Here is a 51,641-nt window from a genome sequence, read left to right on the forward strand (position 1 = left end):
TTCAGTTCAGCGCCCAGCATCGTGCGCAGACCGTAGTGGCCCACGACTTCGTGCAGCACGACTTCTTCCAGTGCGGCGCGGGAGGGTATGCGGGAGGCCAGGATATACACCTTGCCCTCGAAGTACACGCCGCGCATATCGCCCTCGGCCTGCGCCTTGCGGATCGCGTCACGCAACCGCTTCGGGAACTCGCTGATTCGGTCGGCAATGACCACCTTGGGCTTGCCTTTCCAGTCGGCCATTAGGGTGTCGGTGATGCTCTCGGCCTGGGCGGCAGTCAGGTTCGGGCTGGCTTGAGTGGGGGGGCGGCGAAAGCCGGCGCTTTCCATGCGGTACGGCACTTCAATCGTCAGGCCGCCGCGCCCCTTCATCACCACGATGGCCTGCTCGTCTGCGGTGTCGGCAGTGCTGGACGGCGGGGTTTGCTGGCGCTCGGCATCGGTCATTGACTGACGGGCCTGCGTGTTGCGCGCCTCAATCTCTCCGGCCAGCGCACGGTACACGGCATACGGGCCACTGAATCGGTGCTGCTCGGCCACCGCTTCCGCCGCCTTCGCCTTGCTTTGCAGTTCGCGCATCGGCTCCAACTGCCGGCGCGCCTTTGACGCACTCCGTTCCAGCGCTTTTATCATGCTGGGCAGCTTGCGGGTATCGGCATCAAACTCGCGGATCACTTCGCGGGGGATGGCCTCTCGAATCAAGATGGCGGCATCGCCGGCCTGATCCCGCAAAAACAGGTTGCGCTCCCGCATCTTGTGGCGTTTTGGCAAGCTGTACCAGTTGCGCTCCAATTCATCGAAGCGCCGCGCTAGGTCGGGGTCTTGGCGCACTTTGTCGCTATACACCCAGCCCATTTCGTTTTTAATGTGGCGCAGCATTCCGCTCGGCCGGTCACTGTTGGCGTAGTCCATTAGGCGCTTGGACGATTGGTACATGAGCGCGTAGGTGGCCAGGTCGGCCTGCTCATCCACGTATTGAATCAAGTCTTGATTGTCGTCAAACCAGCGTTCCAGTCGCCGGCTCCACATATCTGACTGGCCGGACAGCGCATCTTTAATGGCTTCTACAAAGTCTCGATCCGAATTGCCGCCCGTCGCAAAGCCTTCAGAATCCTGAATGGCGTGCTGGATTTCGTGCAGCAGCGTGGACAATATCTGTTCGTCGGTGCGCGTGGTGTTGAGGGTAATGCCTCGACCGTAAACGAAGGTTCCGTATGAGCCATCTTCAGCGATGGCGTCCAGATACACCGGAATGTTCGCCAATCTCGGGTATGCGGCAAACAGCTTGGGGTGGTCCAGCAAGGCGTCCAGCGTTGTTGTCTTATGCTCGCCGCTCACCGGCTGCAGAAGTTTGGCTTGGTCGTCGCTGATTTCGTAGCGCCACATACCATCAACGCCTCGGGACCAGCCGGTTTCCCGGCGGATTGCCGGCATTGGCCGCCCGTCCTTGGCCATCGCTCTCGCCCGTTCCAACTTCGTCAGGTCGGACGTTTCGGCCTGCGGCCCGGCGAACATGAAACGGGGATCGGTGCGCGAGAACATGGCCACGCTGCCATCGGCACCCTCTTTCGTTTCGATCACCTGAAACAGATGGTCGTAAGCGGCCCGAACCTCTGGCAGTTCGGCGGCTTCCGGGTACGGGTAACTGTCGCTGTCCTCCATGCCCAGGGCTTCCGACGCTTTCCAGTATTCTTCGGACACGATGTTGGACAGGTACTCGTTGGCTGCGCCCTGGTCCTTCAGCTTCTCGATCACGTAGCTTTCAAAAGCGCGGGCGGTCATTTCCACGTCGGTGGACCAATACGCTTTCGTTCGCATTCTATCCAGCCGTTTGGCGCGCTCACGCATACCGATGCGGTTTACGGTTTTTCGAATGGCGGCCAGGGCTTCCGCTACTTCCGGGCGCACACCCGCGTCCGGCCGGCCAGCGGTGGCGTATTTATCGACGGGCTTGCCGCCGCGCTCACGGCCAAAATAGTTGTCCAGCGAGTGCCACCACTCGTGCGCCAAGCTGCCTGCGCCCTGCTTCTTGGTCAGGTTAATGACGATGTTGCCGGGCTCGTAATGCGCCATTGCGGCATTCTTGCCGCCCTTACCTCTCGCGCCAAAGGCCAGCCCCAATTCACCGTTCAGCGACAACGCCTTGGGCGGTAAATTGAGAATGCCCGCCAGGTCCATCAGGCCATCGTAGGCTTCGTTCAGGTCTTGTTGGCGGCGGCCTTGCTCCACGTAGTTGCCAAACTGCACACCGCGAAAACCAAAGGCTTCCGCAAACGCCTCGGGCGTTACGTCGCCGCCGTTACGGTGATCCTTACCCACTCGGGGCGAGTTGCCCGCCTTCCGGTGGTTCGGAATGTGCTTCATTTTGTCCAGCGTGCGCTCAAGCTCGGCCTGATTCTCGGCCAAATACGCCCGGGCTTCGGTCGGCGTGGTAAACCCCTCTTTAATCCGCACCACGTCTCGGCCAATTTTCTTGCCAATGAACACGTCGTTGCGGTCGTAGCGGCTGGAATAAATATCAAACCGCGTATGCTTCGCTGTCTTGTCTTTCCCGTCCAGTTCAGCGTGAACCTTGCGGAAGGCTTCAATGGCCTGCTCTTTGGTGTCTTCGGCCACCAGTTTGCGCGGCATGTTGCCGAAGGAGCCGGTCTTGGCAACGCGCTCAACCAGCCACTTGTTGAAATTGCCGTGCTCACCTTCGTAAATGGTGAAGTGGGCGGGGTAGAATCGCAGCCCTTTCAGGCTCTTGTCGTGTCCCACGGCGGCGTACAAGTCGGCGCGGTTAAACACCTGAACCTCCACCGCGTGATACCGGTCTTTTTTGGCGAAGTCGCGCAGATCGGCCACGGACACGTCGCCGTCCAGCACCGACTCGGTAAAGTTGCGCAAGGCTTCTACTTGCCGCACCCAGCCTTTGAGCTTCCACTTGGCGCGAGGCTTGGGTGGCACCTCGTCGCGGGCGGCGTGCGCAAAACTTACCGCGTCGGGGTCGATGCCAGCATCCAAGAGCTTCTGATAATCCGGCTCCGGCCACGACTCGGACAACGGCACGCTGGCCACGTCTTTGTCCTTTGCGGCGGCCAGCTTGCTGGCGTAGTCCTTGCGCGCGCCTTCGATCTTCTCGCCAAAGTCGTCAATGGGGGCTTGGGGCTGGCCTGACTCGGCGGCCTTTCCAGCTTCCGGCTTGGTCGTCGGCTCAACCGGAGTAGACTGCAAGCCATCGTGAAGCGGCTTTGTGGTGTCGCCGTCTTTCAGCCACGCCTTGAACTCGTCCATGGTGAGCGCCGTGGTCGGCCCCACCTTCCAGCCGTCCGTGTAGTTGTCTCGATACCCCTTGCGAGCGGCGGCCTGAGTCTTGAACCCAAGCATGACCTTGTGTTCGTCAAAGGTGCCGTCGGCGTTCACTTGGTCGATGATGAACACCTTGTCGCTGTCCACGTCCGGTCCCACGAACACGTCCACATGGTCGCCGTCCGCGCCTTCGGTGCGCTTGATATAGCCGTAATGGTGCGCCATTTCCACGGACCACGGCTTGCCGTCAGGGTCGGTGCCCGAGCGGGTGGCGCCGCGCGGATTCTCCAGGGTAATGTTGAGCCCCTGAACGGTGACGTGCCCCTTCTTGTAATTGCCGGCTTCTTTCTGCGCCTCGGTGGGGCGAGTGTCCACCTCGGCGGCGGCCTGTTCGACTTGAGCGGCGGGCGCAGCTGCAGCTTCCGGTTGGCCCATCACATCAAACATATTGCCCTGGCCGCGCGCTTCCGCCTGGTCAATCGGGCTGTTGCTGCCGGCCAGCACAAAGTCGTCCACCTGAGCGTCGGCCTGCTCTTTCTGCTCGGCCTGCTTGCGCTGCTCGGCCTCGGCCTGTTCGGCGGCGCGGCGGTCGGCGGCTTGCTGGGCCAGCTCGGCCTCGGTCTGAGTTTCGAGGTCGAGGGTCGGCGCTACGTCGCCTTCTGGTTGTCCGCTTTGATCTGCGTCAACGGGGTCTGGCGCAGATACTGGTTGATCTCGTCCAGACTCTTGCCCTGTCGCAACAGGCGTTCCGCGGCTTGGTGTTTCTGCCGGTCGTCCGCGGCCCGGTTCAGTTGATCCTCGTTCATAATTCAGTAGCTCCTGTTTCAGTGCCTTGGCAACGGCACTGCGGTTTTCCCCATCGTACACCCGTTTGGCCGCTCGGTTCACCATGGCGTTCAGGTCGGGGGTGGTGGTGACGCGACCGATCAGGTCCAGACTGCGGGCGCTGCGCTCGGTGATCTCGGCGTTGGCCTGCTTGGCGATCTTGTTGCCGGCTTCTGACGCGCGATCGACGTTAGAATTCAAGGACTTAAACAGTCGCTTATCGGCGTTCAGTTGCTGACGCAAACTGTCCAGCACCTTCATGCGCTCTTGCATGAGGCTGATTTCCTGCGGGTCGTCACCAAACAGGCCGCCCTGCTCGCCCTGGTTCTCGACAAACTCGGCGGCGCGCACCTCGTTCAGCACCAGCTCGCGCTCGTACTCTTTGGTTGGCTTCAGGTTCTGGAACGCTTTAACGGCGGCCTCTTGCTGTCGGGCGCCGTCAAACGCGTTGCCAATGGCGGCCCCGTCTTTCTCGCTCAACTGACCGGCGGCGACCATGCCGAATACATTGTCCGACAATCTGGCAATCGCTTCGCCGTCGCGGGACACTTGGTTGTTCGGCAGGTCGTACCGCGAACGCACCTGATCCAGCGGCACCTCGGAATCGCGGAACACCTTGGCCACGTCCAGCGGCTCGGCCTTGCCGTCGGCAATGTTGGCCATGGCGGCTTTCACGCGCACGTCGGCCACGGATTCGCCATCGGCCTCGTCAATGACGCGGGCGTTGATTTCGCCTTGGCCCAGCTTCTTGGCCAGATCGACACGGTGGTGGCCGTCCGCCACGTACAGCGAACCGTCGGTGCGCTTGTGCAGCATGACAAAGCCGGCGCGGTCGTCGTCCCATTTGGTGACGCCTTCCAGGCGTTTGTCCACGCCCTGCTCGTTGACACGGCTGCGGAATTGGTACTGCTCGGGATCGACTTTGATCTTGTCCACGGGCACGCGGAACACGCCAGTGCCGGATTCACTCAGGAAGTCCTCGGCGGTTTGCGGTTGGGCCGGCGTTGTTTCGGCGGGCGGCTGCGCGGCGATTTGTTCGGGCACGCTCAGTCCGAGCGCGTCGGCCGGTTGCCCGTTTACCGTGACCTCGGGCTTCACGCCGTCGCGGAATATGTTGGTCTGGTCGGTCGCCCACTCGGGGCGGCCTTCGTAATCGTTGACCGGAGCGTAGTCGTCGGTCGGTTGTGGGGCGGCTTGATTGGCTTCGGCCAGTACCTCGTCGGTCCAGTTGCGGGACGCATCCTGCACGGGATTCGGTACGTCTTGCACTTCGTCCTGCAGGATCGGTGGAGCGGCTTCGGGCGGGGCTGTTTCCGGAGCGTCCTGCCCGACCAGTCCACCCGCAGCACCTACCACAAGACCTGTTGCGCCACCGGCACCCGTGCCGGCCACCACCTCGTTCGCCACGCCAGCCCAATCTCTCGGCTGGGCGGCGTATTCGTTCAGCGCCTCCTGCTTTGACGTAGCTTCCAGCCCGCCTTGGGCCGCTTCAGTGCCCGCTTCCAGCACCATGCCGCGCTTGCCTTCGTGCAAGACTCGGCTAGACAAATTGCCGGTAACGGCATCCCCCACGAATTTGTTGAAGGCGACACCGAGGATGGCGCCGCCTACACCGGCCGGGAGTGCCGCCGATTGTGCCGCCTTTTCCGCCACCAGTTGCCGCGCTTCGTCGGCCGGCTTGCCCGCCTTGAGCAAGTCCTGATAGTACGGCGATTGCGCCAGTTGTTCTTCGGGCGCTTCAATGACGGCGCGATGGGTTTCATCCCCGACCATGCCGGCAATCACGGCGCCTTCTGTGCCGGACGCAGCCCCAGCGCCGACTGCCGACGCAGCACCACGACTCAATCCTGCGGCGGCCGCGCCCTTGGTGGCGACGCCCGCCACGCCCATGCCCGGCACCATGGCGGGGAGCGACTGCATGATCAGCCCTGCCCAGCTGTTCGGGTCGGTCAGTGCCGCACCTGGCGTGAAGTCGTCGTTGATAAACCGTTTCTGGCTCGCCTGCCGCTGCACGTCAGACAGGGTGCGCTCCCAATACTCTGCGGTATCGCGCCCCACCTCGGACAGAGTATCGCTGCCAAACAGCCAGCCCGCGCCAGACACCAGGTTGCCGGCACCCACGCCGAAATTGCCCCATAAATCCTTGAGCACGGAGCGGTCCTGCTCCGGTTTCGCCCCGACCGTCTGCAAACCGACGGCGGGTGTGTCGTCCGCGTCCAGAAACGACTCGGCATCCAGAAACGCCGCCGCCGATGGCTTGGCGGGTGTCGGTTCACTCTGTGGGGTGTCGTCCAAAAAGGCATCTGCGCGCATCATTCAAATCCCATGGCTTTGAGTTTGGCTATGGCCTGCTCTTTGGTGATCTGGCCGGCCTTGTAAGCGGCCTTGATCTGCTCCGGCGTTACCTCGTTCGGGGCAGTGCTCGCGGGCGCTGCGCTAGGTTCCGAGCTTGCCTGAGCCGGGATCGAAAGGCCAGCGCTTCGGTTCACCTGGCCGCTGTAGCTGCCGTCCGGCTGGGGTACGGCGCTGCCGTCTTGCGGCAACACCTGAACGTGGCTATCGAGCAATTCGAGCCCGGCCGGAGCGGGGGTGCCGTCCGAGCGCCCTTCCCGAGCTCTGGCCATGATGGTCTGGTACGCGCCCATGGCTTCGTTCACCAACTCATCTTGAGACTTCTGCTCGTCCGGCATCAGCATTTCTTGCGCCTTCATGGCCTGCGTCACGTAGCTGCTGACAAAACGGGATGGGTCGCTGCGCGCCATGGACAGCATGTTCCACGCGGCGGTGTTGTCCGGCGCAATGCCAGCCTCCACCAGCCACTCCGCGGTCTGTACGTCGGCGGGCGCTTTACCGCTCGCTCGGCCGGTTTTTTGATCCGGCGTGCGGAAGTCGCCAATCGTTGCGCCGGTTCGCGGGTCCACCAGAAAGCCGTTGATGTTGACGCCCTTCACGCCACCGTTCGGCTTAATGCCGTATGCGGTGTTGCGCGCGGCGTCCGGGTCCAGCCCCAGCGCTTGCAACTCGTGCGCCTTGCGGTACGCCTCGCTGGTCTGCGCCTTCGGCAGTTGCGCGCCGGTGCGGGCGGCGTACTGCTGGATCACCGCTTTCAGTTGCGGGCTGGCCTGCACCGACTGGTACATGATCTGGTGGCCTTTGAGCTTATCCAGCGCCGCCTCCAGCGGGATGGCGTGCACCTCGTCGTCCTTCGCGCTGCGGTTCTTGGTGACCGGCGCTCTGCGCCACTGTGGGCCGTTCGGGCCTTGATCCAGTACTTCCAGGTCTACCATCAGGGTTTTGCCGTCCGGACCGGGGTACACGCCCGCCAGCCGCTTTTGCTCCAAGCGGTGCGCGCCGTCCGGGCCGTCGTATTCTTCGCCGGTGCCCTTGTTGATTTCGGTGCGGAACACCCGCTCAAAGGCTTGGTTAAACTCCGGCGACTTCATGCTGGTCTGTCCCTGCACGGTGCTTTCCAGTACGCCCAGCGCGCTGCCAAATTCGGGGTCCACGTAATTGCTCCAGTCCACGTCGAACCGGTTGCCAAACTCCATCGCGATCTTCGGATCAATCTGCCCCGACTCAACCCCTTGGTGCATCGCTTGCACCAGCCGCTGATCGTCCAGCCGGTCGCGATCATCCAAGTCCCATTGGTGGCGCTGGTCGGCGCGCTCGCTGGCCTGCTCCGCCAGCGCCATGCGCTGCTTGCCCTGCTGGTACTGGTTCATGACCTGGAAGCCTTGCAGGAAACCGTGAGACAGGCCCATTGCGTTTCGTCCGTTCATCAAGCGATCCTCTTAAAATATGCTGGAGGCCAACAGGCCAATGCCGGCACCCACGCCCATGCCTATCGGACCGCCGACCATCATGCCAATGGCTGCGCCGGTGCCCATGGCGCTCATCTTCTGCTGTTTCTCCGCGGCCTTCAGGTTCTCCCCCGTCTGCTCGCGGGCGTTGGCCATCGACTCGGCCCGTTGCAGCCCTTGGGTGGCTTGTTGCTGGTACTGGCGCCCTACGTTGATCAATCCGGCCATATCAGTTACTCCGACTTTGTGCGACGGCGGACAGGCCGCCGTTCATCAGGCCCATCTTCTGGTCGCTCTTGGCGGTGCGCATGGCGTTCTTCGCGCCCGCCACACTGGCCGCCTGTTTTAGCCCGTGGGTGCGCTCGCGCTGCACGGCCTGCGCGCCGGTCGGGGCAATGCCGTACCGGCTCAGGCCGCGGTTGGTCTGCGCAAGACTGTTGTCGAACGCCTGATTCATGGTGTTGGCCGCCGACGCCACCGCCTTGTCGGTGTTGGTGCTGTCGTTGAAGCGGCTGAACAGCAGGTTCTCAACCGGCGCGAAACGCGCCTTGTAGTCGTCCCACTGCGCGCGGTGCACCTTGGCCATGTTGTCGCTGCCCGAGAAACGCCCGCCGGTGGCGGTGCCCAGCATCAGGCCGCTGGATTGCGGGTCGTACACCTGATCCGCCCCGAAGGCCGGGCCGGGCGCTGGGGAGGGGCCGGGAACGGGGCCGCTGGTGGGCGCAACGTCGCCCAGGTTAATCAGGCTGTCTAAGCACATATCAGAATCCCCCTTTGCCGACGGTGTGGTTGTAATTGGTGCGCGCGAACGTGCCCGGTTGGGTGTTGGTGCCACCGGTGCTCAAGCCGCCGTTCATGTACGCCGCGGTGCCGGCACCGGCCACACTGCCGACCAAGTGCAGGCCCGCTTGGCGGTTCTGGAAGGATCGGTTGGCGCGGTCAATGGCGTCTCGGGTGGCGTCGGCCGCCACGTTGCCCAAGCCGGTCAAAGCCTCGCCCGCCTGCCCCTGGCCCATCTGCACCACCGATTGCAGGCCGCGCAAGTGCTGGTTATCCACCGCCACGTCGGTTTCGTTCAGGCCGGTGCCCATGGACAGCGCTCGGTCGGTGCCCAGCCCGTCGATGGCCTTCAGGAAATTGCCGTCGTCCGGCCCCAGGCCGTTGGCGAACAGGTTGTCGCGCAGGTCGTTCTCGGCACCGGAAAAGGCCATCTGTACGCCCGCCGCGGTCTGCCCGCGTGCCTGATCAAAGTCGGCCCCGGTCTTTTGCACCGAGCGTATGTACTCGTCTTCCACCGGCCGGAACCGGCTTTGGTAATCGTTCCACCGCTCAATGGCGATGCGCCCCAGCTCTTTTTCTTCCGGGGTTTGTTTGGGTTTGTCGCCGCCGCCGCACATAGGTGCCTCCTACAATTGCTTGAAGATGTAGCCGATGGGCGTAAAGCCTTGGCTTTCGCACAAAGCGCGCACGCCGTCCGGCTGAAGGCCGAGCCCGTTGCCAATGGTTTTCTCCGCCACCCCCTGCGCGTCCGCCCACTCGCGGTAACAGGTAATCAGGGCGCTGGCGAACCCGTGCCGGCGGTAGACGGGGTGGACGTAGAACACCCGCTCGCTGGCAATGCGCGTGGGCGAGTACCACGGCGAACCGACCTCCGCGATCAGCAGGCCGCACAACGGCTCGCCCGGCCCCGCCTGAGCGCCGACGGCCAGCACGTTGTCGCGGTGAATGAAGGTGGCGAGGTGGTTGGCGATGTGCTCGGCGTTGAATTCCAGCCGCGGAATCCAGCCGGCTTCGTGGCCGACCTGCTCAAACAGCGCCAGCAGTGTGGGAATGTCGTCTTGCGTCAGGGCTCGAATCACAGCAAGTCTCCGTGGTTGTGAGCGGTCAGGACGTGGACGGCGTAATTCACGTCCGACTGAAAACTGGCTTTGCAGTGGTCGTCCTGCCAAAAAAAAGCCGCGTTAATGACGCGGCGGGCTCGGTTCCAATTCGGTCGGTGTCGGTTTAAGTGGCACCGCGCGGAGACGGTCATATCGGGACTGCCGTTCAGCAGAATTTTGTTCAATCCCTGGGACAGCCACGCGGCAATCCCCAAGAGCCAATCACGCATGGGTCAATCCTCCAGCCAGAAAGCAAGGTCACTCAACTGCGCCGGGGTTGGCGCGGGGTCCATCTGCCGAAACTGTTCGGCTTTCACGTGCAGCACCGCCCCCCGGGCCGCCCGGTTGGCTTTCACGTCCGCGTAGACCTGCGCCAACTCGGCCTTGGTCAGTGCGATGTAGGTGTTGTCCGCCCGCCTCCAGGTCAGCTTGCCGTCTTGCAGGGTCGGCAGGTTATCGAACTGTTCGAGGGAGCCGGCCATGCGGGCGTCGCTGCGCTCGTCGCAATCGAACACGCCGAAGCCGGTGTGGATCGGGGCGATTTCGAGCGTGTCGCGCCAGTGTTTGATCTGCGCCCAATTCGCCGGGCGGTTATCCGGGTTAAGCTGCAGAGACCGCTTCAATGGTCACCTCCTGCGTCAAATAAGGCACGGCCTCAAACGTCAAGGTGTAGGTGCCCGGCAAATCGACCGAAAAGCGTACCTCACCGTCAGTCACGGTGTCGATCTGACCATCAGGCCACGCCACGGTGGTGCCGGCGGGAACGCCGGTAATCACGCACTCGTCCACGCCGTTGGCGGCGATTTGGGTGGCACTGATAGCGAAGGGGAACGGTTGGCGCTCCGTGATCGCGCTGTTCTTGACGTACTGCGTGTCTTGGTTAAATGTTGAGTGACCGCTGAAAATGCGCTCCCCTGCCACTACCCGCTCCACTAGAAAACGGTCGTCTTGAGCCCCCACTTCCACAATGGCCCCACTACTGTCGTAAACTGCATACCCAATAATCATCGCTTCATCTCGATCACCATAATGCGGCGCAAACCAGTGGTGGAACTTGAAGGGCCGGAGTGGCTAATCTGGACGCTGTAGGCGGTGTTGCCGGATGAGTTGCTGGTATCCAAAAAGAAGTTGGCGGTAGAGTCGCCCCCTCCGTAGAGGTTTCCAGCCTCGGTCGTCGCTAGAAATCTCGCGTCAGCTGCAGTAAATGACCCGATTACTGTTGATCCTCTGAGAACGCGAACCTGAACAGCCCCACCCGATGAGTAGGAGTTGTTTATATGGCCGTAAACCTGCACAAAAACAGCCACAGGCGCCCCGGTCCGCGGGACGTTGACGGTTAGGCGTGTGGTCCAGGAACCGCCATTGCTAACAGACGATCCTGTTTGCGCCCATGAGGGAAACGTCACCGCCTGCCCTTTGATCTGCAACGTATCCACATAGGCATCACCGGTGTAGATTTTGTTGCCATTGATCAGCGTACTGCCGGGACGCACCCAATCTTTAACGTGCGTGCCGACACTCGCGGTGTACGGGTCTTCCCCGCCACCGCCGGCGCCGTACAGCTCCCACTCGTAGCCGTGGTTGCCGGCGTTGACGGTGTTGCCGCCCATCCATACCCGCACGTAGCGGGTAAAGGTGCCAATCGGCATAATGGTCGGGAACTCGTACCCGGCGAAGTAACCGCCGGTCGGGGGGCGCGACCAGACGAAGCCGGTGGCGTTGCTGCCGTCGCTCGGACCGGAGCCTGTGAGGTAGTCCCACGTCAACCCGTCGTCGGAGACGGCCACGGCGTACTTGTAGCGCCGACCGTCCAGCGCGTAGAAGAACATACGGCTCTCGTTGACAAAGCGCACCTCGCCCAAGTCGGCCTGCAGGTACTGCACGCCGCCGGGGATTTCCCAATAGTTACCAGAGATCGACCGCACGCCGTCGTTCATATACTGCGCGTTGGTCATGGCCGCAGAGTACGACAGCGTGGCCTGCCCGTTGCGGATAAAATTGCCGGGGCTGAAGTCGTTGTACTGCAGCACCCCGCCGATCTGCACCGAGTCCGAGATATAGCCCGACTGCATCTCCACGTGCCCGCGGAAGGTGCCGCTGCCGAACTCGGCAAAGCCGCCTTGGGTTACGCGCCAGCCGGACTGCCCCGCCACGTAGTTGGCCGAGCGCATTTCATTGCCAATGCTCAAGTCCCAAATGTCGGCCAGATTGATCTTCGCCCCGTTGATGGTGGCGTCCTTGATCTTGGCCCCAGTGATGACCGCATCCTTAATCATCGCCGTGGTGATGGTGGCTTCCGGGATGTAGGCCGGCACGTTGATGGCAAAGCGGGTCTGGCCTTCGACGGTGGCGTAGCCGAACACAAATTGCGTGTTGCGCAGCGCGTCGAGGCTTGAGTAGTCGGTCTGCGGGTTAAAGGCAGTGATCGACTGGCCGGGGTCGATGAAGTAGACCGCGTTGGAGGCCACCACCATCTCACTGGTCGCCCCGTCGTTCATCAGCCCGATGCCGGAGACGTAGCCGTTCACGTCCAGCTTGATCGTGTACTTCGACTGAATGGACTGAACCTCACCCTGCAGGCCGGTGACCACCTGCGCCGATGCCTTGGTTTCCACTGCAGCCGTGTTGTCGTCCACAATCGCCGCCACCGTGTCGATGCGCCCAGAGATCGCCCCTTGCTCATCGTTCAGGGTGACAAGGGATTGCTGGATGCCCGGTATGGCTTGGATGGGCGTTAGCAGCTCTTGCGCCAGCTCGCTCTCGCTGATCAGTCCGGCCAGCTGCTCAATGACGTAATCGGGGTCAATGGCGCTTTGGGCGTAAGTGCCAGCGGTGGCGTTGTACGGGCCGGGGTGGCCGGTGGTGGAGACGGCGCGCACCCAATAGTAAAAGCCGGTGTTGCCGTCCACCACGTCCGGGTACAGGCCGGCTTGGCTGGTCGCCACCAGTACGGCGTTGCCCAGGTTGTCGTCGGACGAGCGCCAGATTTCGGTGTAGCTGTAATTCGGCTGATCGACGCCATCCCAATCCAGAAAGATGACGTGAAAGCCGCCTGAAGCGGTCAGGTTGGTCAGTGCGCCGACCGACGTGGGTGGCGGCGAGGTTGCGTCCCCTGCCTGGAGAACGCGGCCCGGCGACACGCGCCCGAGCTTCAGGTTGACCAGATCGCGGTAGCTCACCACGCGGTCGAGCGGATCGCCTCGATCCCCTTTCCAGATTTCCACCAGCTCTTTGAGCTTTTCGACCGTCAGATTCTTTTCCCGCGACGGCGGGATGGCAGGTAAACGGCTCATGTTAAGAGGTCCATGGATTCGGAAACGGTCACCCGGCGCACCGTGCGCGTGCCGGACAGCTCAACCGAAAAGCGCCGCGCGAGGTAGCCTGCAGGCAACCGGAACGGGGCGCTGGAGGTCACAAGCTGGGTATGGATCAGGGCGTCGTCGGCGTACACCTTGAACACCAGCGAGGCGTCGCCGGGGCTGGGGTAATCGTCGGCATCGACACGGGCCGCCGCCGGGTTGGCCGGTTGCGACGTGAGGGTAACGCCGGACTGCCAGAGATAGCTCAACGGGTTGGCCGCGTCGTCGTCCCACTTCACCAAGTTGCCATCAATCACCAGATACAGGCCGCCGTCGTTGGGATCGGTGTAGCCGGCGTCGGCGTAGAAATCGAGAGCCACGTATGCGTCACCTTGCGCACTGATGGCAAAGCCGCCGTTGCCGTCCTGGCCTTGGTAAAAGCCGATGTACCATCCGTCGAGTCGGTATGCGTGCATCGTGCTCGGGTTGAAGCGCTGCCATTGGTAGCGGTCCAGTACCGCGGCGCTGATCACCGGGGCGTTGCCCGCCCCGTCCACCGCCACCAGCCCGTCCGCGGTCGCGTACAGGGCGTAATCGCCCATATCGACCATGCTGCGTTTGGACACGCAGGCGCGGGGGTTTTCAATCGGGCTCTGACTGGCTGAACCGGGGTGCGTGAACGATACGATCACCGGCTGGCCTTGGGTCGCCACCACCACGCCGCCGCGGATACCGACCAGCCCCACAATCGGGCGATCCATGGTCAGCGAATAGGGCCAGGCGTGCGGCATGTACGGCTCGCACAAGTACAGCTCTTTGCCATCAAAGCCGGCCATCACGCCGTTTTCCAGCGCGATCAGTCCGGCCATGGTGTCCGGTGGCGGGTTCCAGTCGTAGGATGGCAGCACCTCTCCGAGCTGGTCGGCGGCGGTGGTGTCGGTGTAGCTGGCCTGACCGACCGGCAATTCGGCCACGTACAAATACTCGGTGTCGCCGGCGGCGCTGGAGGTGCGGTAAATCCGCTTCAGGGTGATGTTGTAGTTGCCGGTCGGGGCGCTGGGCAGGTTGCTCAACACCACGCTTTGCCCGTCGTACACGTCCACCAAATTGGAGGCCGGGCTGGGTGGGCCTTCTTCCCCCCGGGCCGACACGTAGGTGACGGCGTACACGCGGCTGTCGGCCTCGGTGTCGTTGGGGTCGGCGGTGCCGTTAACCGTGGCGATCACGCTGGCCGCCGGCGCGGGCACGCCCAAGCGGTAGCGGTTGCTGGGGTAAGGGCCGCCGCCACCGGTGGCCAGGCCCACGTAGGTCATGGCCGGAGCGCCGTCGCCGGTAAAATAGGTGGTGGTTTCGGTGTCGGACCGTCTCGGCCCTTCCGCCACGTCCACGTCGCCGGCAAACTCAAACCAGAACGCGGTGTCGCCAAAGCGGTGAATGCTGGTCACACCGGGCACGGTGGTGGCCTGCACGGTGGTCGGACCGCGAAACGGCATCAGGCCGCCGGTCTGCAGGCGCGCGTTGACGGCGCGCTGGGCCTCGCCAGACTGCAACAAGTGCGGCTCGGTTTTCGGGTTAGCGCCTCGAAACAGGGCAATGTCAAACATGGCGGCGATCCGTTAGAGGAACGAAGGGAGACGGACGGTCAAGGGGCGCTCGGTGTCGCCTTGGGACAACCGGGTGCGCGCTTCCGCGACCGACTCCAGGTATTTCGCCCGGTGGTAGGCCACCAGCTGCGGGTTGGTCCAGTCGCGCCCCGGCATTTCCTGCAGGGTCGCCAGCGTGCCGTGAATCAGCGCTTCGTCGTAGCCAAGGCCGAGACGGTCGGGCAACCCGGTCGAGTCGCGGGACGGGTGCAGGACGGCGCGTATCTCAATCGGGCCGTTGTCGGGGTTCGGGGCGGCATCGAAGTGCAGCAAGCCAAAGACGTTGACGCGGGGCCACAGCGCGTTGTTCGCCTGCACCGCATGCGCCAGTGACAACAGCTCACTCCCCTCGGGCAAGGTCAGTTGATAGCGGGTGATCCCTTCAGCCGGGTACACGCTGGCCAGTTCCTCGGCCCACGCGTGCGTGTCACGGCAGAACCGAATCGCGGTGCGGCGCAGGGTGTCCTCCAGAATCGGCTCAGGGCAGCCCGCCACATGCGGCAGGACCAACGGGTACAGGTCGCTCCAGATCATCGTTTAGTCCGCTCCTGCAGTTGGGTCGGGTGCAGCTCCTGCTTGGTCACCTTGCGCCCGGTGATCAGGCGGTGCGCGATTTGCTGGTAGCCGGCCGCCTTAGTGAAGTCTTGGGTGCCGCTGGACTTGCTGAACGCCCGCGCCAGCACGAGGTAATACAGCGCGGTGTCGTACATCGACGCCAAGGCCACGGGGTCGCCGGGGTCGGTAATGGCCGGCGGTTCCGCGGCGTACACCAGACGCACGTAATGCGCCGGGTCCGGCTGCGGCGGGTAGACCTCAAACCGCAAGGGATCGCGGTCGTCGTACAGAAAGTGTTGCGCGGTGCCGGTGGCTGGCATGGCGCGCCAGTTGGGTCGAGAGGCGTCCAGATCGGTACGCCCCACTTGGGTCACGCTGCGACCAGGGGTGTTGCCGTCGGCGCCCAGATTGCCGCCCAGAGACACCAGCGCCAGCCCTTCCTCGGGCAAGCTCTGCACCGTACCCGGCACCAGTTGCACCGCGGCGTTCTTGGTGTACGCCGAGGGGTTCAGTAACACCGCTTCGCGCTGGGCGTCGCTCAGGCATTGCAGCAACTCCGTCTCGCTCCAGCGCAGCTTGGTGTCGTCAAACAGGGTGGTCGCGGCGCGGTTAATAATGTCTCCGGCGGTGGTCATGGCTTACGCCTCGTCGTCAATCAGGGTTTTGACTTGCTCGCGCAGCTCGGCCGCGGTCTGCGAGTCTTCCAGGCGCACGCCGAAGTTCTCCAAAGCAAACGCGATCATTTCCGCTTTGGTGGCCTTGCTCAGCACAATGCCGTTGGCGGAGGCGGCCGGCTCGGCGGGGGCGGCCGGCGCCACCGGCGCGTCCACGGTTTCAAAGGCCGATTCGCCGTCGGCGTTGCACGGCTCCATGTTTTTGTTCTCGCGCAGTTTCGGGTGGTCCGGAAACACAACACCGGTCTTGCGGTTGCGAAGAAATTTCATAGCGATGAATCCTCAAGGAAAAGCAATGGGCACCCGAAGGTGCCCGCTCAGGGGGCTGGATCAGCCTTTCTTGCCGTAGAAATGCACCAGCGCTTCCGGCTTGATCACTTCGTAGCCGTAGACCTGGAGGCCACGCATCAAATCGCCAAAGCGATTCGGGTTGCGCAGGGTTTCCATTTTGGTCATCTGGCTGGCGAAGGTCAGGCCGGTCTTGTGGCCAGCCAGCATGTGGAACGCATCGGTGCCGGTTTCGTCGGTCTTGGCGAGCAGGTTGCTCTTGTAGACCGTGAAGCGGTCGATCATGCCGAGGCGACCGTTCCGGGCGATGGACGTGCCGTCACCGGTGATGGACGCATCTTTCAGCTCGGACTTCTTGATCAGGCCGCACGCCCATGCCGGCAGTACGAGGAAGCGGCCTTCCTCGGGCACGTTCTGCTCATCAAGGACGGTGCCGCAGTCGATGATGTAATCCAGAATGTTGTCCTTGGTGACCGACAACGGCGCGCCGGCGGCACCCAGGTTGATGTTGCCGCTGATCTTGCCCGCGGTGGCACCGGTGTTCTCCGCCGCTACGTCGCCGTAGATGCTGCCGAGCACGTCGGTGTCGATGGCAATTTTCATCTGCTCGGACGCATCGTTCGACCACATATCCATCAGGTTCAGGTCGGACTGGTGCTTGTCCACGTCGTCGCAGGTGAAGTTGAAGTGTTTACCCTGATCAATGACCAGTTCCACGCTGGTGCTTTCTGGCGTGTCATACGTCAGGTCCTTACCCTTGCTGTAGTTGTAGACCTGAATGGTCGGTACAGTTCGGATGTGCACCTTGTCGCCGTAGGCGGAAATCTCGCCTTCGTAGTCGGTGTTGGAAATGGCCGCCAGCACGGTGCTGTCGTAGAACTTCACGTTCAGCTTGCTGGACCACAGTTCAGGGATGAACCGGGAGTCAGCCGCTTTGGCGCTGACGGTGCGGTTCGCGTAGTTGGGGCCGTTCGCAATGGGTAATCCCATGATTCAATACCTCGTCGGGAGTAGCCGCGGCATTGGAACGGCCCCGGATGGGCCGTTATCCGCCAATGAGCGCAGCATGGATTTCTTGTTCCAGAGCCCGGAATTCCTGCTCCCGGCCGGCCCACATGCCCCGTCGCTTCTGCTCTTGCAGGTCTGCATAGTCCTGCGGCGTGTAGCTGGGCTGTTGGTTGGGCACGGTGCGCGGGGCAGCTTTCGGCGCGGCGACCTGCTGGGCAGGCGCGGTCGAAGACTCCGGTTTCGGTTTGGGTTGGGTGTCGTGCTTAAACTGCTTAACCAGATCCAAAACACTCAGTACATCGAGGTCTTGTCCGGCGGCGTTGAGGCTGTCCTGATACGGAAAACCGGTGCTGGGATCAGGGGTTTGCAGCCACTGCAGGAAGGCAGGGCTTTCGTTGATCTGATCGAACGTCGGCTCACGGCGTCGCAGGGTTGACCAGAAGCGCTCCACGTCGGTCGGGCCTTCGGCCTTCTCGGCGGGCTTGGCTTTGAGGTCGCCCATTTCCGAGCGCACCAACTGTTTGGTGTACTCGCTCACGGCGTCGAACGCGTCGTCACCAATTTCCTCTTTCAAGCGTGCCTGTACGGTGTCCAGCTCGGCTTGGGTGGCCTGCTCCGATTGCTCGGCTTGGGCCTTGGCCTGCTGGGCCTCAATCAGTTGCGCTTGCAGCGTCCGGACTTGCTCTTGCAGCCTCGGCACTTCTGCTCGGTACTTGCCTTGCAGCGTGGCGTAGGCGGCTTCCAGTCTCCGGTGCTTCTCGTTCAGGTCGTTCTCGTCGGCTGCGTGTCCGGTGTCCTCGGCGGCCGTGTCGGCGGCGTCGGCCTCGGGCGCAGTGCCTTCGGGTTCGATGGCTGGGGTGTCGCTGGCCTGCTCGGCGTCTGCGGCGTCGTCCTGGGCTTCGCTGGAAGTGTCCGGGGTGCCATACAGTTGCTGATGCAGTTCTTCCGCTTTCGCGGCTTGCTCTTGCACGATGCGTGGTGCTGCCATGGGTGCGGCCCTCCTGGGGTATCGCGGGTTTGATCGACTCCGGCCCGTGGCGCGGGTGTCGGAATCGGGCACAAAAAAACCGCCTCGCGGGCGGTTTCGGGGTTCGTGAAAAGGCGGGCCTTACGGTGTCCGCTTTCTCAATTTCTCGGCGGTGCCTCGCGCGGTGCGGGCGTGCTCAAGAAAATCGGTCAGGTCCATCGCCGCGCCTTGTGCTTGGCGCAGCGTCACCTCGTCTCGTTCTTGCGCGCAGCGTTCGTGCGTGGCGCGCAAGCTGTCCTCCAGCCATTGCCGGAGGGCGATAAAATTGGGGTTGTGCTCCAGAACGGCGAGCGCTTCCAGTTCGTGCTGGGTCGGCTGACGAATCACTGAGGGGCCCCGCCTTGCGCCTGCAACTGCTCCTGCTGCTGCAGTTGCTGCTGCTTGGCGCGCAACTCTTCTTCGCTGGGCACGAACTCGGAGCCAATATCAACGCCGTGGAAGGCTTTGCGCAGCAATTCGGCGCGCCCTTCCAGTCCCAGAATCTGCATATCCAGCGGGTTCGCGGTCTGCGCCAGCATGTCCTGCAGGCGCAACTGGTTCTGCTCTTTGGCCACCAGCGACAAGGCGCCGCGGGCCACCACTTGGGCGTCCCCTTTCAGGCTTTGATCCTCGTGCCACAGCATGTTGTGGACGTAGAACTTCTCCACCGCCGGGGCGATCACGCCCGAGTCGATGTGCTTAATGACGTTCTTGATCGACTTGGACGCCGCGTTCATCAGCATAGACAGCCCGGACGCGGTTTTGCCCGCCCCGCCGACCGATTGGCCGACGCCGTAGCTGTAGGCCGGGATGCCGCTGTACTCGTCGGCCAGCGAGGAAAACTCCTTGAACACGTTCATCAGCTCGCTGGTGTTGCCGTTGGGCTGGAAGAAGTCAATCGGGGGCCGGCTGTTGCCGCCGGTCTTGCTGAAATCCAGCTGCCAAATCTTCCACGGGTACATTTGTTCAATGTCGGCGCCCGGCGGCAGGCTTTGGGTGTTCACCGCTACCTGGGGGCCGGAGGCGATGCCCATGTTGGCCACCAAGGCGCGGGCCGAGGCGTTGCATACGTCCTGACAGTCTTCGATCAGGTCGGGCACGCCCTTGCCCCAGAAGGCGCCCGGAATGTTCTCAAAACAGGCTTTGTGGTACGGCTTGCGCCCGAGCGGGTCGGGGTTCAGGCGCACGCACACGACGTGCTGGCCGATCAGAACCGCCATCACGTCGTACAGGGCGTCAGGGTCTTGGATTTCCTCGGCGCTCTTGCCCCACTCCAACAGCTTGCGGCCTTGCACCGAGCCCCAAAATTCCAGCGCTTCAATGGTTTTCTCGTCGCTGTGGTGGCCGTTGAATTGGCCGCGGGCGCGGTTCTTGGCCGAACGCAGGGCTTCGCGCGTCCAGTTGCTCAGGCCGTGCAGGGTGTGATCTCGCAGCACGGCGCGAATCTTGCCTTCGTCGTAACCGGGCAGGCCGATCAGGTCGTGAATCTGATCCGCCTGGTATTCGTGCACCTCGATGCAGTCGCCGTCGTCCGGCTCCACGGCACCGGGGGCCGGGTAAAAAGCGAACGGATCGACGCGGTACACTTCCGGCGCGATGCTCTCGACCACCTCCACCGACTGGCCTTGCGCAGACCACGCCAGCTTTTTCTTGCGGCGCAGTACCGGGGCTTTGAGAATGCCGGCGGGGAAATCCACCACGTCGGACAGCACGTCGTCAAAGTGCTGATCCCAGCCGCCTTCGATCAACTGGTCCTCGATCTCATCGGCCATGCGCTCGCACTTGGTTTCGGCGTCGTCGCGCTGCTGCTTCTTGATGAGCGCTTCCAGCTTGTCGTAAGCCGCCCGCATTTGGTCCGGGCCAATCTCTTGACCGGTCGCCGCCATCATTTGCAGAGCGTCGGCCTGCACCTTTTGCATCAGGCGCAGTTTGATCTCCGGGTTCAGCTCCGGCACACGGGTCGGGTTCAGTTGCCACGGGCGATCCCCGGCCGGCATCAGCACGTCCCGAATCCACGACTTCGCGGCCCGGCACTTGGTCGCGGTGATGGCCATGTAAATGGCTGGCAGCCCCGCCTGCTTGATCTTCTCCAGCTTGTCGTCGCTGTATTGGCCGGCGATCTGGCGCAGGTTCTTCAACATGCGCTGCTCGATGGGCTCTTTGTGGCGGTACGCCACTTCCCAAAACTGGCGAATGTGCCCCGCCAGACTCGACTCCAGCGCCGCTTGCTGGCGTTCCTCGGCTTCCCGTTGCGCCTGCACCTCGGCCGCTTCTTCGCGCTCCAGCTCGGCGTTGGACTTGACGACAACCAGGCCGACGTTAGGCATTGAGGCTTCTCCTGGTGTTCACGATGATCGGGTTGTGGTGGCGCGCCTGGCGCTCGTTGAACAGGTGCTCGCGTATGCCTTGCACCATGTTGTCGATGTACGCTTTGCTGGTGTGGTTGATGTGGTAAGTCACCTCAATCGCCAAGTCGTCCGGCGTGCGCAGGGACAGCATCAGCACCGGCTCGGTGCGGTGGTACTTCACGGTCACGCCGTTGTGGTCGGCCCACTTGCCCAGCAGCTCTTTCAGGGCGTCCACCAGACTGCCCAGTTGTCCGTCGATGTTCTGGCTCATCAGGTCCAAGCTCCCATATTCGTGTGGCGCACCGGACGCGCGGCAGCCTTTTGGTCGGTGGCCAGCGCCCGGGCAATCTTGTCGCTGTCGGCCATGGTCATGATCAGCGCGGAGGCTAAGTCGGGCGACACTTTCAAGCGCTTCTTCAGGTCGTCGGTTTTCTCCACCACGATCTGCATGTTGGCGTTGTAGCCGTACTCGATGGCGGTGAGTTCGTAGATCAATTCTTTGTCGTCCGGCAGCGAGGCGTCCTGTAACCAATCGGCGGTTCGGCACCACAGCTCGGAGCGCGCGTTGAAGTATTTGCGCTGGTCCTCGGCCTTGGCGGCGCTCTGCACGTCCACCACCGGCACGCCCAGCTCGGCCAGTCGATCCACCACCCCGGCGCCCACCCCGATGCCATCGACGCACACGGCGTCGGCTCGGTGCTCTTGCCAGGCTTCAAACACCTTGGCGGCCAACTGCATGGTGTCCAGCTCGCGGTACACGTCCGGGGTCCAGGCTTTCGGGCCTTGGCGACGAATGATCACCGAGCGGTCGTCGCCAAAGCGGGCCACGTCCACCCCGAGGATCACCGGGTAACGCTCGTAAATGCGTTTCGGGATCACCCGCAAGCGGGCGTTCTCGGCCACTTCTTCACTCATCAACTGGCTGCTGGAGGCGCGCGGGAACTGGCCTTTGACGCGGACCCGGAAAAAGTCGGAGTCCTCGCCGTAGTCCTCGGCCCACTGGTCGATTTCGTTCTTGTTGGTCATCCGGCAGGTGCGCGAATCGACCTGTCGGTTGTTCCAGCGGTGGCGCATGGCGCGGAAACACTCGCGGAACCGGCCGGTGTTGCGTACCGGGTTGCCGAACACGAACCAGAACGCGCCCGGCGTGGTCATCGCGCCCTCGGTGACCTCCCAGATAATGTCGGCCACCGTGGAGGCTTCGTCGTAGATCACCAACACATGCTCGGCATGCAAGCCGGCGAAGGCGTCGGAATTGTGTTCGCTCCAGGCAATCGCGGTGACGCCCCAGGTTTCCGGGTACTCAACCGCAAAGAACCGGGTCGCGGTCCACTTGAACCAGTGCTTGTTGATGGCCCGGTTGTGCCACACCGACAGCTCCCGCCAGGTGGTGCTCATCAGCTGCGCCTGCGTCCCGGCGGTGATCCGGCCCGCGCAGTGCGGTCGGGTGCTGCAGAACCACAGGATGATCCACGCGGTTTCGGCACTCTTGCCGATGCCGTGGCCGGAGGTGGTGGCGTCCCGCAGGGAGACTTCACCGCCACTGCGTATGTGGTCCCGAATGGCGTTGAGCTGGTCGCGCTGCCACGCGTCGGGGCCGTCGGGAAACTGCTCTAACGGCGTGCCGGGCTCGCCCCATGGGAATGCCAGCATGACGTAGCGCAGCGGGTCGTCGTAGCACAGGGCAATTTCCGCGCGCAACTGGCGTTCGGCAGCGTCACTCATCCAAGCCTTTCACTCGGCGGATACCGGCCAGTAAGGCGTCGGCCAGCGACTCGTTCTTTTGCTTGTTGTCCTGCTCGTACAGCCCGAGGTGCTTCATCAGCTTTTCCAGCGCGCTGTTCTTGTCGGACAATTTGTACTCGACAACCGCGCCGACCTCTTGCCCCTTGGCGCCAATGTGCGTCACCTTGAGCCCGGAAATCGCCGCCGCGGTGGCGTCGTCCAGCTCGGAAATCTTTTTCGGGTGTCCGGCGTCGTCAAACAGCTTGCGCGGATCGAACAGCGCAATGCTGGCAATCTCTTTCAGCACCCGCTCTTGACGAATGTCGGCCGACTCGGCCACCGCGTCGGTCTGCGCGCGCAGGTACTCTTGCGTGTACGGGTGGTTCAGGTACTCGGTGGCGTTGACCGTCGCGGCCTTGCCTTTGGCGCCGGGGTGCAGCGCCTGATAACACTGCGTCGCGTTGCCGCGCACGTCGCTCGGACCGCCGCGGTACAGGTCGGCAAACTCGCGCAATTTGGCCTTGGTGGAGGCCCGAGGGTTGTCGGATAACGGCATTACTGGTACGTGTCCAAGGTGACGACGCGGAACTGGAACACCGCCGTGCGGTTGGTGGCGGTGGTGATGCTCAAGCGCACCGGGTACGCTTTGCCGGTCGGAGCATTGTTGTCGCCCAGCCAGACCTTGACGCGATCCAACCCGCCGATCTGCTCGTAGGCTTCCAGCGCCAGCGTGTCGTCTGGCACAGACACCACCGGGGCCGCCGCCAAGGCATCGCCCTGCTCGGCCAGCCAGGCGGTCAAATCAAAATCGAAGTCCAGGGTTTCGCCAGCCTTCAAGATGAACACGCCCTCGCCCAATTCCGGGCGGTAGGTGCGCTCGCACACGTAAGTGCGGGAGGCGGGGGCTGCAGCGGTAAAGGGGTAATCCACCCCCGCCACCACGGTGACAATTCGAGTGGCCGTGGTCACGTTGCCAGCGGCGTCGGTGACTCGGTAGGTCAGCACATACGGGCCGGGCGCGTTGATGTTGACGGTGCCGGTGATGACCACTTGATCGGTCAGGTCGCCGTCCACCGCGTCGTAGGCCGAATACCCCGGCTCTACCCACGGCTCGCCCACGTCAATGGTGCGGTTGCCGCCGGTCAGCTGGATCGTTGGGGGCACCTGGTCATCCGGCACAAAGGCGACCACGGTCACCGTTCGGGTGGTGCTGGTTGAGTTGCCGGCCGCATCCGTCACCGTATAGGTCAGGGTCTGCGGGCCCAGCTGGTCCTCATCAATCGTGCCGGTGACCACCACCGCCATGGTGAGGTTGCCGTCGGCGTTGTCGTTGGCGGTGTACCCTGGCTCGTCGTAGGGCGTACCCTGCACCAGCGTGACGTTGCCGCCCACCAGTGAGATCGTCGGCTTGACGGTATCGGCTAAGGTGGTCGTGGTGAAGGTCGCACTTTGACTGTTGCCGGTCGGGCCAATGGTCAGCGTGGTGCTCTTGGCGGTGTTGTAGGTGTCCGCCGAGGGGTGCTGTACCCGGATTCGGTCGTTGAGCTTGACCGTGCCCGGGTCGCTGGTCCACAAGCCCCAGGTGTTGCCGGCATCCACCGAGACGGAGTAAGTGCCGCCGGTCACGGACACCGGAATATCGAGCCCCGCGTCAATGTCCTGCACCGTGATGGTGTTCGACGTTTGCGCCAGACTGCGGGCCACGTCGGTTTTGGCCGTGAAACTGAAGGGCGCCGGTTTGGTGTCCTGCGCGCTGGCCAGTCCGGTGGTGTCGATGGTCAGCCGGTGAATGGTGCCGTCCAGCTCGACAAACCAGATCGGCAGAATCGCTTCCAGTTCGGTTTCAAAGTTGCCGTACCGATCAAAACTGCCCGAGGACGCTTGCGCAATCAACTGTTCGGAGGCCACCGGGTTGCGGCTCCATTCTTGAAACAGGTACGGCTCGATCGGATCGACCAAAGTAGCCAAGTTGCGACTGCTGCCCACTACCACCGTCGCTGTCGTGGTCGCGGTTTGTCGGGTCCGAACCGCCGCGGTTTTGACCGCCGCGGATTCGTTGTTCGACGCATCGACGTGGACAAAATGCACGTAGTAGGTCATACCCAGCGGCAAGCCGGTGTAGGTCACCGTTTGGGTGCCGAGGGCGTTCACCACCTGCGCGTCGCCGGTGGCTTTGATCGTGGGGTTGGTTTCGGTGGCGTTCTCGGACAGCAGCGCGTACAGCGTGCCGTTGGCTTCGTCGGTATCGACCGTGGCCTGAATGCTGTCCGGCGCGGTGCGGGTGGCGACGGGGTTGGTCAGTTGCGGGGCCACCGCATCGCCGCTGCCGACGGTGTGATCCACCGCCTCGATGCCGCCGCCGGTCTGGCGAATATGGCGCAGGGTGTACACCCCGTCCGCGCCGGTCACCGTGCCGTCATTGGCGACGGTGATGCCGTTCGGGGCTTCAATCTGATCGCCAGCGACCGGCGTGGTCGTAAATGCCGTGGTCCCGGCCCAACTGGTCAGGGTCACATAGGCCCGACCTGCCGCCGGGATGTAGCTTGCGATCACAGTAGCCATCAGGTGCCCAGCTCCACGGTTACGTCACCAAACAGAAGCCCGGTCGCGGTGCCGGACGACGGCAGTGCCGGGTAGGTGCCGACCGCTGTACCGCTGTGCACTCCAGCCGTGTCGGTATCTGTGACGGTCACCGCCACGGGAATGCTGTTACCTTGCGCGTCGGTTAAAGTGGCCGGGCTGACCGGCGCGGCGTCGAAGCCGTCATAGGTCAGTGTGAAGCTGGCTCCTGGCTGCAGATCGTCACCAATAGTCACGCTGGGGCCAGCGACCTCGGTGGCGGTAAAGTCCTTCGCCACAATGTCATCAAACGCTGCTGTCTTAATGCGCAGGTACAGCCCGGCAAAACCGGCGGCGGTGTGGGTGCTGTCCGTGACCGGCGCAATCACTTCTACGTCGTCCAGCAGCCCGCTGATCTGGTTGCCTTCGACTTTCACGGCCACCTTGAACGTGGCCGGCAGCGTGGTCAGGTCAATCGCGTAATCGCCGCTGATCTTGGTGCCGGTGCCGCTGTCGTAGCGTTCGAGGTAAAAGGTGGAGTCATTCGGGTTCACCACCGCCGCGTAACCGGAGTTGGCCCCGGCGGTCGGCTGCCGCGCAATAGGGCCGCCCTCGGTGAAATCCACGGTGGTTAACACTTTGACCGTCATCTCGACGGTGTAATCCGCGACGGATGGCGCGCCGTTCAGGCCCGCGAAATTTCGGGTATTCCCGCCGGCTGCCGAGGCCGTGCCGCCCAGCTCGTCCAAGTCGGTGCGAATCGCCAAGCCTTCCGAGGTCTGAATCCAGGTATGGCCGGAGGCGGACGTGTTGCTGTTAAGCTTGAGTTGCGGTGGTGTGCTGGTCCCGCCCGTGCGGGCAAATACGTCGGATGCAAAAACGGTCATGACAGAATGACTCCTGAATCAGAAACCCACGTATCTTTGCCGGTGCGGAAATACAGATAGCTGCCGCCGACTGGAACGAGACTTTCAATCAGTTGGATTTTGATTTGGCCTGGTGCCCACGCGGTCTGTGGTTGCCTGACCAACTTGGTGCAAGCGCCTCGCGTAGAAGCATTGCCGACGTAGACGCCGTTGTACTCATCATCAATGCAGGTGTAACCGACGTAGGTAATGCTGCTCTGACCGGTGTTGTTGGACACTTGGTCAAGGTTCAGCTTGACCAATGGGTTCGGCTTCCCGGCCTTGCGGGTCATGGGCGTTCGGTTGTCGTTGGGGTCAGCGTTCTTCAGCGTGACGCCATCCGCCCAATATTCGAAAATGCCGTTGGACTGGTCGAGGTCGGAGTTTTTGAACAGGATTTCAGCGGCGTGCCACTGGAACCATACCCCTACCGGCGAGAACCAATCCGAGCCGCCAGTCCACACATATTCGACAAAGTAGGAGGCGCTGCCGTCCTCGCGGTTGGTGTAATACAGGTTGTTGTTGTCGCCCTGCGCCCAGATACGGAAGGCTTTGTGGTTGAAGCCGCCACTGCCGTTTTGGTACGCCGAGTCGGTTACGTCGTAGCCGTAGTACCGCTCCACGTAGCACACCACCGGCTTGTCGGGGTCTATCACCAAACCGTCAAAGGCCGCGTCAGTTGAATTGTTGTAATGGTCGGTGCCTACGGCTCCCGGTATTGAGCCCACTTTCTGCGTGGTCTGGTACACCGCCGCCGCCGCAAACTTGTTGCCGGTATCCCGCCCCAATGCGGTATCGGTCTTGCCGCCACCGGTATTGACATACAGCGGCTTGACATTCTGGCGTGTGCCAAAGCGGCTTTCGCCGTCGGTGATCGTCAGCTCGCCACCGTGCGCCACCACGCCGTTCCAGCTGATTTGCCCGGTGGTGCCGGAGCCTGGGCCTGGATTTGGGTCTGGATCGGGGTTGCCGCCGCCACCCGACGTATCGCCCCGCGTCCCGTCCCGCAGGTCGGGGTGCGAAGAAATCTTGGGCGACTCGTTCCCCATGACGATGGCGGGGGTCAAGTTGGCTAGTACAATCGGTGCGGGCATCAGTTCGCGGCCTCGTTGTGGTGGTCAGCCCATTGGCGAATCAACGCCTTATCGCCGTTGCATTGCTGCAGCAAAGAATCCAGTTGCAGTGCGTGGTCGGCCAGGTCGGCCCAGCGCTTGCCGGTGTACTCAGGCATCGGGGTGGGCTCCGTCAGGGCGGTCGGGGGCGTTCGGTACACGGTTTGAGTCTTCACCACCGGAGCGGTGGCGCCGCAGGCTGTCAGTAACAGCATCAGGGTGATCGGTGTGAGCGCATTCATCGTGGGTCAGCGCCTCCTGCAGTTGGGCTCGGGCTTGGCGGGCGTCCGCATCGGCCGCTTGGCGGTCGCGTTGCGCCTGCACCACCAGGGCATCGCGCACGGCCATTTCCGCGCGCAAGTCGTGGTTCTCGGCCTCGCGGTCGGCCGCCGCTTGCGTCAGCTGGGCAATGGACTGTTCCAGTTCGCCCACTTCTTGCTGCAGCAGGTCGCGGCTGTTCAGCAGCCAGCCCGTCACGGCCAGCAGGGACAGGAACGCCAAACCAACGACGCCCGCACCGATGAGCTTGGCTTTCAGGTCCAGAATCACGGCTTACCTCGCAGTGCCTCGACGGCATTGCCGCCGTAGTAGTAGAGCAAGTTGGCGCTGAACACCCAGCACAGCGTCTGCGCCAGCGGCACCACGTCGGCGGTGATGCTCCCGAGCAGGATTTGCCCGAGGATCACGTACAGGCCGAGCAGGCTGGCATACGCCATGGTCCGGCGGTGAAACCACCACTGGTTTGGGTTCGGGTGCGGCTCAGTCACGGGCGCGCGCCATAATGAGTTGGTCAAGCTTGTTGTCGATCCGCTGCATGGTGGCGCGGATTTCGTCAAAGCGTTTTTCGTTGCGCGCTTGGTCTTGCAGGCGCGACTCCTTCAGGTGCTCCACGGTGAGCTGCAAGCCGTCTACCCGGCTGCGCTCTCCCGCCAAATACCACAAGCCGGAGAACACCAGCGCCCAAACGGCGATCAGGTTGCCGACCGTGACCGCCTTGGATAGGTGCCAACTGTGCGCCGGGAGTGAGTGAGCCGGGGGCTGGGTGTTCGGCATTCAGTCCACCTCCGCGTACTGCGCGTAATTCTCAATGGCCTTGCGCACGGTGCCGGCACCCAAATGGGTGTTGTAGTGGGCTTTCCAGTAACGGGCCAGCGCGTCCACGTCGGCGGCGGACGGTAAACGCTCCGGCACTCGCAGGTAATGCACGCGAGCCATGGCGCAGGCGTAGTACAGGTTGCCGGGCAGTTGTGCCGCCAGTCGGCCGTGTTGCTTGACGCGGGCGGCCAGTTCCGGCTTGTACGCCAGATAGTGCGTCCAAATGTCGTCGTGGGTGCGCGGCTCCATCTGAAAGATGCCGAGCGCCGGCCCGCCGACTTGGTGTACGAACTTGCCACACAGCGATTCGGTGGCGGCGGTGAGCATGAGCAATTCAACAGCGGCTTCGGAATACAAGCCTAAACTGGTCAGCACCGGACGTATGACGTATTCGCGGAGCTGTCCAGGGTGGATGCTCATAGCGCCTCCGGGCGTAGAAAGTAAAAAGCCCACGCGACGGTGGGCGGGCTCTCGGGTGGAGAGCTAAGAAACGGGCACAAAAAAAACCGCCAGCTCAGAACGAGGGCGGTTTTTGGGGGCAGTTATTCACACTAGGGATATTGGGCCATAAAGCGCGCAAGCTGTCAACGATTGTCAAACAATACGAACGTCTAACCGTGTGTTACGAGGCTTTCCGGCTGATGCTTTCCAGCGCGCCAATCTCCGCGCGCGCCAGCAGGTCCATAATGTCGTTGTAGCGTTCGTTCAAGCGCTGGTGCCGGAACGTCGATTCGGGGATGCCGCACGCTCGGGCGCGGGCGCTGGCGCTGATGGTCTTGGCCCCGGTGGCCGAGCACGGCCGGCAGTCCTCGATCTTGGTGCCGCGCTTGACCTGTCCGGTGCCCTTGCAGCTGCCGCACTTGCGCGCGCTGACAAACTCTTGGATCATCGCCGCCGCCACTGCGGTGCGCTTGAGTACGCCCATCTCGGCCCACACGGCCGATTTCTTGGCCATCACCGCCTGCAGCTCGGTCATGGCCTCCAGCGCGCTGTGCACGTCGTCGCAATACTTCGCCATCACCAGATGAAAGGTCAGGGGCGACAATCGGCTGCACGCCGCCGCTATGTCCATGCGCTCAATCACCGGCTTGCCGCCGAAGCTCATGCCCGGTTGCAGTCCCTTGGTCGTCAGTCGTGCCATCAAGTACGCTCCCTTATTCGCGCTCATCGCCTGCCCTCGCTCGCTGCTCGCTTACCCAATCCGCTCGCCATGTGAAGAAGCGGTGATCTTGTGCCATTCGGTACTGCCGTGCCGCCAGTCGCTTGATGGCGTCGTACATCACGGCGCTGTGCGTTTGCTCCAAGGCTTTCAGCGCCGCCCGGTACGCCTCGCGGTCGCCCGTTTCCGCCAGGTCGATCAGCCGGTTGGCTTCGACGTGTTCGGGGCGCAGGGTGTCGGCAGCGCGGTCGGTCATTCGGTCGGCTGCGCCATCGACAAGTCCAGGCGGACGGCGCCTATAAACTGGGCCAGCCATTCCGCTCGTCGGGCCGGGTTGTCCAACACAGACAGCGCTACCTCCTGACCGGCCAAGCGCTGAGAGCCTGAGCTAAGGGCGGTGCCGGGGCGGCGATACAACAGCTTTACCCAGCAGTGCGCAAGCTTGTCGTAGCTCAACTCCACGAGCACTTTCAGCGGCCTTGCCGTTGCTGGCAGCTCCTGCTCAAACTCTTTGGTCAACTCAGCTTTTGTCTTGGTCAAATTCATAGGCTCATTCCTTCGTGGCGCATTCCACAGATTGATCGGCGGCAGCGTCAGCTCCGGCCAACGGATTTTGGGCATGGGCTTTCCCCTCCAAAGCGAACACCTCGTCGGTCAGCACCCGGCGGACGGGTTGTTCGGGAATCCACTCGTCGGGCAGGTCTTTGACGCGCACCGGACCGGTCAACGCGCCCGTGCGCTTGAGGTGCAGGAAATACCACCGAAAGCCAGTTGCTTTACAGAGCGTTTGGTCGAGCCAGTCTTGGGTCAGGTTTTCGAGCTTGCGCGAGCCAATCCACGCCGCGCGGGCACCCGAGCCCCACGACATGGTGGCTTTGAGCACGGCATACGGTTCGCCCTGCTTGCGGTCGATCTGCACCCACACACCAATCACGCCGGTGTCGAGGCGCTTGGTCGGGCCGCGCTCGGTGGGCGGGATCGACAAATCGCCGTTGCGCCGTTTGATCAGGTTGCGCCACGCCGCGTCGAGGGTCTTTTCGTACTGCTGCCGGTTGTAGACGGTGATGCGCCACAGGCCGTTGACGTAGCTGATACCGCGAGGCAAATACAGTACGTGGCCGTTGGCCGTGCAGCGGCGCCAGCCGGTTCGGGGTTGGGTAAAATCGGGGGTCATGCCCACGTCCTTGTTGGTGTTAGGAAGACTGCTATCGTTGCCGATTTCCCGCGTCGATTCAACGGCTTCGGCCTCATAATGCAAGCCGTCGTTGCCGTTCAGGACGATGGCGTTCATGCGCGCGTCGGCACCGTCGGTCATGCTGCCTCCTGTTTGCCATTCAGCTCGTGCTGAAAGTGTTGCGCCAACTCCGTGGCAACGCGCTCAATCACCACGTCTTTCGGTAGCAGGGCGAGGCTGCTCTGCTGGATGGTGTAGCCAACGGGGCGGCCCTCGTAAGTCAGGCGGAAGTGAGTGTGCTGCTGAAGCTCGTTCAGATGCACTGTGCCGTAAAGCGCGGGCAGTGTGCGCTCCAAGAAGGTCTGCATCCGGTCCAGCGACGCGTTCACGTCCCAGGGTGGCAGTGACGACTGGTGCGAAACGCGCAGGCCGGTCTGCAGTAGATCGAGGCTGGAAATGCTGAGTTCGTCGGGCGGCAGGGTTATAAAGTGATTGCCGAGCACTTCGGCTGTTGCCTCAACAATGCGCCGGTTACGGGCACCCAGCATTTCGCTTTGCTCGTACCACTGCCGATAGGTTTCGCACTGCGCCTCGGCGGCCCTGGCCTGCTCTTTCAGCTTGCGCTTCTGGTTGCGTCCGAATCGTTTGCTCATGCCGCCTCCTGTGATTTGGTTAACGCTTTCGCCTTGCGCTGGTACGCGGCCTTGATCTCTTTCAGGTCGTCAATCGTGTAGCGCTTGGGCTCGTGCGGGCCTTCCAGCCAGTCTACGGCGTTCAGCCCAATGCGCTGCACCAGTCGTATGCGGTACTCCACGGTGTTGCCACTGAGGTGTTGATTGCACTTGACGCACTGGCCGTGACAGTTCAGTTCCTCGAAGCGCAACTCCGGGCACGAACCGACCGAGCGGTAATGCCCCGCGTCCACACGACTGCCGGTGAGCAAGTCGGCATCGCTCGGGAAGCGCCCGCACGAAATGCACGGCTGGTACTTGTCGCGGGCGCGAATGTACTTGTTGAATTCCGTTTGCGCCTCTTTGGTCCAGTCGCCCTTGGTTTTCAGGCGCTCTTTCTCCGAGCGCACCCAGCGCCGGGTTTCTTTGGCGATCTGCGCGCGTGCTTTCGCCAGCCCGTGCTGGGCCATGCAGTCGTAACCGCAAAAGCCGGCCTTCTCGACGGGCGCGCTCAGCTTCGCCGGCGGCAGCTCTTGACGACAAAGCTGATACCTACACTTCCGCGTCATACCGCCATCCCCCGAATCAGTTTGCCATCCCGCACCCGATAGTATCGAGGTACTCGGTTTTGCTCGCAGGCGATGCGATACCAGCGCAAAAACTTCACCTTGTCGCCGGCCGCGTGCTGCCAGATGTACCGACTGAACGCGACGAACACCGCGTCCGCCCGGTTGGTGGTCGCCAGCGCGGGCAGTTGCGCCACCCGCAGCGCCGCCATGGCCGTCAGGCTGCACTCTCCGGGCTGGCCGGTGTTGGCTTTCGCGTGCAGGGCCAGCACCGCGAGCAGTAGGGCCAAGGCGAACCACAGGCACGCGCAGTGCCCGCGTTTCAGTTGCCGTCGCTTCGGGTTACGCACGTTCATCGGTCACCTCGGTCGCCGCTCAAGCCTAGTAGCATTCTACTACCTTGAGGCCAAAAAAACACCCATTCAACCGTCAAAGCTCATCGGGGATAAGTTCAGCCACGCCGGTCGCCGCGGGCTGGGGGGTGCGTCGGGCTCGGGCTGCGTCTCGATGATCCCGCCTTGCGCCTGGTACTCAGCAATCTGCCGGGCCAGCTCGGCCTGCTCTTCGCGCTTGCGGGTGATTCCGGTGCGTCGAGGTCGGGGGTCGCCGCGGTTAATTTCAAACGCTTGGTGGTTCGGGTGTCGGGCCATGGTCAGCCTCCAAAGTTGCAGGATACAAGGCTGGCCGCCAGCACCAGCACGAAGATGGCGAGGGCACCGAACAGTGCGCCCCGCATGGCTTGTTCAAATTTCTGGCTCATGCTGTCTCCGCTTCGTTCGGGAACGTCACGATCACGCCTTGTTGGGCGTAACTCGTTTGTATGTGGTCGAGGTAGCGCGACAACTGCGCCTTGGTCATGTTGCTGGTCACCGGCAGGTAGCGCATGGCCACCAGCTTTTGCTCGTAGGTCAGGTGCCGTTTAATGGCTGTGTCGTACAGGCTGCGAAACTCTGCGTCCTCGGCGCGCAGGATGGGCACACCAAAGCGCAGCTTGCACTCGCACTTGACGTTCTCCGGCGTGTCCGCAATCTGCAGCGCAATGTCGTTGTACCAAGCGTGTGAGATAGCGTTCTGATCCAGTGACCGGCCAACGCCCGGCTTGGTCCGCATACGCACAAACTTGTGCTCGCGGTACTCAGCCTCCAATTTGCGCACGGCGCTGCGCAGGCTGGGCTCGGAATTGATTACCGTGTCAGTCATTGATCGCTCTCCTGCCAATAGAAGCGCAGCCGCCCAAACGAGAACACGGTTCGCAGCGGGACAGATGTAAAGTCGCTACTGTAAACCAGCGCCTTAAAGGCTCTTGGCCGCTTCCCGTAGATGCTTCGCGCGCTATACTGCAGCGCCCATTTCCATTGCGGGCCACGGGCCGGGTGCCACCCGATCAGCGTGGTGGTGGGTGCCGGGTACTCGTTGGTTTTGGCAAGCACCGTCAAGCGACCAATCCATAAATTTACTTGCATCATTCCGGCCCCCCTTTGCGCAGCATTCCCGCGTCGTAGAGGTCTTCGCAATACTTGGTGTAGAGCGTGATGGGCGAACCGTGCTTCATCTCAAGGATAAAGGCTGCCTTTTTTGCCACCTCGTCCCGCTCCCGCTGCGCCTCGGTCTTGGCTGGGCGGAAGTCGGAACACCAGTGCGGCTCAATGAACTTGCCGTACGCCATGAACAGCGCAACGTGCGTGTGACCCTCTGCCGCCGCGTGTTTGTCGTGGTAAATCACCAGGCACGGCTCATAGCCTCCCGGGCGCTCGTCCGCATCGCCTTCGCAAACGGCTCCAATGGGCGGACTTTCTTTGCCGTCCCACATGGGCGGCTCATCGGCTTTGGGGCGCTTGGCAAGCGCACGGAAGTCGCACAGAGCAAAGTTCTGGCCACTCGCAAAGAGATAGAAGACAAGGTGGTCCTTGTACCCGTACTGCCTCAGATTGGCCCACGCCAGTCGCCGCCCCGGTCCTATGCGGCCTACCATGGTCGCCCACTCCGGCGCGTTCGCAGCCCACCACTTCGGATCGTTCAGCTGTGCTTCGGTTGGTGTGTTCATGGCCCTCTCCTGCTCTTTCGCGTGCGCCTGCTCGGCAATGCTGTCGGCTATCGCGCTCATGGTTTGATTCAGTTCGGCCTGGCACTTCTGGCAGGACGACTCGTTGTGTGGCCCGTGGCGGTTGCAGACCTTGTAGCCGCCGATGAAGTCGCTGCCCATTACGCCACCTCCGGTCCGGTCGGGTTGGTGGGGTACATGCCGGCGCGCACGTAGCGCCGACCGTCGCGGTGCAGCTCGACTTTCTCCAAGCGCACCAGCTCGCCCAGCTCGGGGCGCACGTCTTTCGGGAACCGCCCCAGCGCCAGCGCCAGACCGGCCAGGCTCATGGGGCCGCGGTTCAGCTCGCGCAGAATGGCCTGCATCAGTACCTCGTTCATGACTCCGCCCTCACGTTGTACTTGGCGCACCACTCGCGGCGGGCGTCGGCCTCTTTGCGCTGGCGCCTTGCGGCTTTGTGTGCGCTCAAGCGCTCGTACTTGGCCCTCGACAGCGCCTCCCCGGCTTCAGCGAGCGCCAGGTTCTCGGCCGCACTGGTTGGGAACGGCAAATCGAAACGGCATTCGGTGTTCGGATACCACTTGCAGTCCACAGCAACCACCAGCCCGGTCACGCGGTCGCGCACCACGAACTGGTCCGTGTATAACCGGCTGCGGGTGTAAACCTGTTTCACCCCAAACGTGTGCGGGCGCTCCCGCATGGCGTTGATGATTGCCCGTACCGGCTGGCCAATCACCGGCTCGGGCGGCGTTTCCACGGGCTCGGGTTGCTTGCGCTTGCTGAACAACCTCATGGCATCACCTCCTGTACGTCCAGCTCGCCGGTTTCAGCGTTGTATATCCACTGGTACGTTGGTAGGACGAACCCTTGCTCAACCTCGCGGAATCGCCAGCTGATTGCCTCGTACTCAATCGCGCCCCGGAGATAGCTCATTTCCGCGCGCACAATGATGCACTGGCTCATGATTCGGCTAACGCCCACGCATGCATGCTCCACAGCCCGCGCGTCCAAACGGAATCGGCCAACGCGGCGCGGTGACCTTCGATTGACCGTTTTGATCGACATTACTTATTCCTCCAAATGCAGCCCGAACACCCCGCGTCGGCTTTGCCTTCGTCCGTCAGGGCGTACTGACACAGCCCACGGTCGGCGTCTTTCCACTCGGTACGGATGGTCCGGAATCGCTTGGAACCGTCCGCCTTGAAGCCGTCAGGCACGATCACGGGGCCACTGAGAGCTGAACGGCTGCGGTTGTGGCAGCTCCGGTTAGTCTCTACTACCAGATTGTCGGACAATCTAACAGTCGTCATTGTCGTCCTCCTGCAGTTCGGGGTACACGTCGGCCATCACTTCCTCGATGGCTTCATGCAACACCCGTTCCTCGTACAATTTCTTGGCGAGCGTGAAGCCGGCCACTAGGCACGCGGTTCGATCTTCCCGCGGTACGTCGTGCGAGCTCTCCATGGTCACGGTGAATCCGTACTCCCCGTCAATCCGAGACGCCAGGCGACGTACCCACCACGCGCACCGGGAACGGAAGGTGGCTCCGGCTTGGCTACGAATGTTCAGGTGACTCCAGTACGATGCGATGATTTCGCTCATGCCACCTCTCCCAGCTCGGCCCACGTTTTCACCCGGGTAATGTGAACCGGAAAGATATACGGGCGCGTCTGCATCAGCTCTTGGCGCACCCCTTCTTTGCTTTCGCCCTTGATGTACTCGACGCGATGAAACAGGTCGGCCTCGCGGTACTCAATGCGGAAATCGTGCTGCTCGCTCATGGCTTGCCTCCACAGGTAAACGGCAGGTCTTTTCGGGCGCTGGGCTGATACCAGGCTTCGCGCACCCTTGGGGTCTGCTCTTTGGGCACCAGCGCCAGCTCCCGCTCGCACTTGTGCATTTCCAGCTCGCCCATGTGGACGCCATGCTGAACGGGTACGCCGGCTTGGCAGTGTTTGCAGGTCATGCGCGCTCCCCTCTGCCCGTAAACCAGTTCAGTGCCCGGCAAATGCCCGGCTGCTTCCACCACTCTTTGATTTCTCGGCGGCACTCCCAATCACGGTAAAAGTCCGGCCCGAGGTAGGGGTGCCACGACAAGAACACATAACCACCATCAGGCGTTCGGAGTCGGTGCGGCCTTCGGAATCCGCAGATATGGATAATCATGCCGCGCTCTCCCCCACCAACTCATAAGTGCCATCGGTCCGGCGGCGCGCCACGCCCTCGCGGATCAGCTTTCGCAGCAACACGGCGGTTTCGTGCGTGCTGAGTCCGGCTATCGGAGCCAACTGCTCGACGCCAAGGTCCGTCAGGGACAGCGCGCTCTCGATCTTTTCTTGCGGGGTCATGGCTGCACCTCCTTGCGCAACACTTCGCGTTCGTAGCCTGAGATCAGCAGCTTCAGCGCCAGCCGGTTGGTGTTCCACCACTTGCGAATCAGCGTGACGGACAGTCCCGTGGCTTTGCCGAACTCGTACACTTTGAGGCCGGTCTTCTCGTGAATGTGCGCTTCCAGCGTGGGCCGAATCATGCCGCCACCTCCTGTTGTTCTTTCGCCAGCTCGTCGAGCATCCACTGCGGCGGGTTGTCGATCCGGTACACGTACACCAGTACCCCGTTCCGCTTTTCCGTCCACTGAGGCACGTCCAGGCAGTACCCCTCGGGCGCGTCTTTGCGGTAGTCGCGCAATCGGGCGGTGACTTCTTTGGCGGGGTGCAGCCCGAGCGCGCGGGTAATGTCGAGCTTGGTCCGGGCTTTGCCGTCGAGCATCAGGCGCAACACCTGACCGTTCACACTGTCTTTCCTTGGTAGTCGGCTCATCAGTAATCTCCGTATTGTTCTTGGTAGGACTGAGCGGACAACTCTCGGAAGCGCATGAATTGACCTTGGAACGCGGCGCGCACAACGCCGGTCGGGCCGTGGCGGTTTTTTTCAAACGCCAGCTCCGCAATGCCCTTGTCTCGGGTGTCCTCGTTATAAACTTCGTCGCGGTAGAGCATGATGATAATGTCCGCCTCTTTCTCGATCTCCGAGGCGTCCGACAGGTCGCCCATGTTCGGGCGCTTGTCCGGGCGAGAATCCACGCTCCGGTTTACTTGCGCCAAGGCGACCACGGGGATGCCCAACTCTTTCGCCAGACTCTTGAGCGCGCCGACCACTTCCGTGACCTGCTCCAACTTGTTCTGCCCTTTGGCGCTGCCCTTGATCCGCTGCACGTAATCCACGAACAGCACGCCCATGTTGTAGCGGTACTTCCACTCACGAGCTTGTCGGGCCAGGCCGACGATGTTGATACTGGGCTCGTCGTTGATGAAGATTTCACGGTCCATCAGGGCGCGACTGGCGGCACTGAGTCGGGGCCACTCGTCCTCCTGCAGTTTGGCCGTGCGTAGGCGCTGGGCATCCAGCCGGCCTTGCATGGAAATCATGCGCAGACCAATCTGCTCGTTACCCTGCTCCGATGAAATAATCCCGGCGGGACGGTCGGCGGCGTGCGCAAAGTTCAGCATGAGCGCGGTCTTGCCCATGGCTGGACGTGCCCCGACAATGATTAGATCGGTGTCGTGCCAGCCGCCGGTGGCCTCGTTCAAGGAATCCAGCCCGGTTTCCACGCCGACCAATCCCTCGCTCTCGTGCGCCCGCTCCACCAGCTCGACGGCGTTGCGCAGCGCCTCACGCATGGTCCACTCGTACTTGCGACCGACCGAGCCCAACTGCATAAGCTGGCTGATCGCTGCGTCGGTGGCGTTCAGGTCTTTGTCTTCTTGAACGGAAAACAGCAGGCTTTGGGCAATGCTCGCGGCTTGCTGCAGCCGGAAATCCTTTCGGATGATCGCGCAGTAGTCCTTGAACATGGCCTTGCTGCCGGTGGCGTTACTCACCACGTTGCCCAGCACTTCCGTCATGCCAACCCCGAAGGCGGGCGTGTTCAGTTCGTCGGCCAGCGTCAGCGCGTCAAACTGCCGGTTCTGCGCAACCATGTGCTGCATGGTTCGGTAAATGTCCTGAAACGCATCGTTCAGGAACTCGTCGGGGGTCAGGTCGCACTCTTTCGCCAGGAACGGGTGGCGCACCATGGCGGCAATCACTTCCTGTTCGGCTTGCAGGCTCATAGCTCACCTCCCGTGCCGGTTGGCGCAGGGGCGTGATTGATTCCGGGGAACAGCTTTCGGACGGGTTGACGGTAGTTGTCGGCAGTGTAGACGTTGCTGGTTTGCGCCTTGGTGCTTTGGCGAGACAGCCAGCCACCAATGAACCGCTTCATGCCCGCCTGAGTTTTCCGCTTGCCGGGGTTGCTGACCAGCCAGTTGCGCATGGCCATAAACTGATCGGGAATGTTCTTGCCGGGGTGAAGGGCCACCATTTCTTTAACGAAATCGGCGGGCGCTTGGAACTCCGTACCGTCTTTGCAAAGAAGTGAAACGACTAATGGTGGTTCATATAACGGTTCACTAACGGTTTGGGTCGCATGGGTGCTACCCGTCTCGCGCATGGGTGCTACCCGTCTCTGCGCATCGGTGCTAGGGGTCGCATGGGCGCTAGGGGTCGCATCGGTGCGCGGTGCGGCGATGGCTTCCATGCATATTTGATACAGTCTTGTTGCACCGGGTGCGCCGCCAAATTCGTTGCCGACTACGGATACATAGCCCTCGTCAATCAGACCATGCAATACCCTGCGAGCCTGCGACTCACTGGTTCGCATTTTTCTGGCCAAGGTGGCAATGGACGGATGAATGGAGCCGCCGGCATCGTTACTCCAATCGGCCATGGCCAGCATACACAGCATTTTTGAGCCGCCATGAGGGAAGTTGTCCCACACCAGTGACGATACCTTTACGCTCATACCAGCCCCCGCTTGCGCTCAATCTTACGAATCTCGGCCGGGGTGCGCAGCTTGTTGCGCTGCTGGATGTACCAGCCTTGTCGGCACGCCAGTCGCTTCCACTCGCTTGTGACCGGTCCCGCGTCCTCAAGGCGCATGAGCAAGCCGAGAATCCAAATGTGCAGATTGAAGTACGCGATGGTGGCTTTGCGTTGCAGTTCGGTGGTTTTCATGGTGTAATCCTCATATTCAGATGACAGCCCCGTAGGTGTTCCCGCACCGTTGATCGGGGCTTTTTTTGCCCGTCAGTTCGCTTTCAGGCGCCCCTGCCCGTCGTACTTGCTGGTCTGTCCGTAGAACTTGCGCACCTTCTTTTGTGCCCGGTACTGCGCCAGCGCCCGCGCTTCTTGCACTTGGTTGGCCGACAATGCCCCCGCCACCACCTGCGGCGCGAGGTGCGCTTGTACTTGTTGGTCCAAACGCTCGAAATACTCTGATGATCCAAACCGTGTCATAGTCCACCCTCTTGGTTGAAAGCTGCGGCGCCCGGTCGTGATCCCCGGTATTGAATGGCACTCCCGGTATTACCCGGCTCTACACGTCACGACGGGATGTTCTCACCATTCAATTCACCGCATCTGCGATGCTCTCTGTGGTCACGGCTACATGCTCAGTGGTTAGAGCCTGCTCCGTGCAAAGGGCATCCAGATACTGACTGCTTAGGGCAGTCACTCCACACGCTCACCTGGGCGGCGGGAACCTCGCGGTACAGCGGCGAGAGCGGGACCTTTGGCGCGTGCTGCGGCTTTGACTCTATGGCCGGGAACCCAAACCCCCGGTTGCAATGAAGGGCAATAGACCGCTGAACCCGCCGGCTTCTAAACGCGCTCCGGCTCGCGCGACTGCTGTATGTCCAGCCACCCCCCGCTCGGGTGATGGCGCAATGTATGCGCATTGCGCATACTGAGTTCACACTAAGCACAGTCGCTGAAGTCCACTTGCGGCTCGGCCAACCCCCGACGAACCAGGGCGCGATAGACGCGCTCGATCTTGTCGGAGGACGCGTCGGCAAACTGACCTTGGGCCAATTTGCAGAGCCAGGAATAGGACACCCGAGTTTCGCGCTGGATGGCGGGCCACTGGCCCTTGGCGATTTTCAGGCTGGCGATGGTGCGATCTTTCAAAGTCGGTATCGGTGTCGTCATGGCATCCAGTCTAGTAGTATGCTGCTAGGATCGTCAAGCACATTCTAGCACAACAATACTAACCTCATAACTTAAAATGGAGAGGTGTTGTCAGGCACTGAAATCACTGAGGAAAGTACAATGAGCCCACGAATTGAGGTGGTGATTGGGCGGAACGTGAGGCGGCTGCGAGCGCTGCGCGGCGTCAGTCAGGCCGAGGTCGGCCGAAGCTCCATCATCAGCCAAAAAACCATGAGCAACATTGAGCGCGACGGCGAAGCCGGCTCAGTGCGTGCGGAAAGTCTCGATAAGATTGCCCGGTACTTTGGTGTGCACCCGGCTTTGCTGTTGATTGACAACTTGCCGGACGAAGCGCTGGCGAACGGACGGGTCAGCGATATGATGGTGCAGTTTGCGCGCCTGGATCATGCGTACCAGAAGCGCATTCAGGATTTGATTGCGGATTTTACTCAGTTGTCGGTGGTGCCGGCGGCAAATGAGCCAGAACCGATGTAACGTCCCGCAAGACCTCGGGCGACAGCGCCGCCAGCAAGTGTACCGCTCGCGCCATCTCCAGGTCTTCAACGTAACGCCGGTACATTTCACGATAACGCCCGTCGTGCGGCCCGCACATGCCGCCCACTCCCAGCGTGATGTACTGTTGCGACACCCCGAGCCGGTCGCACAGCTCGACGAATTGCGGCAGCGACGGGTATTGGAACGTCTTGCCTTGCGTGAGCCAGCGCCCCAGCGTCGCCATGGACACTCCCAGCTCCTGCGCCAGCGCCTCGCGCGACCACTCTGACGCGCTGATGCACTCTTTCAGTCGATCCACAAACAGGTGTTGATTTAAGACGGCCATACGTTTATCTCAGATTTTTATAAATTGGACGGTTTTACACTTGTTATTGATCACATGCTGATCTAATCTCGTCATTTACCGGCTAGACATGACCACAATAATGACAGTCTAGCTCGACGTGCGACAACGGAACGCACTTTACGCGACGGAGAGTCTGATGCCTCAACCCAAACCTGCAAGCGAACCCCACTACCTCGTCCCAGCCAGCGACCTGGCCCGCTGGCAAAGCTTTGCCTTCGATCTGGAAATCCTGCTGAAATTCCTGTCCGACGAGCGCAACCTGGCTTCCGACGACAAGCTCACGCTGGCCAGAATGCTGGCCGAGCGCAACCTGGACCATCTTTACCCAATCTGCGAACAGATGGAAGCCGCACAAGCCGATTCCCTCATGATTGTTGAACTGCCCGACAAAAGTCGCGCAACCGCCAACGTCCGCCGCTGACCGTATTTTTTCGTCAGACTAGTCTTAAACTACTTGACTCCCCTTTCAGCTAGTACTACAGTGCTAGCTGTACCACCCACAAAGGGGAACTCTCATGCACCGCGAGCCATACGATACTCACCTGCTCACGATTGATTCGGACGGCCAGTTGTCACCGAAAGAAGAAATCGAAGCGGCCGCGATTTGCCTGGGCCGATCCACCAAACAGTCCGCGAAGTTGCGGGCCGTCAGTCCAGAAACCTGCAAAAGCCAACGGACGGCGGCGAAAGCCAAAGTCGGCGCCAGCAACCAGTGCGAGTTTGTATTGACGCTGGTGGCGCGCGGCTGGCTGACGCTGGACGGAACCCCACGTTTCAGTCGATTGCATAAGGATCACGACACCATGGATTACCTGACCGAACTGTTTCACTGCACTCAAGCCCGCCTGCGTAGTCAGCCGTCGCGCACCGGAACACCGGGGGTGATTGACGCCCGCTTTTTCGGCCCCGGGCCGGGCGAAGGGGCGTTCTACGACGTACCTGCGCTGTGGCGCCAAAAAGCCGTGCGGACGGATTTCGACAATCAATGCCGACTGGCGCAGTACACCGACCGGGTGCGCGCCACATTGCAGGCGGCGGCCTAACGCCGACGCCAAGGGGGAACGACCATGAAACCAAGCGCTGCACAACACCAGAAGCAACTCGACGACGCCGCCGACCTAGAGCGGCTGATTGAGCGCAACACCGACGCCATGCGCGAGGAATTGCGGGCCGGTGGCTACTACGCACTGGAATACCGCGAAGACTTCCGGGTGGTGAAGACTGTGTACGACCGCGACACCGTGATTGACCAGATGATCGAGCTGGACAGTGACGACTTCAACATCGCCGTGATGATGATAACGCTCGGAGAGGCCGAAGGCGTGAAGCGCCTGATTAACCTCAAGGCTCGTGCCGTGGAACAACTCATCGGGCTGGCCAAGTTGCACGAGGACGCGGAGTACACGATGGAACAGAGCCGGAGGGCGGTAGCATGAAACTCTACGCCCACGGCACCACGTTCGAGTCCGCCGATTTTGACGAGGACAGCATTCAGCTCTCGTTGAAAGACCGCGACGGCAATCAAATCGAGCTGTTCTTCGACAACCTGGACGACGTGCGCGAGCTGGCCACCGAGGCCACCCGCCAGGCGGACGTGATCGAAGAGCGCGCCAAAGAGAATGAGCCTGGTCAGTGTTGGAGCTGCGAGGGCTCTGGCATGGGACCGATATTTGATAGCCGCTGCCATGTGTGCGGCGGCGAGGGAGAACTAGGATGAACGCTCTTACCCCTGTTAGCCAATTTCAGCACGACCTGCAAGCGCAAAGCGATGCCCTGAAGTCGGTGCTGCCGGACCACCTGTCGGTCGATAGATTCATCAAGACCGCCATGATGGCGATTCAAGGCAACCCTTCATTGCTGAACGCTGACCGTCAAAGCCTGTTCACCAGCCTGCAGCGGTGCGCCGCCGACGGCTTGGTGCCGGACAACCGCGAGGCCGCCTTGGTTGAGTTCAATGCCAAGCAAAAGGTCAACGGGAGAGACGAGTGGATCAAAAAGATTCAGTACATGCCCATGGTTGACGGCGTGCTGAAGCGCGCCCGTCAGTCGGGCGAGGTGGCGCTGATTACCGCTCGCGCGGTGTACCAGAACGACCAGTTTGATTATTGGGTGGACGAACACGGCGAACACCTCAAACACCGCCCCCTGTTCACTGGCGAGCGCGGCCCGATGATTCTGGTGTACGCCATGGCCAAGATGAAAGCCGGCGACGTGATTGTGGAGCCTATGACCATGGACGACGTGAACCGTGTCCGCGAGTCCAGCAAAACCAGCGGGGCTGGGCCATGGAAAGATTGGTTCGACCGCATGGCACTGAAGTCTGCCCTGCACCGTCTGGCTCGCCGTCTGCCGAACAGCAGCGAGATCATGGAAATGCTCGGGCACGACAACTGGATGTATGACTTTAACAACCGGAAAGAGCGCGACGTAACGCCGGAGTCGAAACAGGAAGCCCGCCCGGCGCTTGAACATTACCCCGCTGACCGGTTCGACACCAATCTGCCGAAGTGGAAGCAGATCATTCAAGCCGGCAGAAAAACCCCACAAGAAGTGATCGACACCGTGGAAAGCGCCGCGGTGCTGACCGACGAACAGCGCCTACAGATCATTGCGCTGGCTGCACAAGGAGAAGAAGCATGAAATTTTCACAAGGCAAAATCGTTAATCTGATTCAGGGCTCACCGGAATGGCTCGAATTGCGCGCCAAGCGGTTCACGGCCAGCGAAGCCCCGGCCATGATGGGCAAGTCGAAGTACCAGAGCCGTAACGATCTGCTCAAGCAGAAAGCCACCGGTCTGGTGCCCGAGGTGGACGCGCACACCCAGCGCATCTTTGACGACGGTCATAGGGCGGAAGCTGCCGCCCGCCCGATTGCCGAAAAGCTCATTGGCGAAGAGCTGTTCCCGGTGGTGCTAGACGATGCCGAGGGCGGCTTTCTGGCGTCGATGGACGGCCTGACCATGCTGGGCGACATTGGCTGGGAACACAAAATGCTGAACCAGTCACTAGCAGCGCAGATCGACGCGGGCGAACTGGACGAGCATTACCGCATTCAGCTAGACCAGCAATTCGCATTGTCCGGTGCCGAGCGGATTCTGTTTACCGCCTCTGACGGTACCGAGGAAAGCTGCAAGCACCTGTGGATTGAGCGGGATGAATCCCGGTTCAAGCCGGTTGAGTCTGGATGGGCGCAGTTCGCCAAAGACCTGACTGAATACGAAGCGCCGGAGTCCGAGCAGCCCAAAGCCGAAGGCAAAGCCCCTGACGCCCTCCCTGCTCTGTCCGTTCAGGTGCAAGGCATGGTCACCGCCTCCAACCTGAAAGAGTTTGAGGCCAGCGCACGAGCCGCTCTGACCAGCATCAACACCGACTTGCAGAGCGACCAAGACTTTGCCGATGCCGAGAAGGCGGTGAAATTCTGCAAGGACGTAGAGAAGCGCCTGGCCGGTGCCAAGGAAAACGTGCTGGGCCAGATGCAGACCGTTGACGAGGTGGTGAAAACCATTGACCGGATCAGCGAGGAAACCCGGCAGTTGCGCCTGAAACTGGATAAGGCGGTAAAGGAGCAGAAAGAAGCGCGCAAGCTGGCCATCCTGACCGCCGCCCGTGAGGCGTGGCAAAAGCACCTCGGGGAGCTGGAACAATCGTTGGAGCGCGAAGCCGGTGGCCTGCCCATCACCCTGTCCGTCAGCAACGCCGACTTTGCCGGGGCTATGAAGGGCAAGAAAACCATCAGCAGCCTGCAATCCGCCTGTGACGACGAGCTGGCCCGCGCCAAGATCGAGGCCAACGAAACCGCCGAGCTGATCCGGGGCAACATTCAGCAGTCAAACGAACACGCTGCCGACTACAAGTTCCTGTTCCGTGACTTTGGCCAAATCTGCATGAAGCCCGCCGATGACTTTGCCGCAGTGGTGAAGGTGCGCATTGCCGACTACTGGGCAGAACAGGAAGCGAAAGCCAAGCGTGAAGCCGAGGAAGCGGCACGGCGCGAGGCTGAACAGATGGCGCAGCAGAAAAGCGCCGCCAAGGTTGTTAAGCAGATCAATTCTGAGGAATCCGAGCAGTACGTGGCCAGCCAGGGCGGCGAAACTGTTAAATCACCTGCACCGGCGCGCACCCCGTCCGCCAACGAACTCATTGCCGTGCTGTGCCAGCACTACAGTGCAGACCGCGCCACCGTGATCGGCTGGCTGCAACAGATCGACGTGCAGGAGGCCGCATGAGCAAGCCCTACAAAATGACCCCGGCCCGCTTTCGGAAGCTGGTGAAGATTGCCGAGCAAGGAGGCAGTCGAGCGGACGCCTTCAAGGCGCTCGGCATTACCCGCACCACGTTGCTGGCCGTGTGCAAGCGGGAAAACCTAATGTCCTGGCTGGACGAGCACATTCCGAAGAAGCAAGGCTTCGCAGGCAGTCCCTACGCCGGTCAGGATCAGCGCTCGAAAGTCGATGGCGGCGAAATCCACTGGCTCAAGCCCGAGCAGGTGGCGCACCTGCCGCTGAACGTAGACCGCACTTTGCCGCACGTCAAAGCGGCCACGATGAAATGGAGAGCTGCCGCATGAGCAAGAAATTCACCCTCACCCCGGAGCGCTTCAAAACGCTGGTGAGCGTCGCCGAAAACGGCGGCAGTCGAGACGACGCCGCCAAGGCATTGGGCATTACCCGCCCGACACTCTGGCGCGCGTGTAAGCGTGAGCTTCTAGAATCGTGGCTGGAACAGAACATACCCAGCCGCCAAGGTGCGGGCGGCGGGCCAAAGCCGGGGCCGCGACCGTACCGGCGGAAAGAGAAGCCGAAGCCCGTTGTCGCCCCGCTTGTTGTGCCGAGCGACCCAAAAACTCAATGGCTGACCAAATCATGGAGAGCTGCCGCATGAACCGCTTTAACCAAGACTTTGCCGCGATATTCCTTTCGCCCGAGGATCGGCGGGTGATTAACAATCCCGAGGCCATCCGGGCGGCGACCGACAAAGACTGCCGGGCCGTGAACCGGCGCGAGGACGAGCCGAAAACCTACGCCGTGGTGAATGGGGAGATTAAGCAGATTGGGGGTGAGGTGTGATTGACGTTATCCAGAGATTGCATCGTGAGCGTGATGCACTCGAAGCAAAGACGGAAAAGCTATGCAAATTCATTTCGTCCCGGAGGCATGAGGAATTGCCGGATTTCCAGCGTGAAATGCTGGTTGCTCAGTACCACGCAATGCAAACCTACCTTGGGATTTTGAAGTTGCGGATCGCGGACCTTATGACACCGGAGCGTGCGAAATGAGCATCGAACTAAAACCCTGCCCATTCTGCGGCGGCGAAGCTGAAATGATGGGCGACCAGTATCCGTATGTTGAGTGCCAGGAGTGCAATGTCAACTTTTCAGCGAACCATTCATACGAATTTGACCAAGATGACGCGGCAAGCAACTGGAATAGCCGCCGCTTCGGCCAGGACAAAATGAAACGAATCGCAGAATCCAAGGTCCGCCAACTGGGCGGCGATGTTTGCGGGGTGCTGGTGCGCAAAGGCGAGAAACTGGCTGCTGTGGATGAGCATGGGCGAGTGATGTGGCTGGATAGCTGGGGTGAAGCCGCCCGCGCTCAGGGTGATGCGGAGCCGGAGTCTATCTGTCCGCGATGTAAAGGCAAAGGCCGTCACGTAACTGGCCCGATAGACTGCCCGGCCATTCAGGTCTGCCGAACGTGCTCGGAAACGGGTTGCGCGCACCCACAACCACCCAAGCAGGAGGGCTCTGGCGATGAGTGATCCAGTAATAAGTCGGGTTCGACGGTCTATCAACGAGGCCAGAAATAAAGGCGGGATGCGGGTAGGGATGCCCAAAGTGACCATTAGTGCGGCGGACGCAGAAAGGTTGTGTCTCATGGCTGAGAAGCTCAAACAAGCCGAGGCGCGGGTGGCGGAGCTGGAGGGAAGCGTCAAGCACGCCATCGGCTGGATTGATGGCGACTTGCGAGAAATCATCCGCGACGTTGGCAATCAGATATGCAGTTACAACGATTTGTATGAGTCCGCAGACAGGATCGAATACATGCTGTCTGAAGTATTCCGCAAGCAAGCCGACGAAGCCGAGAAGGCGGGAGGTGAGCATGCTTAACGCATACAGTTTCCACAATGGTGAGCCGATTGATGGGGCCGTGCTGGTGTTCGCGCCGAGCTTCAAAGTGGCGAAGAAGCTGGCCTACCCAGTGGTGCGGGACTGGAGCGGCTGCGAGTACACCGAAGTCAGAGGCTATCGCATTAGGCACGACGAGTGGCTGAAAGCGAATGCCGCTGACAAACTGAAGCTGGCCGCCCGTACCCCTCATGTCATTGAGAGCCCGCCAGCCTGTAAGGGCTGCGATCTATGGCATGACGAGCTAGATAGCTCCGGGCATTGCGAAACGTGCGCGGAGGAACGGGAGGAAGAGGCGTGAGCAAGCGTGCCTGGTATCGCTGCAATGAGCGCAAGGCAAAGGCGCTGATCGAGCAGGGTTACAAAGTGCGGATTGAACGTGGGGTTTGGTATTACAAGCGGAGAGCGAGAAAATGAGCGAGCGATTGTTACGAATGTCAGAAGTAATGAACCGGGTAGGATTACGTCGGACGGCGATTTATGACAAAATCAGCCGAGACGAATTCCCGCACCCCATCAAACTCGGTAACGCGTCCCGCTGGGTGGAGTCGGAAGTGGACGCGTGGATCGCGGCCGCTGTCGCCAGCCACCGGAAAGCGGGCTGAGTTCAAGCAAACGAAAAAGCGGGTACATAAGCGGGTACAAACCACGTACCCGATACCCTCACCCCAGCAACGACAAGGGCTGCAGCTCGAAATGCCAAAGAGGTTTATTGTTTGGCATGACTATTCGCTATCGTCCGTAATTGTCCGTCAGCCCTTGTCACGACTGAGTTTTGCGCGTTATCCTTGTCCGTCACAATCCGCCTAAAATCGCCCTTATTCGGGGAAAAAGCGGGTACAAAAGGGGGTACGCTTTCGAGCGTAAAAAACGAGGAAAATCATGGCACTCACCGACGTGTCCATCCGAAAAGCCAAGGCCACCGACAAGCCGCTCAAGCTGACCGATGCTAACGGCCTGTTTTTATTGGTGCGCCCCAACGGCTCGAAGCTGTGGCGCTACCGCTACCGGATTGCGGGCAAGGAAAATACCTTCGCCCTCGGCGCGTACCCGGAGCTGGGACTGGCCGACGCTCGGGCGGCGAGGGACGAAGCGCGAGCATTGGTCAAGCGGGGCATCCACCCGTCCGTGGTGCGGCAGTCCGAGCGGGCCAAGGTGGTGTACCAAGGCGCGCAAACCTTTGAGGACATTACCCGGGAGTATGCCAAGAAGAAGTCGCGCAAGTGGTCGAAGGTCTACACCGATCAATTCATCCGGGCGATGGAGCTGAACGTGTTTCCGTCGATTGGCCGGTTGCCCATTCGCTCGGTCAACAGTGCCCACATTCTCAGTATCCTGAACGCCATGGATCAGCGCGGGGCCACGGCGCACGCGTTAACGGTGCGGAGCTGGTGCGGCCAAGTGTTCCGGTACGCGGTCGCCACGACTCGAGCCGACTTAGACCCGTCGGCTCCGCTGAAAGGCGCGCTGCAGAAAAACGAAGTGAACCACGCCAAGCCGTTGCCGTCCGATGGCATTGCCGACCTGTTGCCGCGACTGCGCACCTACAGCGGTCGCCGGGCCACGGCCATTTGTGTGGAGCTGCTAATGCTCACCTTTGTGCGCACCGCCGAAATGCGTCAGGCCGAGTGGCGCGAATTCGATTTTGACACGGCCATCTGGAAAATCCCGGGCGAAAAAATGAAGAAGCGGCGCGTCCACCTGGTCCCGCTGGCCACGCAAGCCGTGCAACTGCTGAGAGAGCTGCACACACTGACTGGGCGCGGTCGATACCTGTTTCCGAACCAGCGCCGCCCCGAGGCCGCCATGAGTGCACGCACCGTCAATCGGGCGCTGGAAATCATGGGCTTTGAAACGGGCGAGCTGACCGGGCACGACTTCCGGGCCACGGCCACCACCCACTTGCATGAGTTGGGGTTTGATCCGGCGCACGTTGACGTTCAGTTGGCGCACGCGAAAAAGAGCGCAACCGACGCCGCGTACAACCACGCCGTATACTTGCCCCAGCGCATTAAGCTCATGCAAGCCTGGGCCGATTACGTGTACTCGCTCTCACCCAGCGCCCCCTGATCGGGGGATGCTCGCGGTATTCCGGCGCGTGCTATGCTCAAACTTTCATCGGACGAGGTAGAGCGATGTTCTGGTTAGGGGCTCATCAGGATTTTTGGTACAGCATACTGCTGTCGGCGGTGTTGATTGTGGCCTTTCCGGTCTGGCGCAAATTGCGGCCGAAGGGCTATCACATGGAGATGGGCTGGATGGACTGGTGCGGGTATTACTTCTTGCGAGGGATGGCCATTACGTTGATCGGCGGGGTGGCCGATTGGCCGGTGGTCATGGCCTCCGGGGTTTGGCTTATGTGCGGACTGTACCCGCTGGCCGTCCTTGGCCTGCTGGGTAAGATTGAGGACCTTCGGGTGACGCTGGTGCGCGCCTGGCGGGAGCGTTAGTCGTCCAGCTGGCTGTACCGCTTGTTGAACTGATCAAACGCCCGCTTCATTAACTGCTCGACTTCTTGCAGTTTGGCGTCTTTCTCGGCCGCGCTCAGGTCGCCTTGAGCCTCGATGCGGTCGCGCTTCTTGCGCAAGAGTTGCAGGCGCTTTTCGGTCGCCTTCATTACTCCGTCCAGTCGCAGCTTGTTGCCGTGATCCCGCAGGAACCGCACGCGCTCCGGCCCGGTCAGGGCGTTCCTCTCCGCTTTCAGCTGGTTGATTTCGTCCCGCCGGTCGTAGAACTTCGACTGATCTTCATACGGCAGCACCCGGCCGTGGAGCTTGCGAAGAAACGGCACTTCGCGTTCCTCCAGCTCCACCCCTTGCAACCACTTGGTCGCAAAGTTGGGCGTGCGGTTGGTGAAGAAGTCATACGCGCCGCCGCCGTAGTAGCCCACCAGATAATCCATTACGTCCGGGCTCAGGTCCACGGCGCCGCTGCGGTAATCGCTGCCACCGGTGGCGCTGTTCAGCCCTTTCGCCAGCTCTTTGTAGAACTGCGGAGTGCTGCGGAACGATAGGGCGCTGTCCGGCTTCGGCGTACCGAACGGGAAGTTCTCTTTGTAGAGCGGCCCGCCCATGAAGTTTTCGTTCATGCCGATGGACACAATCGGCTTCAGCACCGTTGGCGCGATGTTCTTGCCGATCAGGCCGTGCAGCTCGTCCGAGTCTTCAAAGCCAATCGGGGAGAAGCTGCCGAGCGCACCCAACGTCAGGTTGGTGGCGATCTTGCCTGCCGACTGACTGCTGAACGCTAAGTGCTCCAGGCTCAAGCCAGCCAGTGGGAAAATGTTGTACCCGTAAGGCAGCGGAATCGTCCAGTATTCGCCCGGCTCACCGCCGTACAGCGACTTCATAATGACGATGTTGCGCTCTTTCACGTAGTCCGGCACCTTATCCCACCAGTTTTCGCCGTCGTCGTCCTCGCCAGCCACCAGCCGGTTCAGCATGGACAGCGCGAAGCCGCCGACCGCCATGCCCGCCGCAATCTTCTGCGCGGTGTTAAAGCGGCTCCACAGCTTGTCGCCCTTCTGGCCGTTCAGTCGGCCCAAGGTGCGGACAAAGTTCGCAGTGCCCTGCACGGAGGCGTTGGCGAACATATACAGCGCGTTCATGGTGGTGCCCAGTTCGCCGCGACGGTTAAAGTTGACCGTCATGTTCTTGGCCAGCGAGGCCGCCCGAGTGCGGGGGATGCCCGCTTGCACGGCGTTGACGTAGGCCGCCAGCCGCACCCCGTTTTCAATGGCCGAGTTGGTGTGCTCCACCCAATCGGTGACGGCATGGAAGGCCCGACGGCCCATGTTGGTGGCCCCGCCGCTGGCCATGGCAATCATGGTTTCCAGCTCGGCCCGCTGCCCGTCCACGTCCTTCATATCGAACCAGCCGGTTTTCGCGCCGTCCGCCCGGAAGCGGTCAAACTCTCGCTGCATCTCGCCGCTGCGCCCGGTCAGCACCTTGTCGCCTTTCAGTGAAGCGTTGATGGCGCGAATGGCGAACGGCACGTCCTTGAGGGTTTGGGCCACGATGGCCTTGCCTTTGGCCTTGCCGCCCTCGGCCGACTGCTCCGACGACAGGTTCAGCAGCGCGGTTTGAATGTCCCGTGAGAAGTTGGAGATCACGAACTCCGGGTTGTAACTGGTGTTCAGTGACGACATTAGCCGGGTAACGGCACTCAGCGAGCGCACCAGCAGACCGGCGTTGTCCGGCCCCAGGTTCTTCATGGCGACCATCAGGCGCGGATCGCTGATCTTGATGTAGTAGGTGTCGCCGTTCACCTTGGTGGTGAAATAGCGGTCCTGCATCATCGCCATCGGCACGACAGTTTCGCGCACTTCGATCTTGGTCTTGCCGGTTTGAGGGTCTTTGACCTTCACCGCCTTGCGCTCCACTTCGGGATTGTCGGCGGTGTAGATTTGCCACAGGTCGCTGTTCGGATGGTCGTGCACCAGCTTCAAGAAGGTGTTGCCGACTTCGTTCTTGCGGTGGCGCAGCACGGCTTCGGTCAAGTCGCTGACTGCGTTGGCCACAGGAGAGGCGGCCTTGCTCTTGCGGCCGGCGGCCATCTTCGACTCAGGGCCGGAAATGGCAAAGCCCTTGCCGGCGTGCGGCAAACTGTCTTGAGTTTCGTCGGTGGCAAAACCTTTAAGCGGCACGTAGAAGCGATAGCTCTGCTCCCACGCCCCCCGCGTATCGTCGTCCAGCAGGCCGTTCTCGTTCAAAATCTCACGGCGCTTGGCGAGCATGGCGTGGACTTGGGCGGCCAGCTCCTTGTACTGCCCCAGCTTGCCGTCCTGATCCACTCGGTTAATGATGGCGGCCGCTTCGGCGTTGGTCATGCCCGAGCCCCCATCCGGCAGCTTGGGGTTGCGCTGGGCGATCACTCGGTTGCGCTCCGGGGCGTGCATGGCGTACAAGAATTCGTCCAGTGACGGCAAACTCACGCCGTACTCCGACATTTTCTTGGCCAATGGCTCGATCATGGATTCACGCAGCAGGCGCAGGTCGTTCTC

Annotated in this window: 73 protein-coding genes (1 of these 73 running past the window's edge); 17 read left to right on the forward strand and 56 right to left on the reverse strand. The window is 61.7% G+C overall.

The window, feature by feature from the left end:
• The 54 genes from ACN0RL_RS16305 to ACN0RL_RS16570 all read right to left on the reverse strand — a co-directional run.
• Nucleotides 1-6,431: LPD5 domain-containing protein (locus tag ACN0RL_RS16305; RefSeq protein WP_417518707.1), on the reverse strand; the 6,431-nt coding region annotated here is incomplete at its 3' end.
• Complete coding sequence (locus tag ACN0RL_RS16310; RefSeq protein WP_417518709.1) at nt 6,428-7,894, reverse strand: hypothetical protein; 1,467 nt, start codon at nt 7,892-7,894, stop codon at nt 6,428-6,430. The genes ACN0RL_RS16305 and ACN0RL_RS16310, both read right to left, overlap by 4 nt.
• A gap of 12 nt (nt 7,895-7,906) precedes the next feature.
• Nucleotides 7,907-8,143 carry a hypothetical protein gene (locus ACN0RL_RS16315; protein ID WP_417518711.1) on the reverse strand — a complete coding sequence of 79 codons (237 nt, stop codon included), beginning with the start codon at nt 8,141-8,143 and terminating at the stop codon, nt 7,907-7,909.
• Nucleotide 8,144: 1 nt separating this feature from the next.
• On the reverse strand, nt 8,145-8,573 hold the full coding sequence (locus ACN0RL_RS16320; protein ID WP_417518713.1) for a hypothetical protein: 429 nt from the start codon (nt 8,571-8,573) through the stop codon (nt 8,145-8,147).
• Between the two features lie 103 nt (nt 8,574-8,676).
• The gene (locus ACN0RL_RS16325) at nt 8,677-9,312 is read right to left on the reverse strand and encodes a hypothetical protein (protein WP_417518715.1); all 636 of its coding nucleotides are present in this window, start codon (nt 9,310-9,312) and stop codon (nt 8,677-8,679) included.
• A 9-nt stretch (nt 9,313-9,321) separates the two neighbouring features.
• The gene (locus ACN0RL_RS16330; RefSeq protein ID WP_417518717.1) at nt 9,322-9,774 is read right to left on the reverse strand and encodes a GNAT family N-acetyltransferase; all 453 of its coding nucleotides are present in this window, start codon (nt 9,772-9,774) and stop codon (nt 9,322-9,324) included.
• A gap of 254 nt (nt 9,775-10,028) precedes the next feature.
• The gene (locus ACN0RL_RS16335; RefSeq protein WP_417518719.1) at nt 10,029-10,418 is read right to left on the reverse strand and encodes a DUF4376 domain-containing protein; all 390 of its coding nucleotides are present in this window, start codon (nt 10,416-10,418) and stop codon (nt 10,029-10,031) included.
• Nucleotides 10,396-10,803: a hypothetical protein gene (locus ACN0RL_RS16340; RefSeq protein ID WP_417518721.1), complete on the reverse strand. Its 408-nt coding sequence runs from the start codon at nt 10,801-10,803 to the stop codon at nt 10,396-10,398. The genes ACN0RL_RS16335 and ACN0RL_RS16340 overlap by 23 nt, the downstream gene beginning before the upstream one ends.
• Complete coding sequence (locus ACN0RL_RS16345; protein WP_417518723.1) at nt 10,800-13,088, reverse strand: hypothetical protein; 2,289 nt, start codon at nt 13,086-13,088, stop codon at nt 10,800-10,802. Before ACN0RL_RS16345 ends, ACN0RL_RS16340 begins: the two co-directional genes overlap by 4 nt.
• Nucleotides 13,085-14,698: a hypothetical protein gene (locus ACN0RL_RS16350; protein ID WP_417518725.1), complete on the reverse strand. Its 1,614-nt coding sequence runs from the start codon at nt 14,696-14,698 to the stop codon at nt 13,085-13,087. The genes ACN0RL_RS16345 and ACN0RL_RS16350 overlap by 4 nt, the downstream gene beginning before the upstream one ends.
• A 12-nt stretch (nt 14,699-14,710) precedes the next feature.
• Nucleotides 14,711-15,271: a hypothetical protein gene (locus ACN0RL_RS16355; protein ID WP_417518727.1), complete on the reverse strand. Its 561-nt coding sequence runs from the start codon at nt 15,269-15,271 to the stop codon at nt 14,711-14,713.
• A complete protein-coding gene (locus ACN0RL_RS16360) occupies nt 15,268-15,927 on the reverse strand; it encodes a DUF6682 family protein (RefSeq protein WP_417518729.1) in 660 nt (219 codons plus the stop codon). The genes ACN0RL_RS16355 and ACN0RL_RS16360 overlap by 4 nt, the downstream gene beginning before the upstream one ends.
• Nucleotides 15,928-15,930: 3 nt before the next feature.
• On the reverse strand, nt 15,931-16,236 hold the full coding sequence (locus ACN0RL_RS16365) for a hypothetical protein (RefSeq protein ID WP_417518731.1): 306 nt from the start codon (nt 16,234-16,236) through the stop codon (nt 15,931-15,933).
• A 60-nt stretch (nt 16,237-16,296) separates the two neighbouring features.
• Nucleotides 16,297-17,244 (reverse strand): hypothetical protein, encoded by a 948-nt coding sequence (locus tag ACN0RL_RS16370; protein ID WP_417518733.1) that lies wholly within the window; start codon nt 17,242-17,244, stop codon nt 16,297-16,299.
• Nucleotides 17,245-17,299: 55 nt separating this feature from the next.
• Entirely contained in the window at nt 17,300-18,250 is a 951-nt protein-coding gene (locus ACN0RL_RS16375) for a hypothetical protein (protein WP_417518735.1), read from the reverse strand.
• 120 nt (nt 18,251-18,370) lie between these two features.
• Nucleotides 18,371-18,616, reverse strand: coding sequence for a hypothetical protein (locus ACN0RL_RS16380; protein ID WP_417518737.1), 246 nt, complete (start codon nt 18,614-18,616; stop codon nt 18,371-18,373).
• Nucleotides 18,613-20,595 (reverse strand): hypothetical protein, encoded by a 1,983-nt coding sequence (locus ACN0RL_RS16385; RefSeq protein WP_417518739.1) that lies wholly within the window; start codon nt 20,593-20,595, stop codon nt 18,613-18,615. Before ACN0RL_RS16385 ends, ACN0RL_RS16380 begins: the two co-directional genes overlap by 4 nt.
• Complete coding sequence (locus tag ACN0RL_RS16390) at nt 20,588-20,887, reverse strand: hypothetical protein (RefSeq protein WP_417518741.1); 300 nt, start codon at nt 20,885-20,887, stop codon at nt 20,588-20,590. Before ACN0RL_RS16390 ends, ACN0RL_RS16385 begins: the two co-directional genes overlap by 8 nt.
• Nucleotides 20,887-22,341: a terminase gene (locus tag ACN0RL_RS16395; RefSeq protein WP_417518743.1), complete on the reverse strand. Its 1,455-nt coding sequence runs from the start codon at nt 22,339-22,341 to the stop codon at nt 20,887-20,889. The genes ACN0RL_RS16390 and ACN0RL_RS16395 overlap by 1 nt, the downstream gene beginning before the upstream one ends.
• Nucleotides 22,334-22,897 (reverse strand): terminase small subunit, encoded by a 564-nt coding sequence (locus tag ACN0RL_RS16400; RefSeq protein WP_417518745.1) that lies wholly within the window; start codon nt 22,895-22,897, stop codon nt 22,334-22,336. The genes ACN0RL_RS16395 and ACN0RL_RS16400 overlap by 8 nt, the downstream gene beginning before the upstream one ends.
• Entirely contained in the window at nt 22,897-24,903 is a 2,007-nt protein-coding gene (locus ACN0RL_RS16405; RefSeq protein WP_417518747.1) for an immunoglobulin-like domain-containing protein, read from the reverse strand. The genes ACN0RL_RS16400 and ACN0RL_RS16405 overlap by 1 nt, the downstream gene beginning before the upstream one ends.
• Entirely contained in the window at nt 24,903-25,787 is an 885-nt protein-coding gene (locus ACN0RL_RS16410) for a hypothetical protein (RefSeq protein ID WP_417518749.1), read from the reverse strand. The genes ACN0RL_RS16405 and ACN0RL_RS16410 overlap by 1 nt, the downstream gene beginning before the upstream one ends.
• Nucleotides 25,784-26,899, reverse strand: a complete 1,116-nt coding sequence (locus ACN0RL_RS16415; RefSeq protein WP_417518751.1) for a hypothetical protein — start codon at nt 26,897-26,899, stop codon at nt 25,784-25,786. Before ACN0RL_RS16415 ends, ACN0RL_RS16410 begins: the two co-directional genes overlap by 4 nt.
• Nucleotides 26,899-27,036, reverse strand: coding sequence for a hypothetical protein (locus ACN0RL_RS16420; protein ID WP_417518753.1), 138 nt, complete (start codon nt 27,034-27,036; stop codon nt 26,899-26,901). Before ACN0RL_RS16420 ends, ACN0RL_RS16415 begins: the two co-directional genes overlap by 1 nt.
• Entirely contained in the window at nt 27,029-27,466 is a 438-nt protein-coding gene (locus tag ACN0RL_RS16425; RefSeq protein ID WP_417518755.1) for a hypothetical protein, read from the reverse strand. The genes ACN0RL_RS16420 and ACN0RL_RS16425 overlap by 8 nt, the downstream gene beginning before the upstream one ends.
• Nucleotides 27,463-27,684: a hypothetical protein gene (locus tag ACN0RL_RS16430; protein ID WP_417518757.1), complete on the reverse strand. Its 222-nt coding sequence runs from the start codon at nt 27,682-27,684 to the stop codon at nt 27,463-27,465. Before ACN0RL_RS16430 ends, ACN0RL_RS16425 begins: the two co-directional genes overlap by 4 nt.
• Complete coding sequence (locus ACN0RL_RS16435; RefSeq protein ID WP_417518759.1) at nt 27,677-27,970, reverse strand: hypothetical protein; 294 nt, start codon at nt 27,968-27,970, stop codon at nt 27,677-27,679. The genes ACN0RL_RS16430 and ACN0RL_RS16435 overlap by 8 nt, the downstream gene beginning before the upstream one ends.
• Complete coding sequence (locus ACN0RL_RS16440; protein WP_417518760.1) at nt 27,971-28,432, reverse strand: hypothetical protein; 462 nt, start codon at nt 28,430-28,432, stop codon at nt 27,971-27,973.
• Nucleotides 28,433-28,634: 202 nt separating this feature from the next.
• Nucleotides 28,635-29,153, reverse strand: coding sequence for a hypothetical protein (locus ACN0RL_RS16445; RefSeq protein ID WP_417518762.1), 519 nt, complete (start codon nt 29,151-29,153; stop codon nt 28,635-28,637).
• A 13-nt stretch (nt 29,154-29,166) separates the two neighbouring features.
• The gene (locus tag ACN0RL_RS16450) at nt 29,167-29,427 is read right to left on the reverse strand and encodes a hypothetical protein (protein ID WP_417518764.1); all 261 of its coding nucleotides are present in this window, start codon (nt 29,425-29,427) and stop codon (nt 29,167-29,169) included.
• Nucleotides 29,424-29,717, reverse strand: a complete 294-nt coding sequence (locus tag ACN0RL_RS16455) for a hypothetical protein (RefSeq protein WP_417518766.1) — start codon at nt 29,715-29,717, stop codon at nt 29,424-29,426. Before ACN0RL_RS16455 ends, ACN0RL_RS16450 begins: the two co-directional genes overlap by 4 nt.
• A gap of 4 nt (nt 29,718-29,721) precedes the next feature.
• A complete protein-coding gene (locus ACN0RL_RS16460) occupies nt 29,722-30,486 on the reverse strand; it encodes a hypothetical protein (RefSeq protein WP_417518768.1) in 765 nt (254 codons plus the stop codon).
• Nucleotides 30,483-30,998: a hypothetical protein gene (locus ACN0RL_RS16465; RefSeq protein ID WP_417518770.1), complete on the reverse strand. Its 516-nt coding sequence runs from the start codon at nt 30,996-30,998 to the stop codon at nt 30,483-30,485. The genes ACN0RL_RS16460 and ACN0RL_RS16465 overlap by 4 nt, the downstream gene beginning before the upstream one ends.
• The gene (locus tag ACN0RL_RS16470) at nt 30,995-31,585 is read right to left on the reverse strand and encodes a recombination protein NinG (RefSeq protein ID WP_417518772.1); all 591 of its coding nucleotides are present in this window, start codon (nt 31,583-31,585) and stop codon (nt 30,995-30,997) included. The genes ACN0RL_RS16465 and ACN0RL_RS16470 overlap by 4 nt, the downstream gene beginning before the upstream one ends.
• Nucleotides 31,582-31,938: a hypothetical protein gene (locus ACN0RL_RS16475; RefSeq protein WP_417518774.1), complete on the reverse strand. Its 357-nt coding sequence runs from the start codon at nt 31,936-31,938 to the stop codon at nt 31,582-31,584. The genes ACN0RL_RS16470 and ACN0RL_RS16475 overlap by 4 nt, the downstream gene beginning before the upstream one ends.
• A 66-nt stretch (nt 31,939-32,004) precedes the next feature.
• The gene (locus ACN0RL_RS16480; RefSeq protein WP_417518776.1) at nt 32,005-32,232 is read right to left on the reverse strand and encodes a hypothetical protein; all 228 of its coding nucleotides are present in this window, start codon (nt 32,230-32,232) and stop codon (nt 32,005-32,007) included.
• A gap of 106 nt (nt 32,233-32,338) precedes the next feature.
• A complete protein-coding gene (locus ACN0RL_RS16485; RefSeq protein WP_417518778.1) occupies nt 32,339-32,782 on the reverse strand; it encodes a hypothetical protein in 444 nt (147 codons plus the stop codon).
• Nucleotides 32,779-33,048: a hypothetical protein gene (locus ACN0RL_RS16490; protein WP_417518780.1), complete on the reverse strand. Its 270-nt coding sequence runs from the start codon at nt 33,046-33,048 to the stop codon at nt 32,779-32,781. The genes ACN0RL_RS16485 and ACN0RL_RS16490 overlap by 4 nt, the downstream gene beginning before the upstream one ends.
• Nucleotides 33,045-33,686 (reverse strand): hypothetical protein, encoded by a 642-nt coding sequence (locus ACN0RL_RS16495; RefSeq protein ID WP_417518782.1) that lies wholly within the window; start codon nt 33,684-33,686, stop codon nt 33,045-33,047. Before ACN0RL_RS16495 ends, ACN0RL_RS16490 begins: the two co-directional genes overlap by 4 nt.
• A gap of 98 nt (nt 33,687-33,784) precedes the next feature.
• Complete coding sequence (locus ACN0RL_RS16500; protein ID WP_417518784.1) at nt 33,785-34,003, reverse strand: hypothetical protein; 219 nt, start codon at nt 34,001-34,003, stop codon at nt 33,785-33,787.
• Nucleotides 34,000-34,416, reverse strand: a complete 417-nt coding sequence (locus tag ACN0RL_RS16505; RefSeq protein WP_417518786.1) for a hypothetical protein — start codon at nt 34,414-34,416, stop codon at nt 34,000-34,002. Before ACN0RL_RS16505 ends, ACN0RL_RS16500 begins: the two co-directional genes overlap by 4 nt.
• Nucleotides 34,413-34,688 (reverse strand): hypothetical protein, encoded by a 276-nt coding sequence (locus ACN0RL_RS16510; protein WP_417518788.1) that lies wholly within the window; start codon nt 34,686-34,688, stop codon nt 34,413-34,415. The genes ACN0RL_RS16505 and ACN0RL_RS16510 overlap by 4 nt, the downstream gene beginning before the upstream one ends.
• Nucleotides 34,688-34,933, reverse strand: a complete 246-nt coding sequence (locus tag ACN0RL_RS16515) for a hypothetical protein (protein ID WP_417518790.1) — start codon at nt 34,931-34,933, stop codon at nt 34,688-34,690. Before ACN0RL_RS16515 ends, ACN0RL_RS16510 begins: the two co-directional genes overlap by 1 nt.
• Nucleotides 34,920-35,225 carry a hypothetical protein gene (locus ACN0RL_RS16520; RefSeq protein WP_417518792.1) on the reverse strand — a complete coding sequence of 102 codons (306 nt, stop codon included), beginning with the start codon at nt 35,223-35,225 and terminating at the stop codon, nt 34,920-34,922. Before ACN0RL_RS16520 ends, ACN0RL_RS16515 begins: the two co-directional genes overlap by 14 nt.
• A complete protein-coding gene (locus tag ACN0RL_RS16525; RefSeq protein WP_417518794.1) occupies nt 35,222-35,404 on the reverse strand; it encodes a hypothetical protein in 183 nt (60 codons plus the stop codon). The genes ACN0RL_RS16520 and ACN0RL_RS16525 overlap by 4 nt, the downstream gene beginning before the upstream one ends.
• Nucleotides 35,401-35,589, reverse strand: a complete 189-nt coding sequence (locus ACN0RL_RS16530) for a hypothetical protein (protein ID WP_417518796.1) — start codon at nt 35,587-35,589, stop codon at nt 35,401-35,403. Before ACN0RL_RS16530 ends, ACN0RL_RS16525 begins: the two co-directional genes overlap by 4 nt.
• A gap of 196 nt (nt 35,590-35,785) precedes the next feature.
• Nucleotides 35,786-35,971, reverse strand: coding sequence for a hypothetical protein (locus ACN0RL_RS16535; RefSeq protein WP_417518798.1), 186 nt, complete (start codon nt 35,969-35,971; stop codon nt 35,786-35,788).
• On the reverse strand, nt 35,968-36,153 hold the full coding sequence (locus tag ACN0RL_RS16540; protein ID WP_417518800.1) for a hypothetical protein: 186 nt from the start codon (nt 36,151-36,153) through the stop codon (nt 35,968-35,970). Before ACN0RL_RS16540 ends, ACN0RL_RS16535 begins: the two co-directional genes overlap by 4 nt.
• Nucleotides 36,150-36,443: a hypothetical protein gene (locus ACN0RL_RS16545; RefSeq protein WP_417518802.1), complete on the reverse strand. Its 294-nt coding sequence runs from the start codon at nt 36,441-36,443 to the stop codon at nt 36,150-36,152. The genes ACN0RL_RS16540 and ACN0RL_RS16545 overlap by 4 nt, the downstream gene beginning before the upstream one ends.
• Nucleotides 36,443-37,735: a replicative DNA helicase gene (locus ACN0RL_RS16550; RefSeq protein ID WP_417518804.1), complete on the reverse strand. Its 1,293-nt coding sequence runs from the start codon at nt 37,733-37,735 to the stop codon at nt 36,443-36,445. Before ACN0RL_RS16550 ends, ACN0RL_RS16545 begins: the two co-directional genes overlap by 1 nt.
• Nucleotides 37,732-38,466, reverse strand: coding sequence for a helix-turn-helix domain-containing protein (locus tag ACN0RL_RS16555; protein WP_417518806.1), 735 nt, complete (start codon nt 38,464-38,466; stop codon nt 37,732-37,734). Before ACN0RL_RS16555 ends, ACN0RL_RS16550 begins: the two co-directional genes overlap by 4 nt.
• Nucleotides 38,463-38,678 (reverse strand): hypothetical protein, encoded by a 216-nt coding sequence (locus ACN0RL_RS16560; protein ID WP_417518808.1) that lies wholly within the window; start codon nt 38,676-38,678, stop codon nt 38,463-38,465. The genes ACN0RL_RS16555 and ACN0RL_RS16560 overlap by 4 nt, the downstream gene beginning before the upstream one ends.
• A 72-nt stretch (nt 38,679-38,750) precedes the next feature.
• Nucleotides 38,751-38,960 (reverse strand): hypothetical protein, encoded by a 210-nt coding sequence (locus ACN0RL_RS16565; protein WP_417518810.1) that lies wholly within the window; start codon nt 38,958-38,960, stop codon nt 38,751-38,753.
• A gap of 459 nt (nt 38,961-39,419) precedes the next feature.
• Nucleotides 39,420-39,629 carry a hypothetical protein gene (locus ACN0RL_RS16570; RefSeq protein WP_417518812.1) on the reverse strand — a complete coding sequence of 70 codons (210 nt, stop codon included), beginning with the start codon at nt 39,627-39,629 and terminating at the stop codon, nt 39,420-39,422.
• Nucleotides 39,630-39,770: 141 nt separating this feature from the next.
• Here ACN0RL_RS16570 and ACN0RL_RS16575 point away from each other — a divergent pair, with 141 nt between their 5' ends.
• Entirely contained in the window at nt 39,771-40,145 is a 375-nt protein-coding gene (locus tag ACN0RL_RS16575; protein WP_417518814.1) for a helix-turn-helix domain-containing protein, read from the forward strand.
• Here the strand turns inward: ACN0RL_RS16575 and ACN0RL_RS16580 are convergent.
• Nucleotides 40,096-40,491 carry a helix-turn-helix domain-containing protein gene (locus ACN0RL_RS16580; protein WP_417518816.1) on the reverse strand — a complete coding sequence of 132 codons (396 nt, stop codon included), beginning with the start codon at nt 40,489-40,491 and terminating at the stop codon, nt 40,096-40,098. The genes ACN0RL_RS16575 and ACN0RL_RS16580 overlap by 50 nt on opposite strands.
• Nucleotides 40,492-40,648: 157 nt before the next feature.
• On the opposite strand from ACN0RL_RS16580, the gene ACN0RL_RS16585 reads away from it, so the two are divergent.
• From ACN0RL_RS16585 to ACN0RL_RS16660, 16 genes are all read left to right on the forward strand, one after another.
• Complete coding sequence (locus ACN0RL_RS16585) at nt 40,649-40,933, forward strand: hypothetical protein (RefSeq protein WP_417518818.1); 285 nt, start codon at nt 40,649-40,651, stop codon at nt 40,931-40,933.
• Between the two features lie 94 nt (nt 40,934-41,027).
• Nucleotides 41,028-41,555, forward strand: coding sequence for a helix-turn-helix transcriptional regulator (locus ACN0RL_RS16590; protein ID WP_417518820.1), 528 nt, complete (start codon nt 41,028-41,030; stop codon nt 41,553-41,555).
• A 24-nt stretch (nt 41,556-41,579) separates the two neighbouring features.
• Complete coding sequence (locus ACN0RL_RS16595; protein ID WP_417518822.1) at nt 41,580-41,948, forward strand: hypothetical protein; 369 nt, start codon at nt 41,580-41,582, stop codon at nt 41,946-41,948.
• Nucleotides 41,945-42,229, forward strand: a complete 285-nt coding sequence (locus ACN0RL_RS16600) for a hypothetical protein (RefSeq protein WP_417518824.1) — start codon at nt 41,945-41,947, stop codon at nt 42,227-42,229. The genes ACN0RL_RS16595 and ACN0RL_RS16600 overlap by 4 nt, the downstream gene beginning before the upstream one ends.
• On the forward strand, nt 42,226-43,152 hold the full coding sequence (locus ACN0RL_RS16605) for a recombinase RecT (RefSeq protein WP_417518826.1): 927 nt from the start codon (nt 42,226-42,228) through the stop codon (nt 43,150-43,152). Before ACN0RL_RS16600 ends, ACN0RL_RS16605 begins: the two co-directional genes overlap by 4 nt.
• The gene (locus tag ACN0RL_RS16610) at nt 43,149-44,738 is read left to right on the forward strand and encodes a YqaJ viral recombinase family protein (RefSeq protein WP_417518828.1); all 1,590 of its coding nucleotides are present in this window, start codon (nt 43,149-43,151) and stop codon (nt 44,736-44,738) included. Before ACN0RL_RS16605 ends, ACN0RL_RS16610 begins: the two co-directional genes overlap by 4 nt.
• Nucleotides 44,735-45,079 (forward strand): hypothetical protein, encoded by a 345-nt coding sequence (locus ACN0RL_RS16615; protein ID WP_417518830.1) that lies wholly within the window; start codon nt 44,735-44,737, stop codon nt 45,077-45,079. The genes ACN0RL_RS16610 and ACN0RL_RS16615 overlap by 4 nt, the downstream gene beginning before the upstream one ends.
• Nucleotides 45,076-45,393 (forward strand): helix-turn-helix domain-containing protein, encoded by a 318-nt coding sequence (locus ACN0RL_RS16620; protein WP_305895596.1) that lies wholly within the window; start codon nt 45,076-45,078, stop codon nt 45,391-45,393. Before ACN0RL_RS16615 ends, ACN0RL_RS16620 begins: the two co-directional genes overlap by 4 nt.
• Entirely contained in the window at nt 45,390-45,578 is a 189-nt protein-coding gene (locus ACN0RL_RS16625) for a hypothetical protein (RefSeq protein ID WP_417518832.1), read from the forward strand. The genes ACN0RL_RS16620 and ACN0RL_RS16625 overlap by 4 nt, the downstream gene beginning before the upstream one ends.
• Nucleotides 45,575-45,787, forward strand: coding sequence for a crAss001_48 related protein (locus ACN0RL_RS16630; protein ID WP_286872086.1), 213 nt, complete (start codon nt 45,575-45,577; stop codon nt 45,785-45,787). The genes ACN0RL_RS16625 and ACN0RL_RS16630 overlap by 4 nt, the downstream gene beginning before the upstream one ends.
• Entirely contained in the window at nt 45,784-46,272 is a 489-nt protein-coding gene (locus ACN0RL_RS16635) for a Lar family restriction alleviation protein (protein ID WP_417518835.1), read from the forward strand. The genes ACN0RL_RS16630 and ACN0RL_RS16635 overlap by 4 nt, the downstream gene beginning before the upstream one ends.
• Nucleotides 46,265-46,621 carry a hypothetical protein gene (locus ACN0RL_RS16640; protein WP_417518837.1) on the forward strand — a complete coding sequence of 119 codons (357 nt, stop codon included), beginning with the start codon at nt 46,265-46,267 and terminating at the stop codon, nt 46,619-46,621. Before ACN0RL_RS16635 ends, ACN0RL_RS16640 begins: the two co-directional genes overlap by 8 nt.
• Nucleotides 46,614-46,940 carry a hypothetical protein gene (locus ACN0RL_RS16645; protein WP_417518839.1) on the forward strand — a complete coding sequence of 109 codons (327 nt, stop codon included), beginning with the start codon at nt 46,614-46,616 and terminating at the stop codon, nt 46,938-46,940. The genes ACN0RL_RS16640 and ACN0RL_RS16645 overlap by 8 nt, the downstream gene beginning before the upstream one ends.
• A gap of 112 nt (nt 46,941-47,052) precedes the next feature.
• Nucleotides 47,053-47,244, forward strand: a complete 192-nt coding sequence (locus ACN0RL_RS16650; protein ID WP_417518841.1) for a helix-turn-helix transcriptional regulator — start codon at nt 47,053-47,055, stop codon at nt 47,242-47,244.
• Between the two features lie 277 nt (nt 47,245-47,521).
• A complete protein-coding gene (locus ACN0RL_RS16655; protein WP_417518843.1) occupies nt 47,522-48,709 on the forward strand; it encodes a tyrosine-type recombinase/integrase in 1,188 nt (395 codons plus the stop codon).
• 65 nt (nt 48,710-48,774) lie between these two features.
• Entirely contained in the window at nt 48,775-49,089 is a 315-nt protein-coding gene (locus tag ACN0RL_RS16660; RefSeq protein WP_417518845.1) for a hypothetical protein, read from the forward strand.
• Here ACN0RL_RS16660 and ACN0RL_RS16665 read toward each other — a convergent pair.
• A protein-coding gene (locus ACN0RL_RS16665; protein ID WP_417518847.1) for an LPD38 domain-containing protein crosses the window boundary here: on the reverse strand, nt 49,086-51,641 show its final stretch. Its footprint extends 3,003 nt past the window's final position; only the last 2,556 of its 5,559 coding nucleotides appear in the window; its start codon lies off the right edge, out of view — the gene reads right to left on this strand; the stop codon is at nt 49,086-49,088. The genes ACN0RL_RS16660 and ACN0RL_RS16665 overlap by 4 nt on opposite strands.

It is taken from the genome of Marinobacter sp. (assembly GCF_048259445.1).
GTDB lineage: Bacteria > Pseudomonadota > Gammaproteobacteria > Pseudomonadales > Oleiphilaceae > Marinobacter.

Excerpts from the sequence above, each read along its gene's own strand:
- ACN0RL_RS16655 (WP_417518843.1), top strand. The coding sequence starts at position 47,522 with ATGGCACTCACCGACGTGTCCATCCGAAAAGCCAAGGCCACCGACAAG.
- ACN0RL_RS16615 (WP_417518830.1), top strand. The coding sequence starts at position 44,735 with ATGAGCAAGCCCTACAAAATGACCCCGGCCCGCTTTCGGAAGCTGGTG.
- ACN0RL_RS16460 (WP_417518768.1), bottom strand. The coding sequence starts at position 30,486 with ATGACCGACGGTGCCGACGCGCGCATGAACGCCATCGTCCTGAACGGC.
- ACN0RL_RS16610 (WP_417518828.1), top strand. The coding sequence starts at position 43,149 with ATGAAATTTTCACAAGGCAAAATCGTTAATCTGATTCAGGGCTCACCG.
- ACN0RL_RS16555 (WP_417518806.1), bottom strand. The coding sequence starts at position 38,466 with ATGAGCGTAAAGGTATCGTCACTGGTGTGGGACAACTTCCCTCATGGC.
- ACN0RL_RS16315 (WP_417518711.1), bottom strand. The coding sequence starts at position 8,143 with ATGGCCGGATTGATCAACGTAGGGCGCCAGTACCAGCAACAAGCCACC.
- ACN0RL_RS16475 (WP_417518774.1), bottom strand. The coding sequence starts at position 31,938 with ATGAACGTGCGTAACCCGAAGCGACGGCAACTGAAACGCGGGCACTGC.
- ACN0RL_RS16440 (WP_417518760.1), bottom strand. The coding sequence starts at position 28,432 with ATGAGCATCCACCCTGGACAGCTCCGCGAATACGTCATACGTCCGGTG.
- ACN0RL_RS16560 (WP_417518808.1), bottom strand. The coding sequence starts at position 38,678 with ATGAAAACCACCGAACTGCAACGCAAAGCCACCATCGCGTACTTCAAT.
- ACN0RL_RS16395 (WP_417518743.1), bottom strand. The coding sequence starts at position 22,341 with ATGAGTGACGCTGCCGAACGCCAGTTGCGCGCGGAAATTGCCCTGTGC.
- ACN0RL_RS16600 (WP_417518824.1), top strand. The coding sequence starts at position 41,945 with ATGAAACTCTACGCCCACGGCACCACGTTCGAGTCCGCCGATTTTGAC.
- ACN0RL_RS16515 (WP_417518790.1), bottom strand. The coding sequence starts at position 34,933 with ATGACGACTGTTAGATTGTCCGACAATCTGGTAGTAGAGACTAACCGG.
- ACN0RL_RS16435 (WP_417518759.1), bottom strand. The coding sequence starts at position 27,970 with ATGCCGAACACCCAGCCCCCGGCTCACTCACTCCCGGCGCACAGTTGG.
- ACN0RL_RS16450 (WP_417518764.1), bottom strand. The coding sequence starts at position 29,427 with ATGACCGACCGCGCTGCCGACACCCTGCGCCCCGAACACGTCGAAGCC.
- ACN0RL_RS16480 (WP_417518776.1), bottom strand. The coding sequence starts at position 32,232 with ATGGCCCGACACCCGAACCACCAAGCGTTTGAAATTAACCGCGGCGAC.
- ACN0RL_RS16360 (WP_417518729.1), bottom strand. The coding sequence starts at position 15,927 with ATGACCACCGCCGGAGACATTATTAACCGCGCCGCGACCACCCTGTTT.
- ACN0RL_RS16620 (WP_305895596.1), top strand. The coding sequence starts at position 45,076 with ATGAGCAAGAAATTCACCCTCACCCCGGAGCGCTTCAAAACGCTGGTG.
- ACN0RL_RS16605 (WP_417518826.1), top strand. The coding sequence starts at position 42,226 with ATGAACGCTCTTACCCCTGTTAGCCAATTTCAGCACGACCTGCAAGCG.
- ACN0RL_RS16490 (WP_417518780.1), bottom strand. The coding sequence starts at position 33,048 with ATGATGCAAGTAAATTTATGGATTGGTCGCTTGACGGTGCTTGCCAAA.
- ACN0RL_RS16585 (WP_417518818.1), top strand. The coding sequence starts at position 40,649 with ATGCCTCAACCCAAACCTGCAAGCGAACCCCACTACCTCGTCCCAGCC.
- ACN0RL_RS16370 (WP_417518733.1), bottom strand. The coding sequence starts at position 17,244 with ATGGGATTACCCATTGCGAACGGCCCCAACTACGCGAACCGCACCGTC.
- ACN0RL_RS16310 (WP_417518709.1), bottom strand. The coding sequence starts at position 7,894 with ATGAACGGACGAAACGCAATGGGCCTGTCTCACGGTTTCCTGCAAGGC.
- ACN0RL_RS16525 (WP_417518794.1), bottom strand. The coding sequence starts at position 35,404 with ATGAGCGAGCAGCACGATTTCCGCATTGAGTACCGCGAGGCCGACCTG.
- ACN0RL_RS16385 (WP_417518739.1), bottom strand. The coding sequence starts at position 20,595 with ATGCCTAACGTCGGCCTGGTTGTCGTCAAGTCCAACGCCGAGCTGGAG.
- ACN0RL_RS16400 (WP_417518745.1), bottom strand. The coding sequence starts at position 22,897 with ATGCCGTTATCCGACAACCCTCGGGCCTCCACCAAGGCCAAATTGCGC.
- ACN0RL_RS16410 (WP_417518749.1), bottom strand. The coding sequence starts at position 25,787 with ATGACCGTTTTTGCATCCGACGTATTTGCCCGCACGGGCGGGACCAGC.
- ACN0RL_RS16465 (WP_417518770.1), bottom strand. The coding sequence starts at position 30,998 with ATGAGCAAACGATTCGGACGCAACCAGAAGCGCAAGCTGAAAGAGCAG.
- ACN0RL_RS16470 (WP_417518772.1), bottom strand. The coding sequence starts at position 31,585 with ATGACGCGGAAGTGTAGGTATCAGCTTTGTCGTCAAGAGCTGCCGCCG.
- ACN0RL_RS16650 (WP_417518841.1), top strand. The coding sequence starts at position 47,053 with ATGAGCGAGCGATTGTTACGAATGTCAGAAGTAATGAACCGGGTAGGA.
- ACN0RL_RS16550 (WP_417518804.1), bottom strand. The coding sequence starts at position 37,735 with ATGAGCCTGCAAGCCGAACAGGAAGTGATTGCCGCCATGGTGCGCCAC.
- ACN0RL_RS16345 (WP_417518723.1), bottom strand. The coding sequence starts at position 13,088 with ATGAGCCGTTTACCTGCCATCCCGCCGTCGCGGGAAAAGAATCTGACG.
- ACN0RL_RS16565 (WP_417518810.1), bottom strand. The coding sequence starts at position 38,960 with ATGACACGGTTTGGATCATCAGAGTATTTCGAGCGTTTGGACCAACAA.
- ACN0RL_RS16595 (WP_417518822.1), top strand. The coding sequence starts at position 41,580 with ATGAAACCAAGCGCTGCACAACACCAGAAGCAACTCGACGACGCCGCC.
- ACN0RL_RS16510 (WP_417518788.1), bottom strand. The coding sequence starts at position 34,688 with ATGTCGATCAAAACGGTCAATCGAAGGTCACCGCGCCGCGTTGGCCGA.
- ACN0RL_RS16500 (WP_417518784.1), bottom strand. The coding sequence starts at position 34,003 with ATGAACGAGGTACTGATGCAGGCCATTCTGCGCGAGCTGAACCGCGGC.
- ACN0RL_RS16625 (WP_417518832.1), top strand. The coding sequence starts at position 45,390 with ATGAACCGCTTTAACCAAGACTTTGCCGCGATATTCCTTTCGCCCGAG.
- ACN0RL_RS16660 (WP_417518845.1), top strand. The coding sequence starts at position 48,775 with ATGTTCTGGTTAGGGGCTCATCAGGATTTTTGGTACAGCATACTGCTG.
- ACN0RL_RS16520 (WP_417518792.1), bottom strand. The coding sequence starts at position 35,225 with ATGAGCGAAATCATCGCATCGTACTGGAGTCACCTGAACATTCGTAGC.
- ACN0RL_RS16505 (WP_417518786.1), bottom strand. The coding sequence starts at position 34,416 with ATGAGGTTGTTCAGCAAGCGCAAGCAACCCGAGCCCGTGGAAACGCCG.
- ACN0RL_RS16340 (WP_417518721.1), bottom strand. The coding sequence starts at position 10,803 with ATGATTATTGGGTATGCAGTTTACGACAGTAGTGGGGCCATTGTGGAA.
- ACN0RL_RS16575 (WP_417518814.1), top strand. The coding sequence starts at position 39,771 with ATGAGCCCACGAATTGAGGTGGTGATTGGGCGGAACGTGAGGCGGCTG.
- ACN0RL_RS16375 (WP_417518735.1), bottom strand. The coding sequence starts at position 18,250 with ATGGCAGCACCACGCATCGTGCAAGAGCAAGCCGCGAAAGCGGAAGAA.
- ACN0RL_RS16420 (WP_417518753.1), bottom strand. The coding sequence starts at position 27,036 with ATGCCTGAGTACACCGGCAAGCGCTGGGCCGACCTGGCCGACCACGCA.
- ACN0RL_RS16355 (WP_417518727.1), bottom strand. The coding sequence starts at position 15,271 with ATGATCTGGAGCGACCTGTACCCGTTGGTCCTGCCGCATGTGGCGGGC.
- ACN0RL_RS16640 (WP_417518837.1), top strand. The coding sequence starts at position 46,265 with ATGAGTGATCCAGTAATAAGTCGGGTTCGACGGTCTATCAACGAGGCC.
- ACN0RL_RS16365 (WP_417518731.1), bottom strand. The coding sequence starts at position 16,236 with ATGAAATTTCTTCGCAACCGCAAGACCGGTGTTGTGTTTCCGGACCAC.
- ACN0RL_RS16530 (WP_417518796.1), bottom strand. The coding sequence starts at position 35,589 with ATGACCTGCAAACACTGCCAAGCCGGCGTACCCGTTCAGCATGGCGTC.
- ACN0RL_RS16350 (WP_417518725.1), bottom strand. The coding sequence starts at position 14,698 with ATGTTTGACATTGCCCTGTTTCGAGGCGCTAACCCGAAAACCGAGCCG.
- ACN0RL_RS16495 (WP_417518782.1), bottom strand. The coding sequence starts at position 33,686 with ATGAGCGCGATAGCCGACAGCATTGCCGAGCAGGCGCACGCGAAAGAG.
- ACN0RL_RS16325 (WP_417518715.1), bottom strand. The coding sequence starts at position 9,312 with ATGTGCGGCGGCGGCGACAAACCCAAACAAACCCCGGAAGAAAAAGAG.
- ACN0RL_RS16590 (WP_417518820.1), top strand. The coding sequence starts at position 41,028 with ATGCACCGCGAGCCATACGATACTCACCTGCTCACGATTGATTCGGAC.
- ACN0RL_RS16455 (WP_417518766.1), bottom strand. The coding sequence starts at position 29,717 with ATGAATTTGACCAAGACAAAAGCTGAGTTGACCAAAGAGTTTGAGCAG.
- ACN0RL_RS16445 (WP_417518762.1), bottom strand. The coding sequence starts at position 29,153 with ATGGCACGACTGACGACCAAGGGACTGCAACCGGGCATGAGCTTCGGC.
- ACN0RL_RS16580 (WP_417518816.1), bottom strand. The coding sequence starts at position 40,491 with ATGGCCGTCTTAAATCAACACCTGTTTGTGGATCGACTGAAAGAGTGC.
- ACN0RL_RS16485 (WP_417518778.1), bottom strand. The coding sequence starts at position 32,782 with ATGACTGACACGGTAATCAATTCCGAGCCCAGCCTGCGCAGCGCCGTG.
- ACN0RL_RS16415 (WP_417518751.1), bottom strand. The coding sequence starts at position 26,899 with ATGCCCGCACCGATTGTACTAGCCAACTTGACCCCCGCCATCGTCATG.
- ACN0RL_RS16545 (WP_417518802.1), bottom strand. The coding sequence starts at position 36,443 with ATGAGCCGACTACCAAGGAAAGACAGTGTGAACGGTCAGGTGTTGCGC.
- ACN0RL_RS16390 (WP_417518741.1), bottom strand. The coding sequence starts at position 20,887 with ATGAGCCAGAACATCGACGGACAACTGGGCAGTCTGGTGGACGCCCTG.
- ACN0RL_RS16540 (WP_417518800.1), bottom strand. The coding sequence starts at position 36,153 with ATGATTCGGCCCACGCTGGAAGCGCACATTCACGAGAAGACCGGCCTC.
- ACN0RL_RS16535 (WP_417518798.1), bottom strand. The coding sequence starts at position 35,971 with ATGACCCCGCAAGAAAAGATCGAGAGCGCGCTGTCCCTGACGGACCTT.
- ACN0RL_RS16645 (WP_417518839.1), top strand. The coding sequence starts at position 46,614 with ATGCTTAACGCATACAGTTTCCACAATGGTGAGCCGATTGATGGGGCC.
- ACN0RL_RS16405 (WP_417518747.1), bottom strand. The coding sequence starts at position 24,903 with ATGGCTACTGTGATCGCAAGCTACATCCCGGCGGCAGGTCGGGCCTAT.
- ACN0RL_RS16635 (WP_417518835.1), top strand. The coding sequence starts at position 45,784 with ATGAGCATCGAACTAAAACCCTGCCCATTCTGCGGCGGCGAAGCTGAA.